The following is a 57671-nucleotide window of genomic DNA, read 5'->3' as shown; positions in this document are numbered from 1 at the left end:
CCTGCATTTTGTATTCAAGGACGAAAAAATTGCGCAGACCTCACCTGAAAGGTTTACCGCCCAAAATCAAGGCATTGACCGGCCATTCACTCGCGAACACCGGTGACATGGCCTTTGCACACCACGAACTCTCTGCCGAAAACGCCGTCATACCCTTCAGTTTGAGCCAGCCCGCGAGTTTTTCGCCGGTTTGTCCAGCCACTTTAGAGATGGAGCATTTCCAGAAATGAGCACCCCAGCCCAAGTCGCACCTACGTTCCCCGACAGCATCTTCCGTGCCTACGACATTCGCGGCACCGTCCCGGAATTCTTGAACGCTGAAACCGCTTATTGGCTTGGTCGCGCCATCGGCTCCCAGAGCCTGGCCCAGGACGAACCCAACGTGTCCGTCGGCCGCGACGGTCGCCTGTCCGGCCCGGAACTGGTGGAACAACTGATTCAGGGTCTGGCCGACAGCGGTTGCCACGTCAGCGATGTGGGCCTGGTGCCAACGCCTGCGCTGTACTACGCCGCCAACGTACTGGCCGGCAAATCCGGCGTGATGCTCACCGGCAGCCACAACCCCTCGAACTACAACGGCTTCAAGATCGTCATTGCCGGTGACACCCTGGCCAACGAACAGATCCAGGCCCTGCACGAACGCCTCAAGACCAACAACCTGAGCAGCGGCAAGGGCAGCATCACCAAGGTCGAGATCCTCGACCGCTACAACACCGAAATCGTCCAGGACATCAAACTCGCCCGCCGCCTGAAAGTAGTGGTCGATTGCGGTAACGGCGCGGCCGGCGTGATCGCCCCGCAACTGATCGAAGCGCTGAACTGCGAAGTCATCCCGCTGTTTTGCGACGTCGACGGCAACTTCCCGAACCACCACCCGGACCCGGGCAAGCCTGAAAACCTCGTGGACCTGATCGCCAAGGTCAAGGAAACCAACGCTGACCTGGGCCTGGCCTTCGACGGCGATGGCGACCGCGTAGGCGTCGTCACCAACACCGGCAGCATCGTCTTCCCTGATCGCCTGCTGATGCTGTTCGCCCGCGACGTCGTGGCGCGCAACCCGAACGCGGAAATCATCTTCGACGTCAAATGCACCCGCCGCCTGGTCCCGCTGATCAAGGAATACGGCGGTCGTCCGCTGATGTGGAAAACCGGTCACTCGTTGATCAAAAAGAAAATGAAACAATCCGGCGCCCTGTTGGCCGGTGAAATGAGCGGGCACATCTTCTTCAAGGAACGCTGGTTCGGTTTCGACGACGGTATCTACAGCGCCGCGCGGCTGCTGGAGATCCTCAGCAAGGAAAAATCCACCGCGGAAGAGCTGTTCGCGACCTTCCCGAACGATATTTCTACGCCAGAGATCAATATCCATGTGACCGAAGAGAGCAAATTCAGCATCATTGATGCACTGCACGACGCGCAGTGGGGTGAAGGCGCCGACCTGACCACCATTGACGGCGTGCGAGTCGACTATGCCAAAGGCTGGGGCCTGGTTCGCGCCTCCAACACCACACCGGTGCTGGTGCTGCGCTTCGAGGCCGATGACGAGGCTGAATTGCAGCGCATCAAGGATGTGTTCCACGTCCAGCTGAAACGCGTTGCACCTGATCTCCAATTACCGTTTTGATCTTCTGAAGCACCCGGAGCCCTGAATGACCCTCGAACGCGAAGCCGCCGCCAACACCGCCAAGGTCCTGTCCGAAGCGCTGCCTTACATTCGCCGCTATGTCGGCAAGACGCTGGTGATCAAATACGGCGGCAACGCGATGGAAAGCGAGGAGCTGAAAACCGGCTTCGCCCGCGACATCGTGCTGATGAAAGCCGTCGGTATCAACCCGGTGGTGGTTCACGGCGGTGGCCCGCAAATCGGCGACCTGCTCAAGCGTCTGTCGATCGAGAGCCACTTCATCGATGGTATGCGCGTGACTGACGCGCAGACCATGGACGTGGTGGAGATGGTCCTCGGCGGCCAGGTGAACAAGGACATCGTCAACCTGATCAACCGTCATGGCGGCAGCGCCATCGGCCTGACCGGCAAAGACGCCGAGCTGATTCGCGCGAAAAAGCTCACTGTTACCCGTCAGACGCCGGAAATGACCCAGCCGGAAATCATTGATATTGGCCAGGTGGGCGAAGTGGTCGGCATCAACACCGACCTGCTGAACCTGCTGGTCAAAGGCGATTTCATCCCGGTGATCGCGCCAATCGGCGTGGGCGCCAACGGCGAGTCGTACAACATCAACGCCGACCTGGTGGCCGGTAAAGTGGCCGAAGCACTGAAGGCTGAAAAGCTGATGCTGCTGACCAACATCGCCGGCCTGATGGACAAGACCGGCAAGGTCCTGACCGGCCTGAGCACCCAGCAAGTCGACGAGCTGATCGCCGACGGCACCATCTACGGCGGCATGCTGCCGAAGATTCGTTGCGCGCTGGAAGCGGTACAAGGCGGCGTGGGCAGCTCGTTGATCATCGATGGTCGGGTGCCGAATGCGATTCTGCTGGAAATCTTCACCGACACGGGTGTGGGTACCTTGATCAGCAACCGCAAGCGTCACTAAGCAACACAAACAAAAAGACCCCGCTCAGCCAAGCTGAGCGGGGTCTTTTTTTGTATGCAATTCCTGTGGTAATTCACCTTTTGTGGCGAGGGAGCTTGCTCCCGCTTGAGTGCGCAGCACTCACAAAATCCTTGGATCTGCTACGCAGCCCAGCGGGAGCAAGCTCCCTCGCCACACAAGCCCGATACCACAGGGGGAATTGTGGTCAGACGCCAAATTTGGCGCGATAGGCTTCAACCGCCGGCAGGTGCTGCTTGAGCTGCGGATCATCCGCCAGGAACTCGAGCACCTGGTTCAGCGAAACAATGCTGATCACCGGAATACCGAAATCGCGCTCCACTTCCTGGATGGCCGACAATTCGCCGTTGCCACGCTCCTGACGGTTCAGGGCGATCAGCACGCCCTTGGCTTTGGCGCCGTCCTGGGAAGCGATGATCTGCATCACTTCACGGATGGCGGTGCCTGCGGTGATCACGTCGTCGATGATCAGCACGTCGCCGGTCAATGGCGCGCCGACCAGGCTGCCGCCTTCGCCATGGGCCTTGGCTTCCTTGCGGTTGAAGCACCATGGCAGATCACGGCCATGATGTTCGGCCAGCGCCACCGCAGTGGTCGCCGCCAGCGGGATGCCTTTGTAGGCCGGGCCGAACAGCACGTCGAACGAAATACCGCTCTCGACGATGGCTGCCGCATAGAAACGCCCCAGCTGCGCCAGGGCGGAACCCGAGTTGAACAGGCCGGCATTGAAGAAGTAAGGACTGGTGCGTCCGGACTTCAGGGTGAACTCACCGAAGCGCAAAACGCCACGATCAATGGCAAAACGAATGAAGTCGCGCTGATACGCTTGCATGAAAAAAACCCCAAATACCACGGATTTAGCTAATTAGGTAGACGCCGTGTATCATACCCGCACGCGATTTTTGGGGCCACTTATGCGGATCATCAGTGTGAACGTCAATGGTATTCAGGCTGCAGTCGAGCGTGGTTTGCTCAGTTGGCTGCAAGCACAGAATGCCGACGTCATCTGCCTGCAGGACACCCGTGCCTCCGCCTTTGAACTGGACGATCCAGCCTTCCAACTGGATGGCTACTTCCTTTATGCCTGCGAAGCCGAAGTTCCCGCCCAAGGTGGCGTGGCTTTGTACTCGCGGTTGCAACCGAAGGCTGTCATCAGCGGTCTTGGCTTCGAGACGGCCGACCGCTACGGGCGTTACCTGCAAGCCGATTTCGACAAGGTCAGCATCGCGACCTTGCTGCTCCCTTCGGGGCAGAACGGCGATGAAGACTTGAACCAGAAGTTCAAGCTAATGGACGACTTCGCCCGTTATCTGGATAAACAGCGGCGCAAACGTCGCGAGTACATTTATTGTGGCTCGCTGTACGTGGCGCAACAGAAGCTGGATATCAAGAACTGGCGCGACAGCCAGCAATCCCCGGGCTTCCTGGCGCCTGAGCGTGCCTGGATGGACGAGATTGTCGGCAACATGGGTTACGTCGATGCCCTGCGGGAAGTCAGCCGTGAAGGCGACCAGTACAGCTGGTGGCCGGACAACGAACAGGCCGAGATGCTCAACCTGGGCTGGCGCTTCGACTACCAGTTGCTGACCCCGGGCCTGCGCCGCTTCGTACGCAGTGCGCGCCTGCCGCGTCAGCCACGGTTCTCGCAGCATGCGCCACTGATCGTGGACTACGACTGGACGCTGACGATCTAAGCGTCTTTTCGCAGATGCAAAAAAGCCGACATCGCTGTCGGCTTTTTTGTGCGCGCTGATTATCCAATGTGGAAGCGAGCAAGCCCGCTCCCACAGGGGATCAGCGGTGTATTTATGTCACCAACCGCCAAGTGAAGGGATAGCGGTAAGGCACCCCGTCATTGGCCTTGAGCCCGGCAATGATGCACAGCACCATCGCCCCGATCAGCACCAACGGCAGCAGCACAAAGCCGATCAACACCAGCATCAGCAGGTAACAGATGCCCGAGACCAGCGCCACGGTGATCTGAAAGTTCAGCGCTTCTTTGCCCTGGGCGTCAATGAACGGATCGGTTTCACGCTTCCACTGCCAGAGTATCAGCGGCCCGATCAGGTGACCGAGCGGAAACCAGACTCCGAGAAACGCCGAGAGGTGACAAAACATCGCCCACTGGCGAGCCTCGGGGCTCGGGGCGGGGAGCAACTGCTGTTCATCACTCATGGCGCTCTCCTTTGCCGGACGTCAAAACAATCAGTCGGCCAGTGCAGCCTTCTGCAGTTCGAAAATCTCGATCATGCCTTTCTTCGCCAGTGCCAGCATCGCGTTCAGCTCTTCCGGCTGGAACGGCGCGCCTTCGGCAGTGCCCTGAACTTCGATGAAGCCACCCGTGCTGGTCATCACCACGTTAAGGTCAGTCTCGGCCGCCGAGTCTTCCAGGTAGTCGAGGTCAAGCACAGGCTCGCCCTGGTACATGCCCACCGACACGGCAGCGATCATTTGCTTGAGCGGGTCGCCACCTTTGAGGCCGCCACGCTTCTTGATCACTTTCAAGGCATCGACCAGTGCAACCATGGCGCCAGTGATGGACGCGGTGCGGGTACCGCCGTCAGCCTGGATCACGTCGCAGTCGACGTACAAGGTGATGTCGCCCAGCTTGGACATGTCCAGCGCAGCGCGCAGGGAGCGGCCAATCAGCCGCTGGATTTCCAGAGTGCGGCCACCTTGCTTGCCACGGCTCGCTTCACGCTGGTTACGCTCGCCGGTGGCGCGCGGCAGCATGCCGTATTCAGCGGTCAACCAGCCCTGGCCCTGACCTTTGAGGAAACGCGGCACGCCGTTCTCGACGCTGACGGTGCAGATGACCTTGGTATCACCGAACTCGACCAGCACAGAACCCTCGGCGTGTTTGGTGTAGTTGCGGGTAATGCGGATCGAGCGGAGCTGATCGGCAGCGCGACCACTTGGACGTTTCATAGGGATTACCTGTACGGGGGACGGAAAACTGCCGAGCATTATAGAGCCGTGGGCCGCGACTGGGCACTTCTAAAAAAATCGCCCGACGATTGAAGCCCTGAATAGAGCGTAGCCGACGGCCTGCAGCTCTTTGTCACAGCGTGTGTTTGGGCGCATCCGCCCCACTGCGCTACAATCCTGCGCCTTTGCTGCCTGTCGGCTTTAATTCACAGATAGCGGGTCCGCGAAACTCTGGTTACGCGACGACCTGCATTGCGAGGTACCTCCATGGTGCACAGCATGACCGCCTTCGCCCGCGTCGAGAAAGCCGGCGTCCAGGGCACCCTGAGCTGGGAGCTGCGCTCGGTCAACAGCCGCTACCTGGAACCCCATCTGCGCCTGCCGGAATCATTCCGCGACCTCGAGGGCGCGGTCCGCGAAGCCCTGCGCCAGGGAATTTCCCGAGGCAAGCTCGAATGCACCCTGCGCTTTACCGAAGAAAGCACCGGTAAACCGTTGCAGGTGGATCGCGAACGCGCCGCTCAACTGGTCGCTGCCGCCGAGACGGTCGCCAGCCTGATCAAGAACCCGGCCGCGCTGAACCCGCTGGAAGTCCTGGCCTGGCCCGGCGTGCTGGTGGCCGATGCCGCCGATCCGCAAGCGCTGAATGCCGAAGCCCTGGCGCTGTTCAACCTGGGTCTGAAGGAACTCAAGGCCGGCCGCGAGCGCGAAGGCGCAGAGCTGGCGCGGTTGATCAACGAGCGCCTGACGTCCATCGAGGAAGATGTGGTGACCCTGCGTGAACTGGTCCCGCAAATGCTTGCCACCCAGCGCCAGAAAGTCCTCGACCGTTTCACCGACATGAAGGCCGACCTCGACCCGCAGCGACTGGAACAGGAAATGGTCATGCTCGCGCAAAAGAGCGACGTCGCCGAAGAACTGGATCGTCTGAGCACTCACATCATCGAAGTTCGTCGGGTACTCAAATCCGGTGGCGCCGCCGGTCGGCGCCTGGACTTCCTGATGCAGGAGCTCAACCGCGAAGCCAACACACTGGGCTCCAAAGCCTTCGACCCGCGCAGCACACAGGCGGCGGTCAACCTCAAAGTGTTGATCGAGCAGATGCGCGAACAAGTGCAGAATATTGAGTAAGGCAAACCCGACATGACCCACAGCACCGGCACCCTATACATCATTTCTGCGCCTTCGGGCGCGGGCAAGAGCAGCCTGGTCAAAGCCCTGACCGATACTGATCCGGCGATCCGCGTCTCGGTCTCCCACACCACCCGCGCCATGCGCCCAGGTGAAGTGAACGGCGTGAACTATCACTTCGTCTCGCGTGAAGCGTTCGTGAAGATGGGCGAGCATGGTGACTTCCTCGAGCGCGCCGAAGTGTTCGGCAATCTCTACGGTACGTCCCAAAGCCACCTGCAGCAGACACTGGACGCGGGCCATGACCTGATTCTGGAAATCGACTGGCAGGGTGCAGAGCAAGTGCGCAAGTTGATGCCGCAAGCCCGCTCGATTTTCATTCTACCGCCGTCCCTGGAGGCCTTGCACCAGCGCCTGACCAATCGAGGCCAGGACAGCGACGAGATCATTGACGGCCGGATGCGCGAAGCCGTCAGCGAGATGAGCCACTACGTCGACTATGACTACCTGATCATCAACGACGATTTTTCCCACGCACTGGACGATCTGAAGGCGATTTTCCGCGCCAATCAGCTGCATCAGAAGCGTCAGCAGCAGCGTCATGGCAAGTTATTGGCTGAATTGCTTGGCTAAACAGCTCTTCCCAAAACCGCTGCAAGGGCTTTACATTGGCACTTATAGCGCGTTGAAGAGCCTGGTCAAAAAATCAGCGCTTCCCTAATCGCTGGTGATTTTTTAAACTGTTGAGTCCGCTCGCCCAACCGGGCAGCGCGCATATTGCATTCGCTCCGAGGAATACCATGGCCCGCGTAACCGTTGAAGACTGCCTAGAACACGTGGAAAACCGCTTTGAGCTGGTCATGCTCTCTACCAAGCGTGCCCGTCAACTGGCCACCGGTGGCAAAGAGCCCCTGGTTCAGTGGGAAAACGACAAGCCTACTGTTGTAGCGCTGCGTGAAATCGCTGAAGGCCTGATGAGCTACGAGTTCATCGCCAACGCTGAAATCGTCGAAGACGAACCGCTGTTCGCAGCGTTCGAGGACGAGTCCAACGAGGCAGTATAAGGTCATGCCTGGTCGACGTAGCACGGCGCGGGGTCATAGCAAACGGCAGGAATTATCATGCCGAGCATAGACGCCCTCGCCGATCGCTTATCGACCTACCTCGGCAAGGACCAGGTCAATCTGGTCCGCCGAGCGTACTTCTACGCCGAACAAGCCCATGACGGCCAACGCCGCCGTAGCGGTGAGGCGTACGTCACGCACCCACTCGCGGTTGCGAATATTCTTGCCGACATGCACATGGACCATCAGAGCCTGATGGCTGCGATGCTGCATGACGTGATCGAAGACACCGGTATTGCCAAGGAAGCGCTGCAAGCGCAGTTCGGCGAAACCGTGGCCGAACTGGTCGACGGGGTCAGCAAACTGACCCAGATGAACTTCGAGACCAAAGCCGAAGCCCAGGCCGAAAACTTCCAGAAAATGGCCATGGCCATGGCGCGCGACATTCGCGTGATCCTGGTCAAACTGGCCGACCGCCTGCACAACATGCGCACCCTGGAAGTACTGTCCGGCGAAAAACGTCGACGGATCGCCAAGGAAACCCTGGAAATCTATGCACCCATCGCCAACCGGCTGGGCATGCACGCCATCCGCATAGAGTTCGAAGACCTCGGCTTCAAGGCGATGCACCCGATGCGTTCCGCGCGGATCAACCAGGCGGTCAAGCGCGCCCGGGGCAACCGCAAGGAAATCGTCAACAAGATCGAAGAGTCCCTCAGCCACTGCCTGGCCATCGACGGCATTCAGGGCGAGGTCAGCGGTCGTCAGAAACACCTCTACGGCATCTACAAGAAAATGCGCGGCAAGCGTCGAGCCTTCAACGAGATCATGGACGTCTACGCGTTCCGGATCATCGTCGACAAGGTCGATACCTGCTACCGCGTGCTGGGTGCCGTACATAATTTGTACAAACCGTTGCCGGGGCGCTTCAAGGATTACATCGCGATCCCCAAGGCCAACGGCTACCAGTCGCTGCATACCACGCTGTTCGGCATGCACGGTGTACCGATCGAGATCCAGATCCGCACCCGTGAAATGGAAGAGATGGCCAACAACGGCATCGCCGCCCACTGGCTGTACAAATCCAGCGGCGACGAGCAGCCCAAAGGCACCCATGCCCGCGCCCGCCAGTGGGTCAAAGGCGTGCTGGAAATGCAGCAACGGGCCGGCAACTCGCTGGAATTCATCGAGAGCGTGAAGATCGACCTGTTCCCGGACGAGGTCTACGTGTTCACGCCCAAGGGCCGGATCATGGAGCTGCCCAAAGGCTCCACGGCGGTCGACTTCGCTTACGCGGTGCACACCGACGTGGGCAACAGCTGCATTGCCTGCCGGATCAACCGTCGTCTCGCGCCGCTGTCCGAACCGCTGCAAAGCGGCTCCACGGTCGAGATCGTCAGCGCCCCTGGCGCGCGGCCGAACCCGGCATGGCTCAACTTCGTGGTCACCGGCAAAGCGCGGACCCACATCCGCCATGCGCTGAAACTGCAACGCCGCTCCGAATCCATCAGCCTCGGCGAACGCCTGCTGAACAAGGTGCTCAACGGTTTCGACAGCTCCCTGGAAAAAGTTCCGGCCGAGCGCGTGCAGTTGATGCTCCACGAATACCGCCTCGAACTGATCGAAGACCTGCTCGAAGACATCGGCCTGGGTAATCGCATGGCTTACGTGGTCGCCCGTCGTCTGCTGGGCGAAGGCGAACAGCTGCCGAGCCCAGAAGGTCCGCTGGCGATTCGTGGCACCGAAGGTCTGGTGCTCAGTTACGCCAAGTGTTGCACGCCGATCCCGGGCGACCCGATTGTCGGCCATCTGTCCGCCGGCAAAGGGATGGTGGTGCACCTGGACAACTGCCGCAACATCAGCGAAATCCGCCATAACCCGGAAAAATGCATCCAGCTCTCGTGGGCCAAGGATGTCACCGGCGAATTCAACGTCGAGCTGCGCGTCGAACTGGAACACCAGCGCGGCCTGATCGCCCTGCTGGCCAGCAGCGTCAACGCGGCCGACGGCAATATCGAAAAAATCAGCATGGACGAACGCGACGGTCGTATCAGCGTGGTCCAACTGGTGGTCAGTGTGCACGACCGTGTGCACCTGGCCCGCGTGATCAAGAAACTGCGCGCCCTGACCGGCGTGATCCGCATCACCCGCATGCGCGCGTAGCCCACCCTTCACAAGGAGTCTTACATGACCAAGACCGTTATCAACAGCGACAAGGCCCCGGCCGCCATCGGTACTTACTCCCAGGCGATCAAGGCTGGCAACACCGTTTACATGTCGGGTCAGATTCCTCTGGACCCAAAAACCATGGAACTGGTCGAAGGCTTCGAAGCCCAGACCGTCCAGGTGTTCGAGAACCTCAAAGCCGTGGCTGAAGCGGCCGGTGGTTCGTTCAAGGACATCGTCAAACTGAACATCTTCCTCACCGACCTGAGCCACTTCGCCAAGGTTAACGAGATCATGGGCAAGTACTTCGACCAGCCATACCCGGCCCGCGCCGCCATCGGCGTAGCGGCCCTGCCAAAGGGTGCGCAGGTTGAAATGGATGCCATTCTGGTCATCGAGTAAACGTGCGGCGCAGCCTTGCGAGGCTGCGCCGACTGATCTTGTAAAAAGGGTTCTGAAAGGATTCCACCATGCGCCAAGCGCTAGTTCTCTCGCTGGTCGCCCTACTCTTGGGCGGATGTGCCAGCAACCCTGCCGACCGTGATATCAGCGGCACCTGGATCAATCAGGTGGCGATCGATGCTGCATCCAAAGGCGGCCCCCTGCGTGAAGCGCTCCAGGCCTATGGCCCGAACCTGGAATGGGACGTCAACACCAAGGCCGGTCAGGCCCGCTACACCAATGGTTTTGAAAACGTCGAAGGCAAGCTGCTGGGCGAACAGTCCGGCGCCTGGAAAATCGACTTTTATGGCAGCTCCGCCAGCGAGCTGAAGCGTGACGGCAAGCAACTGAGCCAGGCCGCCAACGACAACGAGCCGGAGCAAGTCTTCGACCGCGCATCGGTCCAGGTGCCGGACGGCGCACCGATTGGCGCGAGTTTCGAGCGGGCGCTGTATTCGGCTTATATGGGCGGCAGCTGGAAAATCCTCAGCGGCCCCGGCGAAGGCAACACCGTGCAGTTCCAGGCCGATGGCCAGGTTGCCGGTCTTCCGGGTACCGATCGTTATGCTCTGTGCCTGGCAGGCGATTGCGCGTCGATGAGTGGCGGCCACGACAACATCTGGCTGCAGGTGAACGGCCAGGGCAATACCTGGATCTTTGCGCGCAAGGGCAAGGAACTGGAGATTTTCCAGACCGTGAATACCGCACTGGCGGACGAAATGCCTTCGTTTACGCCGGGTGATCGCAAATGGTTGCTGGAAAAGCAGTAACCCGAATCTGAAGCCAACAGATAACCCTGTGGGAGCGGGCTTGTCCGCGATGAGGCCATAACATTCAACATCCAGGTTGACTGTTACACCGCCATCGCGGGCAAGCCCGCTCCCACAGTTGTAGTGTGTAACCGGATTTCAGCAGCGACCTTCGAGGATCGCAGCGTAGCCTTCGCGGAAACTCGGATATTTTGGTTTCCAACCCAACGCCTTCGCCCGGGCATTGCTGCAGCGCTTGCTGCCGGCACGACGCACACTCGCATCCTCGGCCCATTCGGTCACACCCAGATACTCACGCAACCAGCCCACCACCTCCGCCAATGACGCGGGCGCATCGTCGACGCCTATATAGTCATCATCCAGCGTCACCCCACGCCGATCCTCCTCAAGCAGAAACGCCAGCAACCCCGCAGCGTCATCGACGTGAATGCGGTTGGCGTACAACGGTGGATCGATCGCCACGCGATAACCGCGACGGACCTGGGTCAGCAGCCACTCTCGGCCCGGACCATAAATGCCGGTCAGGCGCACGATGCTGGCCGGAATGCCGCTATCACGCGCCACTTGCTCGGCCTCCAGCATCACACGCCCTGAATAGCCAGCCGCCACGGTCGGCGAGTTCTCGTCGACCCACTCGCCCTCTTGCTGACCGTAAACGCTGCTGCTGGAAACGAATAGCAGCCGATTGGGCACTTGCCCGTAGTCCCCCAGCCATTCCAGCACGTGTTGCAAACCCTGAATATAAGCGGCGCGGTATCCGGCCTCATCGTGATCGGTAGCCGCCGCGCAATACACCAGGTAATCCACCGCGCCGATTGGCCAGGTCGGCGGGCAGTCTTTATTGAACAAGTCACCGGCAACGCCAATCACCCCTTGGGGCAAGCGTGAGACGTCACGCCGCAAACCGTGAACCTCCCACCCTGAATTCAGCAATTGCGTGGCCAGACGACTGCCGACATCACCGCAGCCGGCGATCAAAACAGAAGGCGCGGACATCAGAAAACTCCTATCGGAAAGCCACAGACTAGCGCCGGCAAGGGACGAGCGGCTAGCAATGAAGTAAAAAAAGATACTCTATTACTTTTGTTAACAAGAATTACTTGCAATAATGCACGCCACTTTTGTTCTCGGCCTCACGAGGCCTGGAAGAACACTTACCGTCTTTTCCTCTCAGGTCCGGCCAGCATGACACGCAATCAATTCCCCGCTTCGCCAACCAAACGACCTCGCGCCTGGAGTGCGGTGGCCGCCCTGTTGCTCAGCCTGATGCTGGCGCCGACCGCCGCATTCGCCGATGCACAAGCGCCAGCCACACAGCCTGCCGCCGCTCAGACACCAGCCGTTCAAACCGCACCTGCCGCGACCGACCCGGCTCAGGCCGTAGACGCTGCTGACGTGTCGGAAGTCCTCGAAGCCGACAACTCGCTGGGCATGGCCCATGACCTGTCGCCGTGGGGCATGTACCAGAACGCCGACATTATCGTGAAGATCGTGATGATCGGCCTGGCCATCGCCTCGATCATCACCTGGACTATCTGGATCGCCAAGGGCTTCGAGTTGATCGGCGCCAAGCGTCGTCTGCGTGTTGAAATCGCCCACCTGAAAAAAGCCGCCACCCTTAAAGAAGCCAGCGCGACGGCGGCCAAGGAAGGCACACTCGCCAACCTGCTGGTTCACGACGCGCTGGAAGAAATGCGCCTGTCGGCCAACAGCCGCGAAAAAGAAGGCATCAAGGAACGTGTGAGCTTTCGTCTGGAGCGCCTGGTTGCCGCCTGCGGTCGCAACATGAGCAGCGGCACCGGCGTGCTCGCCACCATCGGTTCCACCGCACCGTTCGTCGGCCTGTTCGGCACCGTGTGGGGCATCATGAACAGTTTCATCGGCATCGCCAAAACCCAGACCACCAACCTCGCCGTCGTGGCCCCCGGCATCGCCGAAGCCCTGTTGGCGACCGCGCTGGGTCTGGTTGCAGCGATTCCTGCGGTGGTCATCTACAACGTCTTCGCCCGCTCCATCGCCGGTTACAAAGCGCAAGTGTCCGATGCCTCGGCAGAAGTCCTGCTGCTGGTCAGCCGTGACCTCGACCACCTGCCGCCCGAGCGCATCTCGCAACCGCACATGGTGAAAGTGGGGTAATCGACCATGGGCCTGCATTTGAAAGAAGGCGCAGACGACGATCTGGCCGAGAACCACGAAATCAATGTCACGCCGTTCATCGACGTGATGCTGGTGCTGTTGATCATCTTCATGGTGGCGGCGCCGCTGGCCACCGTGGACATCAAGGTCGACCTGCCCGCCTCCACCGCCAAACCGGCGCCTCGGCCAGAAAAACCGGTGTTCCTCAGCGTGAAAGCTGACCAGCGCCTGTTCCTCGGCGAAGACGAAGTGAAGGCCGAAGCCCTCGGCGCCACACTCGACGCCAAGACCCGGGGCAAGAAAGACACGACGATCTTCTTCCAGGCTGACAAAGGCGTGGACTACGGCGACCTGATGAGCGTGATGGACGCCCTGCGCGCCGCCGGTTACCTGAAGGTCGGCCTGGTCGGACTCGAGACGGCAGCCAAGAAATGATCAACATGCGCCAAAAGCTGACGCGTTACAGCGCGAGCCTGGCCGTGGTGCTGGGCATCCATGCGCTGGCCATTGCGCTGGCGCTGAACTGGACGTCGCGCCCGCCGATCGAGCTGCCACCGCAAGCGATGATGGTCGAACTGGCGCCGCTTCCAGCCCCGCCACCGCCCGCACCGCCAAAGGTGATCACGCCACCGCAGCCACCGGCCCCGGTGGAAGAACTGCCGCTGCCGAAACTCGCTGAAGCGCCGAAGGCCGAGATTGCCGTGCCCAAGCCGGTCAAACCCAAGCCGAAGCCTCAACCGCCCAAGCCTGTGGAGAAAAAGCCGGAGCCGCCGAAGGAAAAGCCTTCCGAGGAAAAACCGAGCGACGCGCAACCGACCCAGGCACCGACGGAGAAATCCGCTCAGCCGGCACCCGGCCCATCACCGGCGCAACAAGCTGCCAAGGCCAGCTGGCAAGGCACCCTGCTCGCGCACCTGGCCAAGTACAAAAAGTACCCGGCCAGTGCACAGCAGCGGGGCAAGGAAGGCTTGAACCGTCTGCGCTTCGTAGTGGATGCCGAAGGTAACGTGTTGTCGTTCGAACTGGTGGGCCGCTCCGGCAACGCCGATCTGGACCGGGCCACCCTGGAAATGATCCGCCGCGCCCAACCGCTGCCCAAGCCACCGGCCGACATGCTGAACAACGGTTCCATCGAAATCGTTGCGCCGTTTGTTTACTCGCTGGAACGACGCCGTTAAAACACCGCCCCCCATGTGGGAGCGGGCTTGCTCGCGAAGGCATCAGTCCCGCCAACACTGGATCAGGAATACTGAACCTCGATCTCATCAAGCTGATGATCAAAGCTTTTCAACCGCGCGGTCCACGTATACACCAGCACTTCAAAATCCCGATTGATCACCGCCCCGCCGGTCACTTCCGCCCGCGGGTCGCAGAAGTCCAGCTGATAACGCTCGCGAGCCATGGCGTTGGCGACATCAGACAGTTCTCGGGCATTGTTGAGCCAGTGCCACCCCTCGTCGGGTACTTGCTTGTCCAGCGCCAGGCACTGTTTCTTCAAGGTTTCGAGGCTTTTTTCCAGCGGCGTGCCGGTGAGTTCGCCCATGACTTCCTGGAAGGTGCGCCCCGGTTGCCAGTAACTGCCCCAGAAATACCGGTCAAACACCGTTTCTACCCGGCGCAAAGCCACCTTGGTGTCCCAGATCAGCACCAGGGTTTTGCCTTGCTCGAGTTGTCGTCTCTTGATGCGCTGGTTCTGGAGCGAGGCCCAGGCGACCACCACGATAGCCATCACGGCGATCAGCGCCGCCACGCTGTCGAGGAAGATCAGCGCCTTGTCGAGCTGGTGGGCCAGCATGACACCGTAGAAATAGGTGGCCGACAGCAAAACCAATGCCGCAATGGCGCACCAGAAGCCGGGAGCATAAGGGTTTTTCATTATTAGATCCCCATGACCAACGCAAGCCTTGCTCGACGGGTTCGCCGCGCGTCCCCATCAATTCAAAGCATAGCAACGGCCTCAGGGTTTGCCGGGTTGTGAGCCTTGCGTTCGTCCGCTTTCCCAGCCGCCGCCCAAAGCGAGGAACAAATCGATCTGGCTCATGGCGACTTGGGTGTTGGCCGAGGCCAGTTGCGCCCGGACATCGGTGTAGGTGCGGGTGGCTTGCAAATCCGCCAGGAACGACGCGCGACCGGCCTGAAAGAAGCGGTGGGTCTGGTCTGCCGCCAGTTGCGCCGATTGCTCGGCGTCAGCCAATGCATCGCGGCGCTGAAGTTGCGCGGAATATTGCGCCAGGCCGGTCTGAGCTTCGCGGATAGCGTTGAGCACCACACCATCGAAATGCGCCAGCGCGCCTTGGGTCGCGGCCTCGGCCTCACGGATTCGCGCGCGGGAGCCGTTGGACGGTACGGTCCAGGTCAGCAACGGGCCGAAGCCCCAGCGATTGGTCGCCGGTTTGCCGAGGTTTTCCAAAATGCCGACGGTACCGACGGTCGCGCCGATGCTGATGTCCGGGTACAACTCGCCGGTGGCAATGCCGATGCCAGCGGTTGCCGCCGCCAATCGGCGCTCGGCCTGGCGCACGTCGGGCCGGCGTTTGAGCAGCGTGGCGCCGTCACCCACCGGCAACAATTGCGCAATTTTCGGCAGCTCAGCGCAGTCGCTGGTGCCCGCAGGCAATTGCTCGACCGGTTTGGCCAGCAGCATCGACAAGCGAAACAGTCCGGCCTGACGCGCCGCTTCATAGCGCGGCAATTCGGCGCGCAAGGATTTGAATTGGGTTTGCGAACGGGTAACCTGGGTTTCATCGCCGCGCCCGGCATCGCGCAGGCGCTGGGTCAGCGTGGTGCTTTGGGCTTGCAGATCGAGGGAATGCTGAGCAATCTCCCGCTCTTCGTTGGCCGCACAGACCTGGGTATAAGCCCGCACCACATCGGCCACCAACGTGATGCGCGCAGTGTCCGCTGCCGCCTGAGTCGCATCGGCATTGGCTTTGGCCGCTTCGACGCCGCGCTGTAACGTGCCGAACAGGTCGAACTGATAGGACGTGGTGATGCCGATATCGCCGACGTTGGCCACCGGCACTTTATCCGCCAGCAAGAACGCCTCACCGGACTCCTGCAAACGCTGGGCGCCGACTTTCACGCCGCCGCTCCACCCCCCCGCCGCCTGCGCTTCGTCGACCTGAGCACGAGCCCGCGAAAGATTCGCCGCCGCCACCCGCAAATCGGTGTTGGAAGCCATGGCCTGCTGCACCAATTGGTCCAGACGCGGGTCCTGATACAAGCGCCACCAATCACTGGGCACCGGTGCCGAGACCACATCTTTACCGCTCACCGCCAGATCACCCTGAAATTCTTCACGGTGCACGGCGGCCTCGTTCGGCAAGTGATAATCCGGCCCGACCACCTGACAGGCCGACAGCAACAAGCCCAATCCGGCGACCGCCAAACCCGAGGCCCTGCTCATTTCGCCGGCTCCCCGGTTTGATCGTCAATGATCGACACCGTGGCTGTACGCCCGGCAATCATGCGGAAATCCTCCGGCACTTCGTCGAAAGCAATCCGCACCGGAATCCTCTGCGCCAACCGTACCCAGCTGAACGCCGGATTGACGTTGGGCAACAGGTTGCTGCCGCTGCTGCGATCGCGGTCTTCGATGCCGGCGACAATGCTTTCCACGTGCCCGCGCAGCCGAGCGCGGTCGCCGACGACCCGAATATCGACGCTCTGGCCGACATGAATCCCGTCCAGTTTGGTTTCTTCGAAATAACCGTCGATGTGGAAGGAATTGCTGTCCACCACCGACAACACCGGCCGCCCGGCGGTGACGAACTCCTGGGAACGCGGCGCACGGTCGTTGACGTAGCCATCCACCGGGCTGCGGATCAGCGAGCGGTCGAGGTTGAGCTGGGCGCTGTCCACCGTCACCTGCGCTTCCATTAACGCCACTTCGGCGCGGGCCACACGGGACTGGCTTTCCTCCAGTTGTTCGGCCGGGACCAGATTGCCGAGGCCACGGTTTCGCTTGGCTTCGCGCTGAGCCTGGGCCAGGGTTTCCTGGCGGTCGGCGACAGCGGCTATGGCCTGACGCAGGGCCAGTTTGAAACGGTCCTGATCGATGCTGAACAGCACTTGGCCGCGCTTCACCCATTGGTTATCACGCACCTCCACTCGCTGGATCAGCCCCGACACGTCCGGGGCGATCTGCACGATATCGGCACGGATGTGGCCGTCCCGGGTCCAGGGCGCGAACATGTAATACATGACCATGCGCCAGACCATGACAACGGCGAAGGTCACGATCAACAGCGTCAGGACCACACGGCCGAGGGTCAAAAAAGGTTTTTTCATGTCATCAGGTATCGACTGAGTGAGTCCACAGCGCCAAGCAGCACAGCGTAGAGAGCCACGTTGAACAATGCCCGGTGCCAGACCAGACGGTAAAAGTGCAGACGCGTCAGCACCCCGTGCACCAACAGGAACAACACGTAGGTAATGCCCATCAGCACCAGCAGCGTGGGCAGGAACACCCCGCTGATATCCAGATCACCGATCATAAAGGCGCTCCATCGATGCCATGGGGAAGCGGTTCCTCGAGTTCACCCGCGCCGACAAATTCGACCCCCGGCAACAGCGCCAGACGCAGGCCGCTCAAGGCGTGCAGCAAATGCAGACGGGTTTCGTCATCACCTTGGCCGCCGAGGGCGCGGCGGGTACGGTCGAGGGTCATCAGCAACGGACTGGGAGCCGGCAGACGTTCACCGGCCTTGAGACAGGCCTTGAAGTACGCACCGACTTCGGCCACCACCTGGCGCAGCAGCACTTGCGGCGCACCGGGCACTCGCGGCGAATAGGCGAGCAGGTCCAGCAGATTCAGCGCCACGCGCACTTCCCGCAGGGCGATCCCGGTGTCCTGGCCGGTCATGGCCAGACGCGGCAAATGCTGCATCAGGCGATCGAGCATCTGCACCCCCATGTGCCGATGTTCGGCCAGCGTGGCCGGCTCGGTCAGGCTGACGATGTCGCGCCAGCTGAAACGGGTCAGGCGCTTGGCCGCCAGTTCCGCCCCGAATGGCCGGGCGATCAAGGTCCAGATGAACGCGAACAGCAAACCCATGGGACCGGCCAGGTTGGAGTTGGCGAAGCTGAGAAAATCCGCGTCGTAGGCGCCCTGAATGCTGATGAAAGACGACGTGTTGACGATGGTCAGCAACATCCCCAGGTAGAAACGCGGCTGCACCGTCAGGGTGCCGACGCAGATGAACGGGATGGCGAACGCCAGCACCAGCATCGGGAAGTCATGCAGGTTCGGCAGGATCAGAAACAGATAAAGGCTGGCAAACAGCACCGACATCGCGGTCCAGAAAAAGAACCGGTAGATCTGCGGTGCCGGGTCATCCATCGAAGCGAAAAAACTGCACGCCACCGCCGCCAGGATCACTGCGCTGCCGCCATCGGTCCAGCCGAGCAGAATCCACAGCACCGAGGCGACAATGATGGCAGTGACCGTGGACGCGGCTGAATAGAGCATCAGCCCACGGTCGAGAAACGGCGACAGCCGACCGAGGCGCCAGTGCCGATACACCGCGCGCCAACTGTCCTGGCTCTCGCACTGAATGGCGTATTGCAGGCTGCGGCAGTCTTGCCATACATCGATCCATTCGCCGAGGCGATACAGGGCGTTGGAGAACAACAACTGCTTGCGATCATCCAGCGCCTCGGCACTCGGTTGCAGCGCTTCGAGCTGGTTTTTCAGGGCCTGCCAGCGGTCGAGGTCAGCGTCTTTGTGGTCGAGCCATTCGGTGGTCGCGATCAGCAGTGGCGCGAACTTATCCACAAGCTCCGGCGTGCGCCGCTCGAGGGCGTAAAGCGCATCGTCGAGGGCATCGATCACCGGCAGCAGATGGATCATTCGCCCGCGCAGTTCGTTGGTATTACGCACTGTCTGCGGCCGCGCGCCCTCGTGGGGCAACTGACCGATCATCAATTCCAGGCTGTTGAAACTCGCCACCATCGATGAACGCAGGGCGCTGACTTCGTCCGGCTGCACGCTGCGGCTGAGGAAGCGCAGGCTGTAGGTCGAGGCATCGGCAAACCATTTGTTCACCGAATCGTTGAACACCGGCGCCAGCCGTCGCGGCCAGAACATGGCACCGACCACCGCCGCAACGGCGATGCCGAGAAAGATTTCTTCGGTCCGCGCCTCGGCCATATCCCATACCGCCAACGGGTTATCCACCACCGGCAGGGCGATCAGCGGCAAGGTGTAACCGGCGAGCATCAAGGCGTAGCTGTTGGCGGTGCGCAAGTGCAGGGACAGGAACAGCAAAATCCCGGTCCACAGCGCGATGACCACCACCAGCACATAGGGGCTCTGCACGAACATCGGCACGAAAAAAACCGCCGCCGCCGCACCGAGCAAAGTGCCAACTGCGCGGTACAGCGCCTTGGCGCTGGTCGGGCCGACGAACGGGCTGGAAACGATGTACACCGTAGCCATCGCCCAGTACGGACGGGGCATTTGCATGAGCATGGCGATGTACAACGCGATCATCGATGCGGCGAACGTGCGCACACCATAGAACCAGTCCCGCGCGGGGGGGACGCCGGTGAAAAATCCGCTCAAGGGTGCGCCACCGCTGGATGATTGGCCGCTTCGAAAGCTCTCAGTACCCGCAGTGCCGCTTCCAGATCACTCGGGGCGATCCCTTCGAGCACTTCATGGCGCAAACGCACCAATTCGACTTCGACCGCCTGCACCAGCTCGCGACCGGTCTCGGTCAGGCTCAGGCACTTGGCGCGGCGATCATGGACGTCTTCGGTACGGCAGACGTAACCGGCATGGCACAGCTGATCCAGCAAACGCACCAGAGACGGACTCTCCATCCCCGCCGCTTGCGCGACCGTCACCTGCCGCACACCTTCGCCCAAACGCCCGATCATCAACAGCGGGACGGCGCAGGCTTCGGAGATTCCATAGTTGACCAGCGTGGTCTGGCAGATCTTCCGCCAATGCCTGGCGGCCACCACTATGGAGCTGCTGATGGTCATCTGGAGAGCGGCGAGGTTCTTTGGCACGAGGGGATGCACACACTGTTAGCTTGCTAACTATCAATATGGCATTGGAGGGGAAAATTGGTCAAGTTTTGAAACAAATCTAATCCGTAAAGAACGTCTGACGCCTAGACACCAGTCAATAACCTTCCGGCTTCTTCTTCAATAAACTCAAAAACCTCCTCCGGCACGCTGTACTGAAACTGCTTGCGCCGGTGCTTTGACACCTTCCCGTCATTGTCCAGGCACATCATCACCAACTTCGACAGATCACTCCCGCGCACATCAAAACGTTGATTCACCGCCTTGATTACACGGTCGTACCGGTCGAGAAACTCGGTCTCTTCCCGCAATTCAACCTCCAAGGCACGACGGGCCATTTGCAGGGTGAATTCGACGCAACGAGTGGCGTCCCAGTAGCGATAAATGGATGGGTGGCCAATGAATTCGAAAGCCATTTGATCAGCGTCCAGCCAAGTGACATTCCAAAAATCGCGAGCGGGGTGTGAGAAATCCTTGAGGGCAGCCAGATAGTTGGACTCCTCGTGTTTCATCGCTACGGAAACAGGCAGTAAAAGGCCATTTTCCAGCGCGCCGGAATGGCAAAGGGTCTGGTGGATCAGGAAACGTGACAGCCGGCCATTGCCATCCATGAACGGGTGAAGGAAGACGAAACCAAATGCGGTCACTGCAGCCGCCACCAATGGGTCGACCTGTTTTGAAGACTGATTGGAAAAGGTCATCAGTTCTTCCATCAGTTCACGGCACAGGTCCGGCGCGGGCGGGACGTAGCTGACGCCGGCGGCGCCTCTCAAGCCGTTATGCAGGTGGTTCTGTTCGTGGCGAAACAGAACAGCTTTGTCGAAAGGGTTGGAAACGGTGCTGTTCTGCAGCTCAACCAGATAGTCTTCACTCAGCTCGCGCCCTTCATGGGCCTGGCGCAGCAGTTGAACAAAACGACGAGATTTCTCTTCACTGGGTTCTTCTTTCTCGATGGCGAAGGAATCGCGAGTTTCGTGGAGGTAAGCCCAGTTGATGGCGCGGTCCATCATTTCGGGGGGCAACGTCGCCATGAAAGCTTTGGCTCGGCCGAGTATGTCGAGACTGAGCAGGGTTTCGAGTTCAGGCGTTCGCTCCACGGTGGCGCAGTAACGCAGAGAACCCAAGCCGTTGAAATCAATGCGCCAGCGGCTATTACGCACGGCCGGGCCGGTTACGTAGAGTTTTGGATCAAATAGCGTAACAACACTGCCCCGCACCGGTACCGAATACTCAAGCTGTTGGCCGGTGAAGCTCTCCCACAAGAAACAGGCCTTGCGGATAAACACGCCATTCGGGGCTTTAGCCAACTCATCCAGTAGTTGCTCAGCAGAAACCGTTTCAAGCGCCTGGGCAAGAATGCAGAGATTGATGCCTTCGTGCTTGAGAGCAAAAAGAATATGCTCAAGCATTGAGCCCTGAATGGGTGCCACAGACTGGGGAACAGCCAGGCAATCACCGATCAATGTGATACGAGTGACTGGCTTGATCGTCGCCGTGCGTTTGGGCGCGAAGGCCTTGAGATTCAGCGCATCGCGCAGGTAGGCGTATCCAACAACAGACATGGCGAGCTTCCATGGAAAAAATTCACTTTGGCGATTAAAGCTCAGATTTTTTTACCACTCACCAGTTTTTTTTACATTTCGCCATTTTTCTCCAGATTTTTTTACACCCCCCGCCCCTTCCTCAATAGCACATCCAACTGATCCACCACCTCCGCCCAATCCGCATCATCCAGAATCTCCTCACGCAGCAGCTCCGCCTGGCTCTCGCTCCAGAAGAACGCGTCCGCCAGGTGCAGTTCGGGTTTGAGCGGTGAATGGGTAGCGATGAATTTATCAATGCTTTCGGCGTCGTCAGGCAGGCCGAGTTGTTTGAACAAGGACGAGAGGCTGTGGGTAGGGGATTCCATGTTGGGCTCCTTCTTGATGGCTGAATGGGGTGACCACTGCGCGGTCAATCGCGAGCAGGCTCGCTCCCACAGTTGACTGCGTTTCCCTGTGGGAGCGGGCTTGCCCGCGATGACGGCGGTTATGTCGATGCTATGCCGTTTGACTCAACTCGCACACTTCGGCATGCGGCACCATTTTCAAATATTCCGGCACGCTCATGTGTACCAGATTGTTGTGGTTGCCGGCTTCGAGGTAGATGTCTTGCTGCCGGGTCAGCATTGGGTCGATGACCATGTCCAGCCCGTAGGATTCGCCCAATGCGGGCACGGCGCCGCGTTCGCAATCGTCGAACAGGCGCGGCAGGTTGCTTTCCCGGGTGACTTGCCATTCGCTGCTGCCACGTACTTTGCTCAGGTCCAGGTGACGGCTGGCGGGCAGCACGGCCATCAAGTAATGCCCGTGGCGATCGTCGAGGATCACCGATTTGGCCACCCGTTCGGCGGGAATGCCTGCGAGCCGAGCCGTTTCAAGGCTGCTGGCCGAGTGCGGATGGGAAACGATGTCATATTCGCAGTGCGCCTTTTCCAGGCTGTTCTGCACGGTTCTTGCCATACGCATGATGCACCTCGGTGTCCGCAACAGCGAAGGGCGGACGATGGTTAGAATTTTTTCTCTCCATTAAAAGTCTAGGCCTGCTGGAGGGATCCGGCGGGAAATCCGCCCGTCGGACGCGGTCGACAACTGCTCAAAATTCATACAGTCGCAGGCTCAACTAGACTTGTATACAGAGCCACGACCGGCTCGCGGACGGATGACTCTCCCGGAGGGTCAAGTGAACATTCGTTGCTGTGTAATTGCGCTGCTGCTGGCCTTGAGCGGACCGGTTTTCGCGGCGGACACCGTCGTAGTGCTGGTTCCCGACCCCATCGGGATCTGGCTGATCACCTTTGGCATCGTGTTTATGATCGCCGAAGCGGCCTTGCCCAATTTCGGTGTGGTCGGTTTGGGCGGCATTGTGATGTTCGTGATCGGCGCGGTGATTCTGACCGATGCCGAAGTGCCTGTTCCCTTAATCATCGGCCTGGGGCTGATCAGCGCGCTGCTGCTGATTTTCCTGCTGATCCGCGCCTTGAAAACCCGACCGCGCCGCAATTTCAGCGGCGACGCCGAATTGCTGGGCAGCGTGACACCGATAACGTCGTTGCAGGCTGGCAATGCGTATGTCGGCTGGGTGCACCTGCAAGGCGAACAATGGCAAGTAATGAGCGCCACACCGCTGCAACCGGGACAACAGGTCCGGGTGGTGGCGCGCAAGGGTCTATTGCTGAAAGTGGCTGCGGCTGACGCGGCGCCGGGTGGAGAATAGTTATGGGCTTGCAACTGGGTTTTGCCGCGCTCCTGTTATTGCTGATTGCACTGGCGGGGTCGACCTTCCGCATCCTGCGCGAATACGAACGCGGCGTGGTGTTCCAGCTCGGACGCTTCTGGCAGGTCAAGGGCCCTGGGCTGATCCTGCTGATTCCGGCGGTTCAGCAAATGGTCCGCGTCGACCTGCGGACCGTGGTGCTCGACATACCGCCGCAAGACGTGATCACCCGGGACAACGTCTCGGTCAAGGTCAATGCGGTGCTGTATTTCCGCGTGCTCGACCCGCAAAGGGCGATCATTCAGGTCGAAGACTTTCTCATGGCCACCAGCCAACTGGCCCAGACCACGTTGCGGGCGGTGCTCGGCAAGCATGAACTCGATGAATTGCTGGCCGAGCGGGAACGGCTGAATGTCGACATCCAGCAAGTGCTCGATGCGCAGACCGATGCCTGGGGTATCAAGGTGGCCACCGTCGAGATCAAGCACGTGGACCTCAACGAATCGATGGTCCGCGCCATTGCCAAACAGGCCGAAGCCGAACGGGAGCGTCGGGCCAAAGTGATCCACGCCGAAGGCGAATTGCAGGCTTCGGAAAAACTCATGCAGGCGGCCGAAATGCTCGGGCGTCAGCCGGGGGCCATGCAGTTGCGCTACATGCAGACGCTGAGTTCGATTGCCGGGGACAAGAGTTCGACCATCGTCTTCCCGCTGCCGATCGAGTTGCTCAAGGGGATGGCGGATTTGTCGTCCAAGCCTTGAGGGCGCTAAAAGATCGCAGCCTTCGGCAGCTCCTACAGACGGTGTTTCAACCCGAAACGGCGGCCAACCCGGCTCCGTAGGAGCTGCCGAAGGCTGCGATCTTTTGACCTTCCCCACAGACACCAACGTCCGGTAGCCCCGTCGGAGATTTCCTTCAAGTTGTAGCGGTGTTGGTGAACTTGTTCCAACCCTAGCCCAAGTCTAGTCTGGCTTTGTCACTGAATAATCGGTGACACGGACGTGCAAGTCCGGGTAAAAGCATTTCCCAACACTGCTTCGGGCTAGTCATCAGGCATTTCTATGCCTGTTGTGATTGCTTTATGGCGGCTGTGTGCGGGAGACCTTCGGGTCTGCCGAGGTTTTTGGGATCGCTTACTCGGTCTTGCACCCCGCACATAGCTGCCACCCTAATTCGCGTGCAAGCGAACATCAGGTCAGCCTCCTTGCAATCAAAGCGAGTAATCCCATGTTCAAAGTAACGCCCAATCCGCCAGAAAACTCTGGCACCCTGTCCGATGAATCCATCGAAGCCGAAAAACTCAAAGAAGCCGCCGACCGCGCCTTCGCCCACTACTTTCCCCCGGCCACCGAAAAACCGGCCAAACGCCGCAAAGGCAACCTCTTTACCGTTTCTCCCGACATCGACACCGAAGCCCTTCTGGCCAACGCCTCCGAAGACCTGCTGTCCATCAGCGCCATTGCTGCCGACCTGGCGGACGATGTGGACGGGACCCGGCGCTCGGTAGTCCTGGCGCTCAGCCGCTTGGCCGATGGCGTGCAGTTGCTCGTAGAGCGAGCGCTGGATAACCGGGAGGCGTCGCAGGTGCAGGCTCGGGCCAAGGCCTAGCCTGGCAGGTTTGTGGTGAATTGACCGCCGCCATCGCGAGCAGGCTCGCTCCCACAGTTGATCTTCATTGAACACAACCTATGTGTACGACTGAGATTCAATGTGGGAGCGAGCCTGCTCGCGATGGCGTCAGTGCCGTCGATACATCACTTGGCAACTAGCGCTTCATAAGGCGCTCGCGCCCAATGCTCCACTCGTTCACGCAACAGCGCCGAGGCTTCACGATGCTTGTCATCGCTGTCGCCGACAAACACCTGCGACGGCTGCTTGGCATGTTGCCCCACTGCCGCAAACACCTGCCTGCGCTGCTCGATATCCAACGCAAAGAACGCTGCCAACCGCCCCGCCATGGCCTGCGGCAGTTCGCTGTAATTCACCGCCAGGCCGCCAAATGCCTGGCATTGCGCCAACCCCGACGCCAGTAACCGCCCCAATCGTCGGGCGATGTAATCCTCGCGGCTGCCGAACGGAAATTCGTCATCCAGCACACTCGCCCCGATCATCCCCGGCACCATGTGCATGCCCGGGCGACGCAGATGCGAGACGGCAATTTCCAGCGGATCGCGATAAACAAACAACCACGGTGTTTCGGGGAAGCACTCGCGCAGCAACGGCAGTTCACCGATGTTCCAGGTGTCGAGTTTGATCACCAGCCGTTGTTCCATACCGAGCCGGCATTGTCCGTAGGCAGACAGCAATCCTTTGATGGCGGCACGCCGCTCGATGGCCGGTAAATCACTGCGCAGCAACGCATCCAGCGGCGGTGGCTCGCTGATGACGATGTGGTTGTCGAGTTGCGCCAGCATCTGGCTGATCAAGGTCGAGCCGCAGCGGGAGGCGTGAAAGATAAAGGCGCTCGGCGTCAGACCGGGGCTGCAAACCTGCCAGTCAACGAGGGCCGACAATGCAGTTTTCCGGCGAAACGCCTGATTGAACGGCAGCCGCAGCGCGTCTTCCACCGCATCACGAAAAAACGGCTGATGCAGCCGCGTGTCACCGAACCAGCACCAGTCGACTTGCCACTGCCCTGCCTCTGGCCACACGCGAATCGGCAACCAGCCTTCCAGGTTCAGGCGCTCCATTGTTCAGTCCATTGGCGGCGACCGTCGCGCATCGCCGCGCGCAGTTCTTCACGGGTGAACGCAAGGCCACACTCGGTGGCCAGCGCCAGGGTGCGGGCGATAAAGGCTTCGTTGTCCTGCACACTCTGCAAGGTTTTGCATAACTGCGGATCGCTGGCCACCAACGCCTTGAACTGCGCAAAAGCTCCATCAGAGATTTGCGGCGACGGCGTGGTTGCCAACCCATCGATAATCGCCTGCTCCAGCCAGGCACCGGGCCGGCAATCGAGCACCAGATGAATCCGTGCCTGGGTATCGCGGTTGTCCACGCGGTGAGGCCGCGCCAGGTCGAGATACCAGCACTCGCCAGCGGTCATCGGCATGCGCCGACCGTCCAGCATGAAGTCCACTTGAGGGGGACTGAGCAGCGGAATATGCAGGCGCAAGTCGGCATCCGGTTCGCCCAGGTCATAGTCGCGATGCTCGTGGATGCGTCCGCCCGGGCCGAGTCGCAACAGGCGCGCGCAGACAATCTCCAGCGGCAGATCCCGCAGCCCTTGCTGCCATCGAACATCTTGCAGCCAGGGCACACGCAAAAGAGTCTCGCCGCGACCGGGCGACAGTTCAGTCAAGGCATCGGCTGCGGAAATCAGCGCCACGCCGCTCCAATCGCCAGTGTAATAAGCGCTGTTGAAATGACCGTGCCAGTCGTCCTCGCCAATCGCCGCCAGTGCCTGCAACAGCAACGGCAAATCCACCGTCACCGGCAAGCGGGAGAATGCCGGCCGGCTCATCGTTTCGCCAGCACCGCGCATTCGCCGAGCCAGGTCAGCAATCGGTCGAGACAGGCCTCGACCGATTGCGCGCCGGTGTCGAGCACCAGCGACGCGCACGGCGGTGGTTCGTAAGGCGCGGAGACACCGGTAAACCCCGCCATCTCACCCCGTCGAGCCCGGGCGTAATGACCTTTTGGATCACGCTGTTCACACACCGCCAAAGAGGCGCTGCACCAGACTTCGCGGTAATCCTCGCCCAACCGTTGAGCGAACACTTCGCGCAACTCCACCAAGGGCGCAATCATCGCGAGGATGACAATCTGCCCGTTCTCGACCAACAGCGCCGCCAGTTCGCTGGCGCGGCGGATGTTTTCCAGGCGATCGCTGTCGGCAAACCCCAGATCGCGATTGAGCCCGACCCGCAGTCCGTCGCCATCGAGCACCACACTCTGCACACCGTGTTCGAACAGCTCGGCGTGCAGTGCCTGGGCCAATGTCGACTTGCCCGCCGCCGGTAAACCGGTCAGCAGGATCGCCGTGCCGCGATGGCCGTTGCGGGCCTCCCGTTGGGCGCGGCTGATGCTCGCCGTCGGCGCCAGCAGGTTAGCGGGCCGGGGCATGGGCCACCGGCGGTACTGAGATGTTGCCCGCCGCCCACGCCTCTTCGCGATTGGCCAGCGCCGTGGCGATGGATTGGACTTCGGTCGACTGCACCTCGTCCGGCAGCGGATCGAGACCGGCGCTGGCGAAGATTTGCCCATAAGCGTTGCGCAGGTCGGCGTAGGACAGGTCGCGACGCAGATCCGCCTGCAATGTGTTCAGTTCGCCCTGGATCAGGTCCAGTTCGCCCAGCCCGGCCGCCTGATAGCGATTGCGCAGTTGGCCGACGATTTGCCCGTCGATGTTCGACAGTTGCTGATTGGTCTGGAACTGTCGCAATGCTTCGCGGTAATTGGCGTTGGCCACGTAGAGCTGGGCCAGCACCGCGATGGACATCGCCTGACGGCGCGCCGTAGCGACTTCTTCACCGGCCTTGGCGACGTCGATCGCGGCGGGTGCGGAAATCACGTTGAACAGGTTCCAGGTGACTTTCACCCCGTAATCCGCCCAGCCTTGCTCGACTAAAAACGAGTTGCTGTCGTAATGCCCGCCAGCGGAGAACTCCAGGCCCGGCAACAGGCGCAGCATGGCTTTGCGGGTTTCGGCGGCGCTGATGCGGGTCTGGTAATCCTGCTCGCGCAACTCCGGCCGACTGGTCAGGGCTTCCTGTTCCAGGCTGGCGAGGTCGACCTTGAGTTCCGGAATGACATAATCGTCCTGGGTCGCCAGCGTCAGCTCGGTATTCAGTGGCAGGTTGATCAGGGTCGCCAGTTCGGTTTTCGCCAGCGACAGCGCGCGGCGTTGTTCTTCCAGTTGCCGGGTGGCTTCAATCAGCGAGCGCTGATAACCCAATGCCTGAATCGGATCGCCAATGCGCTGCTCACTCATGCTTTGGCTATTGTGGCGGGCGGTTTCGACCCGGGCCATCAGGCTGTCGATCTGTTTGAGCAAACGTTCGGCGGCCATGGCTCGCCAATAGGCCGAGCGCACGTCCTGGACGATGGTGTTGATCACCTTGCGCCGACGCTCCTGCACGATCAGCCGCTGATCGCCCTGTTGCTTGGCGCTGATGTAGCTGACACCGAAGTCGAGCACGTTCCAGACCATGGTCAGGTCCGCCACGTCACGGTCGCGGTCCTGGGAGGTCGACGGTTCCAGGGACTGGGTGCCGGTTCGCACGCTCTGGCTGCTGGAAGCGTCGACGTTGTTACGCCCCACGTAACCAGCATCCAGCGCCATGCGCGGCAACATGTCGAAACTGGCGAGGTCGAGTTGGCGCTTGGCCAAGGCCTCTTCCATGATCTTGAGCCGGCCTTCGAGGTTGTATTTCACCGCGCGAGCCATGGCCTGGTGCAGGGTCAGCGGCCCGCTGAGGGGCTCCTGACCCTTGTACATGCTTTGCAGATCGCTTTTGGCGCGCTGTTGGCTGACGCTGCGTTCGATCGGTTGACTGGTGACTGCACATCCGCTGATCGCCAGCGCCAGCAAGCTGGCGCCGAACAACTTCTGACTTCTTTTCATCCCCGTATTGCCCCCGGTGCCGCACTGCTTTAATGGTTTTTTCAGGCCTGCATTTCACTGATGCCGATCTGCTGCAAAGCCGCGGCCAGGCTGTCGACCTGCCGTTGCTCGGTGTCTTTGAGCTGTTGTAATTGCTGGCCAAGAGTTGGTGCGCCAAACACGCCGCGCAACCCTTGGGAAGCATCCCCCGCCCTGATTGACTGATTACCAAAGGTGTTCAGCGAATCCCCCTCGCTACCGGTGTTTTGATTGAACAGGCTCGACAACGTGCTGCTGCCGAAGACCCCGCCATCGCCCCCGCCAAAGCCCAGGAAACCGTGGCCCGAGCCATCGCCACCGTTGTCGCTGCTGCTGAATACCTGGGCGATAAAGCTTGGCGCCAGCGCCCCGTGGTTCATGAAAATGTCGCCCAGAGGCCGAATGCCATTGCCGATCACCCGTTGTTCAAACAGCGGGGCAAAGGTCAGCGGCGAGCCGAGATCGCCAGTGGGTGGGGTGAAGATGATCGGTTGCAATGGCACGTTGGGCTGAGCGGGTACGGTGACAGGCGGTAAGACCACAAACGTCGGCACGGTGTTGATCGTGTAGTTGTTGGATACCGCGACGCTGGCGCCCAGGTTGCCCGCCAGGTCCGTTACATTGCTGGTGTCCAGTGCAATGAAGTTACTCGGGTCGGTGATGTTCGCAGTGGGCGTGAAGGTGCCGGTCCAGATCTTGCCACCGTCGCTGCTGGCCAGGTTGGTCAGTTCGCCGTTGGTGACGCTCAGGTCCGACAAATCGAAATCGCTCACCGCCTCGCTGAACGTGAAGGTCACCAGCGTCGTCTGGCCAATCCCCAGCACCGGGTTGGCAACCACGATGGTGACGGTCGGGCGGGTCGCATCGAGCGCGTAGTTGTTGGAGATGGCGATGCTGGCGCCGGCATTGCCCGCGGCGTCGAGCACATTGCCGGTGTCGAGCAGGATCAGGTTGGTCGCATCGTTGATGCTCGCGGTCGGCGTGAGCGTGGCGGTCCAGGTCAAACCGCCGTTGTTGCTGACCAGGTTGGACAGCACACCATTGGCCACGCTGAGGTCCGACAGGTCGAAACCGGACACTGCTTCGCTGAAGGTAAAGGTCACCGTGGTGGTCTCGCCGATACCCAGTTTATTGTCCGCGACCACAATGGTCGCGGTCGGGCGAGCGGTGTCGATCGCGTAGTTGTTGGAGTCGGTCACGCCGACGCCGCTGTTGCCCGACCCATTGATCACGCCGCTGTTGTCCAGGGTGATCAGGTTAGTGGTGTCCGTCACGCTGGCTGTAGGCGTGAAAGTCGCGGTCCAGGTGACGCCGCCATCGCTGGACGAAACGCTGCTGAGGGTGCCGTTGGCAACGCTCAGGTCGGCGTTGGTGAAACCGCTGACCGCCTCGGAGAAGGTGATGGTGACCAATGAGGTTTCACCGACCTTGAGGGCGTTGTCGGCGACCACGATGGTGGCGGTCGGCACCTGGGTTTCCACCACATAGTTGGCCGAGTTGGTGGTGCCCGACCCGGTATTGCCGGCTACGTCGGTCACGCCGGTATTGTTCAGAGTGATGACGTTGCTGGCGTCGGTAATCCCGGCAGTCGGGGTGAAGGTCCCGGTCCAGGTGATGCCACCGTCGCTGCTGCTCACCGCACTCAACGTACCGTTGGCGACGCTCAAATCACTGTTGTCGAAACCCGTCACCGCTTCGCTGAAGGTGATGGTGACCAGGGCGGTTTCCCCCGGTTTCAGGGTCGTATCGCTCAACACGATGGTCGCCGTCGGGCGTTGGCTGTCGATGGCGTAGTTGTTGGAATCGGTGGTGCCGCTACCAGCGTTGCCGGCCGCATCGGCCACCCCGGTGTTGTCCAGGGTAATCAGGTTGGTCGAATCGGTGATGCTCGCCGTCGGCGTCAGGGTGGCGGTCCAGGTGATGTTATCGCTGGTGCTCAGACTGCTCAGAGTACCGTTGCTCACCGTCAGGTCGGCCGTGGTAAATCCGGTCACCGCCTCGGAGAACGTGATGGTCACCACCGATGTTTGACCCACCGCCAGTGCCGAGTCCGCGACCACGATGGTTGCCGTTGGTCGCACGGTGTCGATGGCGTAGTTGTTGGAGTCAGTGGTGCCGCTGCCGGCGTTGCCCGAGCCATTTTGCACACCGCTGTTGTCCAGGGTGATGACGTTACTGGTGTCGGTGATGGCGCTGGTCGGGGTGAAGGTTGCGGTCCAGGTGATACCGCCATCGCCACTGCTGACGGAGGTCAAGGTGCCGTTGGCGATGGTCAGGTCGGCGTTGGTGAAACCGGTCACTGCTTCGCTGAAGGTGATGGTCACCAGCGACGTTTCACCGATTTTCAGTGCATTGTCAGCCACCACGATGGTGGCCGTCGGCAGCACGGTATCGATGGTGTAGTTGCCGGAGTTGGTGGTGCCGCTGCCGGTGTTTCCGGCCACGTCGGCCACACCCGTATTGTTCAGGGTGATGACGTTGCTCGAGTCATTCACGCCGACGGTCGGGGTGAAGGTCGCGGTCCAGGTGATACCGCCGTCGCTGCTGCTGACCGCGCTCAAGGTGCCGTTGGCGATGCTCAGGTCGGCGTTGGTGAAACCCGTTACTGCCTCGGAGAAGGTAATGGTCACCAGCGACGTTTCGCCGGCACTCAGGGTAGCGTCGGCCAGGACGATGGTCGCGGTGGGGCGCACCGTGTCGATGGCGTAGTTGTTGGAATCGGTGGTGCCGCTCCCGGCATTGCCTGCCAGGTCGTTGACCCCGGTGTTGTCCAGGGTAATCAGGTTAGTGGTGTCGTCGATGCTCGCGGAAGGTGTGAAGGTCGCGGTCCAGGTGATACCGCCGTCGCTGCTGCTCACCGCGCTCAACGTGCCGTTGGCAATGGTCAGGTCGGCGTTGGTGAAACTGCTCACCGCTTCACTGAAGGTGATCGTGACCAGAGAGGTCTCGCCGATTCTCAGCGCCGTGTCCGCGACCACGATGGTGGCCGTCGGGCGCACGGTGTCGATCGCGTAGTTGTTGGAGTCGGTGGTGCCGCTACCGGCATTGCCCGAGCCATTTTGCACACCGCTGTTATCCAGGGTGATCAGGTTGGTTGCGTCGGTAATGCTGGCCGTCGGGGTGAACGTGGCGGTCCAGGTGATGCCGCCGTCGCTGCTGCTGACCGCGCTCAAGGTGCCGTTGGCAATCGTCAGGTCGGCGTTGGTGAAACCGCTCACCGCTTCGCTGAAAGTAATGGTCACCAGCGACGTTTCACCGATTTTCAATGCATTGTCAGCCACCACGATGGTGGCCGTCGGCAGCACCGTATCGATGGTGTAGTTACCCGAGTTGGTGGTGCCGCTGCCAGTGTTGCCGGCCACATCGGTGACACCCGTATTGGCCAGGGTAATGACGTTGCTCGAGTCATTCACACCGACGGTCGGGGTGAAGGTCGCGGTCCAGGTGATGCCGCCGTCGCTGCTGCTCACCGCGCTCAAGGTGCCGTTGGCAATCGTCAGGTCGGCGTTGGTGAAACCGCTCACCGCTTCGCTGAAGGTGATGGTCACCAGCGAGGTTTCGCCTGCTGTCAGCGTTGTATCAGCCAGCACAATCGTGGCGGTCGGGCGCACTGTGTCGATGGCGTAGTTGTTGGAGTCGGTGGTGCCGCTACCGGCATTGCCCGCCAGGTCGCTGGCCCCGGTGTTGTCCAGGGTAATCAGGTTAGTGGTGTCGTTGATGCTCGCGGAAGGTGTGAAGGTCGCGGTCCAGGTGATACCGCCGTCGCTGCTGCTGACCGCAGTCAACGTGCCATTGGCGATGGTCAGGTCGGCGTTGGTGAAACCGCTGACCGCTTCACTGAAGGTGATCGTGACCAGAGAGGTTTCGCCGATTCTCAGCGCCGTGTCCGCGACCACGATGGTGGCTGTCGGGCGCACCGTGTCGATGGCGTAGTTATTGGAGTCGGTCGTGCCGCTGCCCACGTTACCGCTGGCGGCAGCCTGCACACCGGTGTTGTCCAGGGTGATCAGGTTGGTCGCGTCGGTAATGCTGGCGGTCGGAGTGAAGGTTGCGGTCCATGTTATGCCGCCGTCGCTGCTGCTCACCGAGGTCAACGTGCCGTTGGCAATCGTCAGGTCGGCGTTGGTGAAACCGGTAACGGCCTGGTCGAAGGTGATGGTCACCAGTGAGGTTTCACCGATTTTCAGTGCGTTGTCCGCCACCACAATCGTCGCGGTCGGCGGAGCGGTGTCGATCGCGTAGTTGTTCGAATCGGTGGTGCCGCTACCGGCATTGCCCGCCAGATCGCTGACCCCGGTGTTGTTCAGGGTGATCAGGTTGGTCGAGTCATTGACGCTGGCCGTCGGAGTAAATGTCGCGGTCCAGGTGATGCCGCCATCGCTGCTGCTCACCGCGCTTAACGTGCCGTTGGCAATCGTCAGGTCGGCGTTGGTGAAACCGCTCACCGCTTCGCTGAAAGTAATGGTCACCAGCGACGTTTCGCCCGCGGTCAGGGTTGTATCAGCCAGCACAATCGTGGCGGTCGGGCGCACCGTGTCGATGGCGTAGTTGTTCGAATCAGTGGTGCCGCTACCGGCGTTGCCCGCCAGGTCGCTGACTCCGGTGTTGTCCAGGGTGATCAGGTTGGTCGTGTCGTTGATGCTGGCGCTCGGGGTGAAGGTCGCCGTCCAGGTGATACCGCCATCGCTGCTGCTCACCGCCGTGAGCGTACCGTTGGCGATGGTCAGGTCGGCGTTGGTAAAACCGCTCACCGCCTCGGAGAAGGTGATGGTCACCAGCGAGGTCTCGCCGATTTTCAGCGCCGTGTCCGCGACCACGATGGTGGCTGTCGGGCGCACGGTGTCGATCGCATAGTTGTTGGAATCGGTGGTGCCGCTGCCGGCATTGCCGACAGCATCGCTGACCCCGGTGTTGTCCAGGGTGATCAGGTTGGTCGTGTCGCTGATGCTGGCGCTCGGGGTGAAGGTCGCCGTCCAGGTGATGCCGCCGTCACTGCTGCTCACCGCAGTGAGTGTACCGTTGGCGATGGTCAGGTCGGCATTGGTGAGCCCGGTCACCGCCTCGCTGAAGGTGATCGTCACCAGCGAGGTTTCGCCGATTTTCAGCGCATTGTCCGCCACCACGATGGTCGCGGTCGGACGGAGTGTATCGATCGCATAGTTGTTCGAATCGGTGGTGCCGCTACCGGCGTTGCCCGCCAGATCGCTGACCCCGGTGTTGTTCAGGGTGATCAGGTTGGTCGTGTCATTGACGCTGGCCGTCGGGGTGAAGGTCGCCGTCCAGGTGATGCCGCCATCGCTGCTGCTCACCGCCGTGAGCGTACCGTTGGCAATCGTCAGGTCGGCATTGGTGAACCCGCTGACCGCTTCGCTGAACGTAATGGTCACCAGCGACGTTTCGCCAATACTCAGGCTGGTATCGGCCACCACCAGGGTCGCGGTCGGGCGCACGGTATCGATGGCGTAGTTGTTCGAATCGGTGGTGCCGCTCCCGGCATTACCCGCCAGGTCACTGACCCCGGTGTTGTCCAGGGTGACCAGGTTGGTCGAATCGGTGATGCTGGCGGTCGGGGTGAAAGTCCCCGTCCAGGTGATGCCGCCATCACTGCTGCTCACCGCTGTGAGCGTACCGTTGGCAATCGTCAGGTCGGCGTTGGTGAGACCGGTAACCGCTTCGTTGAAGGTGATGGTCACCAGCGAGGTTTCGCCGACTTTCAGTGCCGTGTCGGCAAACACGATGCTGGCGGTCGGGCGTACCGTGTCGACCGTGTAGTTATTGGAGTTGGTGGTGCCGACGCCGGCGGTGCCCAGGCCGTTTATCACCCCGGTGTTGTCCAGGGTGATGACGTTGGTCGTATCGGAAATACTGGCGGACGGCGTGAACGTTGCCGTCCAGGTGATGCCGCCATCGCCGCTGCTTACTGCACTCAAGGTGCCATTGGCGATGGTCAGGTCCGCATTGGTGAAACCGATCACGGCCTCGGAAAAGGTGATCGTCACCAAGGACGTTTCGCCGATGCTCAGCGTGGTGTCAGCCACCACAATGGTCGCGGTCGGCGGCGGCGAATACGCGGTGTTGAGTACACCACCGTCGTTGTAGATGGTCGCGACGGAGGTCGGCGAGGTGCCGGTTGTACCTCCGCCCAGCGCGGCACCACCGGCACCACTGCCCGCGGCATTACCGGCCAGGGCGGCGAAGTTGGCGGCCGTGATCAGCAGCGTGCCTTTGTTCCAGATCGCACCGACGCCCCGGCCGCCCGCGCCGCCATTGGTGGCATTGCTGCCGTAGCCACCGCCACCGCCGCCACCGCCACCGGCGCCGATGTTGTTGCTAATGGTCGACGTGCCGACAATGGTGATGGTGCCGCTGCTGGCGTTGTAGATCCCGCCTACCGCATTGCCGCCAGCGCCACCTACCTTGTCCCAACCGGCCCCGCCGCCGCCACCGCCAATGGAGATCGTGCCATTGGTGGCCGTCGCACCGTTACCGCCGTTGCTGTAATAGGAAACGCCCTGCCCGCCAGCTCCGCCAGTGGTGGTACCGCCGCGACCGCCCATGTGGGTCGCGTCATAACCGCCGCCGTAACCACCGGCGCCGCCGCCGCCCGCCTGGCCGCCCAACGTGCCGGTGCCCGGCCCTGCCGAACCGCCATGCCCGCCGCCCTGGCCGCCCAAACCGCCGCCACCGCCACCACCACCGCCGTAAAAAGCGCCCGTGACACCGCCGCCGCCACCGCCACCGGAAGCGGCGTTGGAGGTCACGGTAACGTTGCTCAGGGTCAGAATCCCTGCGTTGAAAATCCCCCCGGCCATCGCGCCCGAGGCACCGTAGCCACCGTTACCGCCCGTGCCCGACACCAGACCCCGGGTGATCACCAGGCCATCGAGCGTCACGATGCTGCCAGACGCCACTTCAATCACTCGGGTCCTGTACTGACCATCGAGAGTCACATCCGCCGCGCCGTCGTTGTTCAAGTCGCCATCAACGGTGATGTTCTTGTTGATCAGCAGTTCGGAGGTCAGCTGCACCGTCATGCTGCTGCTAAAGGTGACGATGTCGCCGTTCTGCGCCGAGGCGATGGCCGCACGCAGTGAGCCGACGCCCGTGTTGGCGTTGTTGGTGGCGGTCCAGGTGGCCAGCCCCCACTGATAGTCACTCATGGCCGTGGTCGAGAGCACGTTGGCGCTTTCGATGTTGCCGGTAGCGATTTCCAGATTCCAGTCGCCACCCACCCCGGTGCGGTTGCTGGAAGCGGCGATATCACGGCCGGTCAGTTGCGCCAGGGAGTCGACGAAACTCAAGCCGCGCTCGCCTTCGGCGGTGTAGCAGCCGTAGATCAGGATATCGCCGCCGACGTTCATGTCCTTGCCGATTTCCGCCAGCACGGCGCTGCGGGCCGCGACGTTGTCGGCAGACAGGTAGCTATTGCCCAACCACAGATCGCCCGCGTTGCCGTGGGCAATGATCTGCACCGAGCTGATGCCCTGATGGTGATCGAGGTAGTCGGCAATCTGCTGCAAGCCGTCCTTGCTCGCATCCAACTGAACCACTTGAGTGCCGGGCGCGACGCCCTGAAGCAGGCTGTTGGCGTCCTTGACCCGAGAATCGACAAACACCACGCTCTGCCCCGGCACCGCAACGGGGGTCGGTGTGGGCGTGGCATCGGCCTGACCGTGGGTGTCCTTGCTGGCGACCGGCTGGTCGGCAGTCGGCGCCTTGATCGCCTCGGCGGTGGTATGGCTATCAGCCTGGGCGGTGTCGGCAACCGTGGCGGCCACCGCGCCGTCGAACAGCATGCGCGGCTCCAGGGACATAATCATTGGCGAGGCCAGCGCTCGTGCGCCTTCGGTAACCCGCGACTTGCCTTTGCTCCACCACATGCTGCTCACCCGGACTCGAACTTTTTGACGGATCAATGAAAACGCCGCGATCAACTGATCGCGGCGTCGGCTTTCATACGAATGACATTGGCGGCGCTGGCAGAGCCATCGAGCCAAAAGGACAACTCGGCGTACTGCTTGAACAAATCCGGCGGCAGGATTGTGCGCCTGGATTGCAACTGGACCTTGGCCTTCACCTTGTGCAGCCCCGAGAGGCCGAGGGCCTGATCGAATTCCGGTGCGTCGTAGGCCAAATGGTCGAAATCATGTTCGAACCAGGGTTCGCCGATGAAGTCGTAGACCAACCGCATCACCCGCTCCGGCGCCTGGCTCAGCAGGTCGTAATCGATGATCAGCAACGAGTCGGCGTGTTCGCCGTAATAGGCTTCCTTGAGGGCGGCCCAGGAAAACCCCACCAGCCGATTGCGCTGGGCCAGGGTTTCGCAGCGGCTGTAGACCGTGTTGCGTTCGACTGCATCGCCGAACAGCTTGGTGTTTTCGAAGGGATTGGCGCGGTACAAGCGCTCGAGGCTGTCCATGACCCAGGCGACATTGCGCACGCAGGCAATGATCTTGGCTTGAGGAAACAGATCGCTGATCGCCGGCAGGCGCGAACTCCACAGGCGGTTCGTGTCGAACACTACCTGTTTGTCGGCCTTGTCGGCGTAGAAGGAATCGAACAGGCCACGCAACAGGCGGCGACGCAGATCGGTATCGATCACCGCACCGAATTCGCTGCCGGCGCTGCATTGCTCCAGAACACCGGAAAATAGCGCGCCAACGGGGCTGGTCATGCCAGCATGAAAGCGTGGGTTCTGCAAAAGAATCGCAGAAAGCAGGGTCGAGCCCGAACGCGGCAAACCGGAAATAAAGTGAAAGTGCTGCATCCATTCACCCGCCAAAAGTCCTTTTGTATGAGGAGCGTAGACCATGAATTGACTTACAGCTAGTGGTGTTTTGATATCAAATCGGAGCTAAATCGACTGGAAAACGCCATTTATATAACGGCCTGAAAGATGAATCGTTTAAGCCTTCCATCACGGGATTACTTCAACACATACAAGCGCGCATAGGCGCCTCCCGCCCGGGTCTCGTTGATACGTTGCCACCCCGCGGGCAAGGAGGCGAACTCGTCCGGCCCGTCGATGGTACCGACCAGCCACACGCGACCGGTGTCTTTGGCCAAGCCGCCCAGGCTATCCAGGTAGATGTCATTGCTTACCAGCGTGCCGAAACCGTAAGCGTTCGGCCGGCTCGATCTGCCATCGGCCAAAGGCGGTGTGTACAGCAACGGTTTGGCGTCTGTCCGGTTGTAATAGACATAACTGAGGTACCAGAGCATGTCGCTGGTGACGATTAGGTCGCCGGGGGTGAAGTGCTGGTTCACGTAGTTGACCATGACGCTGATCTGATCGTTGGTATCCACCGTGGCATTGTTCTTCAGACCCACCAGCTCAACGCCGACAAACAGCAGCAGCACGGCCAGCGCCAATACCTTGAAGTCTGCGTATAAGCGATCGACGGCCAGCGCGACAAACATCGGCAGGCCCAAGGCATAAGCGGTCAGGTAACGCTCGATGAACACCGGCGAGATGAACGACGCCGAAAACACCAGCAACAACGGGACAACGGAGTAGATCACCGCCAGCGCACTGCCACGGAACACACTGCGGTCCCGGGCCAGCGCCACACCCGCCAGGGCCGCCAGCGCCAGTGGCAGCGCGATAAAAATCAGCGTGGGCAGGTTCTCGCCATCGTCCTGGATCAGGAGCGACCAGATCATCGACGGCAATGAGCCGAGCGTGACGGGGGTCTCCCAGCCCACATCGCCATTGGCCTTGAGCTGATCCATGTGCTGGATCAGATCGATCAGGCTGGGCACCCACGGCAGGTACAACAGCACAATGGCCACATTGGCCAGCCACCAGCCGGAGCGCTGAATGTGCCGCAATCGATACCCTGGCTGCACGCGGATCAGGCCCAGATACAGCCAATGACACAGCACGCACAGCGCGGTGAAGTAATGGGTGTAGAACGCCGCACTCATCAGCAAGGTGTAAATCACCAGATAGCGCGTGCGTTGCGGCTGTCTTATCCAGCACATCAGGGCGATCGTGGCACCGATCAGCCACAGCCCCAGCAGCGAATACATCCGCACTTCCTGGCTGTAACGCACCGCCGTGGGCAGCAGCGCCAGCAGAACCCCGGCCAGCAACGCGGCGCGGCGAGTCGCGAGCAGGTCCACCAACCAGACGCCGAGCCCCACGGTGGCAATCCCCGGCAGCGCACTCAGGCTGCGAATCGAAAAAATGCCGTCGCCGAACAACTCGATCCAGCCGTGCAGGAGCATGAAATACAACGGCGGATGCACATCATGGGCCGCGTGCTCCCAGATTCCGGCCAGCGAATACTGGCTCAGCAACAGGCTGGAACCTTCGTCGCCCCAGATCGCCGCCGCTGTCAGGTCGTATAAACGCACCAGCGTGGCCAATACCAGGATCGGCAGCAACCAGTGCTCCCGCGCCCATCGAAGCAAGCGGCGGGCAACCGCCCATGACCCCGGCGTCGCGTGCGGGTCCTGAGTGTCGCCCAGCGGTGTTTCTCTGCGTGCCTCCATTGCCTCCCCTTCTTGCGACCTGGTGAGCTACAACCCAATGAATACCGAAGTGTCCCGAGCACTGTAGGACAGGCGCGGGGCCGTCGTCGATGCTGGCCTTGCGACGGACGACGTCCGGCAATCATTCCAATCAGCGTCTACGCTTTGGCGTGGCGTGACCCAGCCACGGAGATGAATGGAGTCGGCTGATCACTGCGATCTACCCGGATAACCGGGCCTGCAACGTGACGCTTCAGACACTAACCTGAGGGATGAGGAACCATGGAAGTATTCATCGGCACTATCCAGTCTTTCGCCTTTAACTTCGCGCCCAACGGCTGGGCCCTATGCAACGGCCAGACGCTGAGCATCTCGCAATACAACACGGTTTTCGCACTACTGGGAACCTACTATGGAGGCAATGGCACCACCAATTTCATGTTGCCCAATCTGCAGGGCCGTCTGCCGATGGCCCAGGGCAACGGCCTGGGCCTGACCCCGCGTGTCATCGGCGAATTCTCCGGCACCGAGAACGTCACCGCGACCATCAACAACCTGCCCAACCACACCCACGCCTTGTCCGGGCTCACGGCCACCACCACCCTGCAACTGGCCAGCCCGGCGAGCAACCCGGTCACCAACCCGACCGCGACCAACTCCTACATCGGCGCTTCGGGCGGTGGGCCCGGCTCGGCGAGTATTTACTCCGATCAACAAGGTGCCGCAGCCGTGCCGCTCAAGGGCGTAACCAGCACGGTGACGGGGGAAATCTCGTCCGCCGGCAACGGTTTGCCCATGGAGGTGATGAACCCGTTCCTGGTGCTCAACTTCAGCATCGCCCTGAACGGCTTGTTCCCTTCGCGTAACTGAGGGTCTGGCCGGGGGATGCAAATCCCCCGGCCACTTTTGCTTGATGGAGTGATGCCATGCTGCAACAGGTTCAAAGCCAACACTTTCAGGCTCTGCTGGGCAAGACGGGGACGCTGCGGTTGCCCGATGGCAGTGAACTGCCGATCCATATCGACGCACTGAAAGAAACGCCCCACTCACAGATGCCCAAAAGCGAGCGCATGCCGTTCAGTGTCGAGCTCAACAGCCTGCAACCCACTGACTTTGTCGATGGCTTGTGTGCGCTGGAGTTGCCGGAGCTGGGTCAGGTAGAAGATATTTTTGTTTCGCGAGTACCGGCGATGGGGCGTGATCCGCAACTGGGGTACTTCTACATCGCGTTCAACTGAACATGGATCTCAATGTGGGAGCGAGCCTGCTCGCGATAGCGGTGGGTCATTCAATAATGATTTTGAAAGTGATGGTCCTTTCGCGAGCAGGCTCGCTCCCACAAGGGGCGGTATGTATTCAACCCTTCGGATACCACACCAGCCGCTCCGCCGCCGGGTTGCGCTCTTCAACCTGAAACCCCAGCGCCAGGTAATGCTGGCGCGCATGGGGGTTGTTGGCCCAGACCACCGTTGCCACCGGGCAGCGGATTTGTTGCGCGGCTTTTTGCACGCCTTGCAGCACCGTCCGACCGTAACCCCGGCCTCGGGCCTGGGGGATGAACGCCAGGTACAGCACGCGAATTTCATTGGGGCCGAAATCCGTGGTCAGCGCGCCGATGGCCGTGTCGAGCTTCTCGATCACGTAATGCATGGCGTTGGGGAAATTCTCCCCCAGCCCTTGTTCCTGCACGTTGAATTGCTGGGCAACCACCTGTTCAACCACCTCCTGCTCACCGTCGATCCACTGCAGATCCGGCCGCGCCGCCTGGTAAAGGCTGTGCAGAAAAGGTCCATCGCTGGCCCGCGAAGGCCTGACCACCAAACCGTCCGGTGCCACTGAAGCGCTGTTCGCCATCGCTGTTCTCCCTTAGAAACCGCTTTCCCTGACCCCCAGAGCCGCCATGCGCCGCCAGGCAACGCCCAGCACCGACTCGCCGCGGCCCTGCAACACCACTAGGCCGCGCAAGGGTTGCACCGGTGTCGGGGTGTTTTCGAGGATGCTCAACCGCGCGCCGTACTGCGCCTGTACCGGCTCGGCGCGCTGATGCTGATCGCGGCGTACGGCAATCGGCCCATGGTGATCGGAAGTCAGTGCTTCCTGATCGACGTAAGCCACGCCGTTGGTATCGATTTCGGTCAATTGCACGGCGATCGCAGGGTGCATCGGGTCATCGGCGATGAACCGCCCACTGGCACCCGGAGCAACACGCCAGAGTTCGGCTTCGGCCAGATAACCGCGCAACCGCGCGCCGTCCTCGACCACCCGCGCCAAAGGATCTTTGGTCGAAAGCCAGCGACCGACCACCAACTGCGGCAGCAGATCGCGCACTTTGCCGGCGTGGGGTGCGCGCAACAGCAGTCGCTCGCGCTGGGCGGCCAGGCCTCGGTATTCGGCCACGGCTTCAGCCAAGCGCTGTTCGACGATTCCAGCATCGGCCGCGGTTTCGCTACGACCGGCCTGACGACGCATCTGTAACTGCTGAATCTGGATCTCGCGACGGACGATGGCCTGGCGTGAGTCCAGGTCCGGCGACTCCAGTTCGATCAACACCTCACCCTGAGCGACGACCTGGCCGTCGTGCACACTCACTGTTTTGACCCGCGCCGCCACCGGCGCGTGCAGGGCACTGGCGCGTCCAGCCTCCAGCATCGTCGGCAACTCCACCGCGCTGCGCCACGGCAACGCCAGCAGCAACAACAACCCGAGCAACGTCAAACCGCTGAGCAGCACTCGAGGCGCATGCGCCTGTTCGCGATGGCTCCACCATTGCCGCCACTCGTTCAGGATCGGCAGGAAGATGAACCAGACCAGTTCCACCAGCATCAGGAAGATCCCCAATACCTTGAAGAACAGGTGATAGACCGCCAGCGCAATCCCGAAAAACAGCGCCGCGCGCCACAGCCACGCGCCATACCCCCAGATCAGCAGACGCCGCTGCATCTTCGGCGACCACGGCTCCGGCGCCGGGGCAGCGTAACCAAACAAAAACTCGCGCAGCCGCCAGCGGCACAAGGCAAAGGCGCGCCCTTGAAGGTTGTCCACTTCCCAGAAATCGCTGAGCAAGAAGTAGCCGTCGAAACGCATGAACGGGTTGAGGTTGATCACCAGTGTGGTGATCCAGGTCGCACTGGCGAGCATGAACGCCGCCGTACGTCCGGGGCCGTCAGGCAGCAGTGACCAGGCAAGCAGCGCAATACACGCCAGCACCAGTTCCGCCAGCACCCCACCGGCACCGATCAGCAACCGTGCACGTCGATCATTGACGCGCCAGGCGTCGCTGACGTCCGTGTAAAACATCGGCAGCAGCACCATGAACGCCACGCCCATGCTCTGCACCCGACAACCGGCGCGCTTGGCCATGAAGGCGTGGCCGAACTCGTGGCACAGCTTGGCGAAAAACAGCGCCACTGCGAACGCCAGCGCACCGCCGAGGCTGAACAGGTGCGGAAACGTGGCGATGAATCGCTGCCAGTCCCGCGACACCAGAAACACCCCAAGCCCCAGCGTCGCGGGCAATCCGTAGCGCAATGCGCGTGGGCCGAAACGCTCCAGCCACGGCCAGACGCGATTGAGAAAAGCGTCCGGGCGCCACAGCGGAATCCGGAAAAACAGGTATTGATGCAACAGGATTTGCCACAGGCTCTGGCGCTGGGCCGCGGCCTTCAAGCTGTAACTGGCGCGCTGCGGCGGATCGAGGGCGCTGATCAGGTCGTGGCCACGCAAAAATTCCAGCAATTGCTCAAGCGCCGCGCCATCCAGCGCCAGCCCCGGCTCGCGGTTGGCGGCACGCAGCACTTGCTCGGGATCGCCCAGAGACCAATGGCGCAACAGACGCATCGCCGCCGCACCAAGTTTGAAATAACGCCCTCGCACCGGGTCGGCCAGGGTCCAGCACGGTGAACCGTCGAGGGCCGGGGCCGCCGTCGACAATTGCAGGTCTGCCCGCAGGCTCGGCAGGCTCATCTAAAGACCCACGCTCTGACGTAACCCGGCCAACGGTCGACGCAACAGGTACAACGCCAGCGGCGCACGGTCGCCGAAGACTTTCGCGGTGCCACGCAAGCCGATGCGTGGCGGTGCGGCGTCGAACGTCGCATCCAGTCGATAAGCCAGTTGCCCGGCAGCGGTGGGCTGCGCTTCGTAAGCCGAACGTTCGAGTTTGGCCAGATGCCGCTGCAACGGATCGCTGTCGAGAAACAGCGCGACTTGCGCTCCCGGCGCCAAGGAAATCGCATCGCCCACGGCCAATTCGATGCGCAACTCGGCCTGGTTCGGGTCGGCGATTTCCATCAGCCGCTCGCCGGTTTGCACCGGTTTGCCGGTCCAACGCTCAGCGTCGGCGAACACCGCGATGCCGTCCCGCTCGGCGCGTACCTCGCTGCGTTTGAGCAGTTCACGGGCGTAATCCCGCTCGGCGCGCTTTTGCTCGACGCGGGCCGCCAGCAGATCGATTTTCGAACTGGATTCGGCATCAGCGAAGGAGCGTTGGGAATTGGCCTTGAGTTCCGCTTCGGCAACGCCCAGGGCGCGCTCGGCCACATCGGCCTGAGCCTTGAGCGTGGTGCTTTCGAAGCGCAGCAGCAGGTCGCCGGTTTTCACCGTCTGGTTGGGTTTGACCAGGAACTCGGCGATCACCCCGTCCAGCGGCGCCGCCACCACCCGACCGCCCAGCGGGACGACTTCGGCCGGTGCCAGCACCGATTGGCGCACCGGAATCAGCAACCCGAGCAACAACACAGCGACCAGCGCCACCTGACGCTTGCGCGTCCAGCGTAGCCGCCAGGGTTTGCGCGGTTGGAGCGCCAGCCAGGCGTGGCTGTAGGTGTCGCCCAGTTGCGACAGCAGCACTTGCTCGGAAGGATTCCACGGCACATCACGCGCCAGCCACAGACCACCGAACACCTCGCCCCGATGATCGATCAGCGGCAACCAGAACACCTGAGCGGCTGACAGACTTTGCCAGTCGGCCTGAATGGATTGGCCAAGGAGATCGGGTGTGATCACCCGAGCCTGTTTCAGCACGCCAAGCTTGAACAACTGCGCGACCGCTTGCTCGACAAATGCCACGAACGGCGCATTCGGTTCCACGGCGCTGACACCGGTCACCGCCTGCACCTTGCCGGCGATCAACAGCGCGGCATGGCGGAAACCGAACAGCGCCTGGCCGTCATTGACCAGGCTGTAAGCCAGTTGCGAAGGATTGCGAGCAGCGCGGGTCTGGCGTTCGAGGTCAAGAAACCTTGCGAACACCTGCTCGGCGCCGCCCGTTACCGGGGCGTTCACTTGAGCTCCGCGAAACGCGCCGTTCCGCTCATGCCGGCCAACAGACCGCTGGCGTTGGGTAATGTCGCCACCAGCAGCAAGGTCTGGCTGCCTTCATCGATCCGCGCACCGAGGCGCTTGACCGTGGCATCCAGAGGCCGACCGGTTTCATCGGGGACAAAACTGAACGTCTGGCCGGGCTTGAGTTTGCCCATCCAGCGCGACGGCACCAACAGATGAATTTCCAGAGTGCGGTTATCGACCACGTCCAGCAGCGGTGTGCCAGCAGCGACGCTTTCGTAGCGCTTGACCTTGCGTTCGACGACCTGACCATCGAACGGCGCGACCACGCTGCAACGCTTGACCTGAACCTGATAAACCTGAGATTGCGCCTGGGTTTCGCTGACCTTGGCCTCGGCCCGCGCCACTTCAAAACGCCCGACCGAATTCAACGCCGCCAGTTGCCGGTTATGGGCCAGCTCCTCACCGGCGCCACGGTTGGCGGCCTGGGCCGCGTTGAGCTGAGCCTGATAGGCCGAACAGTCAAACCGCGCCAGGATATCGCCCTTCTTGAACGACTCGCCCTCACTGAACGGCAACTCGACAATCCGCCCCGACAATTCACTGGCGAGCACTGCCTGATCCCGGGCTCGCAGCACACCACGGGCTTCACTGCTGGCCGACGCATCACCGCCGACCGCGCTGCTTTCCAGCAACGGATCGTCTGGCGCAGGCGTTTGCGCCTGTACTGCGCACGTTACAAAGGTCAATCCCATAACCAAAATACGAAAACGCCGCATAACCGTAACTCCCTGACGGATGAGCGGAGTCTACGACAGACGGGGTGCGCGTCAAGCGGATGGCCATCATTGGTTGAAAGAGTGTGCTCGCCGATCAGAGCTGCGCCGTCTCCGCCACCGGATACACCGACTCCCATCCCCCACCCAGCGCCTTATACAAGCCAACCATCGCCAACGACACCCCGGTCGAGCTCTCGACCCACTGCTGCTGGGTCGCCAGCAATTCGCCTTGCACGGTGAGGACATTGACGAAATCCACCACCCCTTCGACGTATTGCTGTTGCGCGGTGCGCAGGGCGATCTGGTTCTGACGCACGGCTTCGGCGAGGCTGTCGCGACGCAACTGACTGGCGTTGTAGGCGGTGAGTTGATCGTCGATTTCATGCCAGGCCCGCAGCACGGTTTGCTGGTAGGCCAGGGCCGCTTCCTGTTGCTGTGCTTCGCGCAGGTGCAACATGCCGCGCAGGCGGCCGCCATCGAACAGCGGCAGGCTCAATTGCGGGCCGATGCCGAACGAACGTGAGCCCCAGGAGCCGAAATCGCTCAGTTGCAGGGCTTGTGAACCGATGTTGCCCGACAGGGTGATCCGCGGATAAAAGTCACCCTTGGCCACGCCGATGCTGGCAGTCGCGGCATGCAAACGGGCTTCGGCCTGACGGATGTCCGGGCGGCGCTCGGCCAATTGCGACGGCAAGCCGATGGCGACCTGACGCGGGGTTTGCGGCACGGGAGCGTCTGTGGATAACTCGGCGGACAGCGCTTGCGGGGGTTCGCCCATCAACAGGCTCAGGGCGTTGATCAATTGCGACTGACGCTGCTCCAGCGCCGGCAAACGTGATTCGATGGCCGCGACTTGCGCAGCGGCTTCGGCGACGTCCAGGTCCGTCGCCACCCCGTCCGCCAGGCGTAGTTGCGAAAGTTTCAAACTGTGCCGGGCGACGTCGAGGTTCTGCTCGGTGACGGCCCGGGTGCTTTGCACGCCGCGCAGTTGAATGTAGTCCTGGGCGGTTTCGGCGAGCACCGACAGCAGCACACCGCGACGATCATTTTCCGCCACTTCCAGGGTGGCATCGGCCGCTTCGGCTTCGCGGCGCACACGGCCCCAGAAATCCAGTTCCCAGGAGGCGGAAAAGCCTGCATCCCACAGGTTGAACGCCGAGTCGCCATTGTTGCCCGACGGATCGTTCAGGCCTTCACCGCTGTTGCGTTTGCGCCCGTAGCTGCCGGTGGCGGCGGTGTTGGGATAGCGGTTGGCGGTGACCACCTGACGCGCGGCGCGACTTTGCTGCAAACGGCTGCTGGCGAGTTTCAGGTCGAGGTTGTCGGTCAGGGCGCGTTGGGTCAGGGCCGAGAGTTTTGGGTCGTTGAATACCTCCCACCAGCGTTCGTTCATGTCGGTTGTTATCGCTTCACTGGCGGCGGCTTTGACCGGTTTCGACCATTCGGCCACTTGTTGTGGCTGAGGCTTCTGGAAGTCCGGGCCGACGGTGCAGGCCGAAAGACTCATGACCAGCAAAGTGCCGAAGGTAAGTTGGGGCCACCGGCCCCTTCGCGAGCAGGCTCGCTCCCACAGGGGGGCTTTTTCTGTGCCATAAATCCGTGCTTTGCCTAGATCCAATGTGGGAGCGAGCCTGCTCGCGAAGACGTCAGCCTTATCAACGAAGATCTTCATCGTTGCGCAACCTCATGTTCGCCAGTGCTTGCCGTATCAATCCTCGCCTCCACCGACATCCCCACCCGCAACCGCTCGGCCAACGCCTGACCCGGCTCCAGAACGATTTTCACCGCAATCCGTTGCACAACCTTGGTGAAGTTGCCGGTGGCGTTGTCCGGTTTGACCGAGGCGAAGGTCACGCCAGTGGCCGGTGCGATGCTCTCGACGCGACCGCGCAGGGCTTCGCCGCCGAGGCTGTCGACGTGCACTTGCACGCTCTGCCCCGGCTGTACATCAGTCAGTTGGGTTTCCTGAAAATTGGCGACCACATAGGCCCGCTCCAACGGCACCACGGCCAGAATCTTGCTGCCCGGTGTGACATAAGCGCCGACCCGCACCGCGCGCTCGCCGACCATGCCGTCCTGGGGCGCGACGATGCGCGTATAGGACAACTCATAGCTGGCCATTTCCAGCGCCGCTTGCGCTCGTTTCAGCCCACCTTCGGCCGCGTCACGCTGGGCGGTCAGGATCTCTACCTGCTTGCGTTCCGCCGCGAGCACTGCCGTGGCATTGGCCAAGCGAGCGGAGGCCTGGTCGATGCGCGTGCGCGCTTGCTGAGCATTCTGCACCGTGCCAGCGCCTACCCCGGCGAGGTGGTTGTAGCGGTTAAGTTCATGCTCGGCGAAGGCCATTTCCGCTTTCGCCGAAACCACCGTGGCCTGGGCCTGAGCGATCACCGATGTCTGGCGCTCAAGGGTTGAACGAGCGTTCTGAAGTTGCGCCCTGGCCACCAGGGTTTCAGCGTCGGCAGCCTCAGCGGCAGCGCGCAGATCGCGATCGTCGATCATGGCCAGTAGCTGTCCGGCCTTGACCTGCTGATTGTCTTCCACCAGCACTTCCTTGATGAACCCCGCCACGCGCGGTGCCACCAGGGTGAAGTCCGCCGAGACGAAAGCATCGTTGGTGTTCTGCTGGGTGCGCTTGCCGAACAAGCCCGGCGCCAGCAGGTAAATCAACACGCCGACCGCCATCACCGCGGCAACGCCGACAGCGATTTTTTGCTTTGATTGAGTCGTCATAAAAACCTTCTGTTTCAGTGAAGCGTTCAAGTCGGCGCGCGCGGTGGATAGATCCGCGTCGGCAGCCAGAAAATCATCAGGATCAGCATCACGGCGATACCGGCCATGCACAGATAAAGATCGGAGGAGGTCAGCACCACGGCTTGTTGATGCAGTCGGTGAGCGAGACCAGCGCTAGTGCCGTCAACCAGAGGCGAATTACCAAGGTTGTCCACCAGCATGGTCGAATGGAAATGCAGCCTTGCAGTGGTCAGCGCCTCGATCACACCGGTGGCGATCACCGCCGCCAGGCCTTTCACGGTATTGAACCAGGCCGAAGCGAACGGCCCTTCCATCGGGCTGATGCTGCCGGTGGAGAGCATCAACAGCGGCAGCACGGCCATGGGCTGACCGAAGATTTGCAGCAGTTGTAGCGCGTAGAAGTCATCGCGAATCCACACCGACGTCAGCTGCGAACCGCCGAGACAAGACAGCACCAACATGCCCAGGCCGATCCCCAGCACCCAGCGGCAATCGACCCAACGCAGATTGCACAGCGCCGCCACCAACGGCAGCGCGATCAACTGTGGCAGCGCTGCCAGCAACATGATCGGCGCGGTTTGCACAGGGCGATAACCCTGGACCTGAGCCAGGTAACTGGAGGGAATGATGATCACCGCGAGCAATACCACCAGCACGCCGGCCAGAGTCAACAGCGCGAACGACAGGTTGCGGATACCGAGCATCTGCAACTTGAAGAACGGAATCGGTTGCGACCACTCGTTGATCAGAAACAGCACCAGCAACAGCAGCCCGCCGCCGAGCAGTCCGCAAATCAGGCTCGACTCGAACCAGTCCAGCCGATTACCTTGCAGAATGCCGATCACCAACATGCAGATCGCCGCAAACCCCAACAACAAGCCACGCCAGTTGAATGACTTGAAGCGTTCCAGCCGCAGCGGATCCTGAGGCAAACCGTAAGCCACTGCCGCCATCGCTACCAGGCACGGCACGATGATTTGCCAGAAGGTCCATTGCCAGCCGACGTACTCGGTCCACAACCCGGCCAGCGGCGTGCCGAGACCGGGGCCGAAGGTCGCCGTCAGGGCATAACCGGCCAGGCCATAGAGTTTCACGTTGGCCGGCAGGAATCGCAGGGCTACGGTCATCAGCATCGGCGGCAACGCGCCGCCGGCTAGGCCTTGCAAGGTGCGCAAGACCAGCAGGCTTTCGTAATTCGGGGCAAACGGGCACAGCACGCCCAACAGCGTGAACGCACTGATGGCGCACAGGGTGAAGCGCCGCAACGAGAACGTCACCGAACACCAAGGGGCAAACGCCATGGCGGCCACCGAGGTCGCGGTGTAACTGGCGACCAGCCAGGTGCCTTCGTCATAACCGATGGCCAACGCACCGCGAATGTCGGCCAGGGCGACCTTGGTCACCATCTCGTTCAGACCCGACACCAGTACCGCCAGCAACACGCCCACCAGGCCGATGATGATGCGCGGGCCGAAGACTGGTGGCGTGATGGCGGTCGCTGGTTTGGCCGCTGCGAGAGGCGCCGTGACCGTGAGGGAAGTCATGTACTGCAAGCTCCGGGAGGGGAATACCGAAGCATTTTAGGGAGCGTGGAAGCTTACGAAAATTGACTTATTGGCAGCTTATAAGTGTGTTTCATGCAGCAATTAACTCCGGAAAACAACACAGATCCCTGTGGGAACGAGCCTGCTCGCGATAGGGCTACCACATTCAACATCGATGTTGACTGATCCACTGCTATCGCGAGCAGGCTCGCTCCCACAGGGATTTGGATCAACTTTAGGTTGGCTGTGCGGCCAACCAGGTCTCGTCGCAACAGGTCTTGAGCGTTTCACGCATCCAACGGTGGGCCGGGTCCTTGTCGAAACGCGGATGCCAGGCCTGGGTCAACATCAGGGTCGGTAATGGGATCGGCAGGGTAAACGAGCGCAGTTTCAAACCCAGGCGCCGCACACTCAGCAAGGCTTCCTCGGGTACCGGCAGAATCAGATCGGAATCCGGCAAGGCGAACATCGCCGCATGGAAACTCGGCGCAATCACCGCCACCCGTCGCTCCAGCCCCAAGGCGTTGAGCGCTGTATCGATGGGTCCGCGGGCGATCCCCCGGCGCGACATGCTGATATGGGAAAAACCGGCGTAACGCTCGGCGGTGATCTCTGCATCGAACAGTGGATGATCCTCGCGCACCAGCCCGACAAAGTGAGTGGAAAACAGGTTCTGCACTTTCACTTCCGGCATCAGCGGCCGATTGTTGCTGACGCTCAAATCGATGCGTCCTTCGCGCAAGGCTTCGTCGTCGCCATCACCTACAGGGACGAAGCGCAGTTCACAATGCGGGGCCTGGCGCTCCATCGTGTCGAATAGCTTGCCGCCGTAGACGCCAACAAAGAAATCATTGGCGCGAATGCTGAACCGCCGGCGCAAACTGCCCAGATCCACATCATCGGCGGAGCGGAACAGCAATGCGGCCTGTTCCACCAGATCCCGCACCTGCTCGCGCAACTCCAGCGCCTTGGGCGTCGGCACCAGCCCACGGCCGGCGCGCACCAGAATCGGGTCGCCGATGGCCTCGCGAATCCGCGTCAGCGTCCGGCTCATGGCCGCCGGGCTGAGGTTCATCCGCCGCGCAGCGCCCACCACGCTGCCTTCATCGAGCAAAGCGTCGAGGGCGACCAACAGGTTCATGTCCGGGAGTTGCATGCTGAGCACTCGTATCTGATCTGAGTTGATTCAGACGCAATGCTAGCAAACATCCCTGGATGAGGTGGCGACAGGACTGGCCTCTTCGCGAGCAAGCCCGCTCCCACATGGGTTCTTTGTCGCGCACAAAACCCGCGACCACTGAAGATCAATTGTGGGAGCGGGCTTGCTCGCGAAGAGGCCATCAGCAGCACCGAAAAACTACCGCTCGTGCAACGCCTCGGCCCGAGCCCGAATAATCGGCTTGAGCAAGTAACTGAGCACAGTCTTCTTGCCGGTAATGATATCCACCGACGCCACCATCCCCGGAATGATCAGCAACGGCTTTTCATCCGTCCCGAGGTGGCTGCGTTCGGTACGCAATTTGATGATGTAGTAAGTGGTCTTCTTGTCTTCGTCGGTGATGGTGTCGGCACCGATCTGCTCCAGCTTGGCTTTGAGCCCACCATAAATGGTGTAGTCGTAAGCCGTGAACTTCACCGTGGCGTCCTGGCCCGGATGCAGGAACGCGATGTCTTGCGGGCGAATTTTGGCTTCCACCAACAAGGTGTCATCCAGTGGCACGATCTCCACCAGGTCGCTGCCCGGCTGGATCACGCCGCCGATGGTGTTCACCAGCAACTTGTTGACGATACCGCGCACCGGCGATGTCACCAGCGTCCGGCTGACCCGGTCTTCCAGCGCCTTGCCAGTGGCCTGGGCCTTGTTCAGATCGGTGCGCGCTTCGTTGAGTTGGGTCAGGGCTTCGCTGCGGAATTTGCCGCGAGTCTCGTCGATCTTGCGCTGCACTTCCTTGATCGCCGATTCGGCGCGAGGGATCGCCAGGGTGGTGGCGTCCAGTTGGCCGCGGGTTTCGACCTCGGCACGCTTGAGTCGCAAAACCTCAACCGGGGACACCGCGCCCTGAGCCACCAACGGCTCGGACATGGCGATTTCCTGACGCTGCAAGGACAGACCGCTGCGGTACTGGGCCTGTTTGGAGGTGAACTCGCGCAGCTCTTGCTGCTTCTGGATCAACTGCTCCTGCAAGCCACCGATCTCATCGTGCAGTTGCTGACGACGACTGATGTACAACGACTGTTCGCTGGCGGCCTGGCCGGGTACGGCTTTGAGCACATCGGCGGGAAAATTCAACGGGCGATCATCGACCTCGGCACTCAAGCGCTCCACACGCAACAGCATCGACAGCCGATCGGCCTCGGTCTCACCAACGTTGGAGGCGAACCGTGTGTCGTCCAGACGAATCAGCGGCGCGCCAGCCTCGACGATTTGTCCTTCGGTGACGAACAGCTCGGAAACGATGCCGCCCTCAAGGTTCTGGATTTTCTGGATCTTCGACGACGGAATCGCCTTGCCGTCGCCCTTGGTGACTTCGTCGATCACCGCAAAATTGGCCCAAAGCATCAGGAACACGAAGAAGCCGATGATCGCCCAGATCGTCAACCGCACCACGCGCGGGGCGTCTTCGATCAGCGCTTTGTTGACCTCGGGAAGGGGCTGGCCTTGCAACGACGCGGAGCCTTTGAAGTAGCGGCGAATGGAATCTTTGATCCCGGACTTAAGCAACACTGATCTGCCCCTTCTTCAACGCTTCCATCACGACGGCTTTCGGACCATCGGCGAGAATCTGCCCACGGTCGATCACCAACAGGCGATCCACCAGCGATAACAACGAGGCCCGGTGTGTCACCAGCACCACGGTCTTGTTTTCAACCACGGCCATGAGGCGTTGCTTGAGGCGTTCTTCGCCGGTGTTGTCCATGGCGCTGGTGGGTTCATCCAGCAGCAAAATCGGCGGGTTGAGCAGCAGTGCTCGAGCCAGGGCCACATTCTGGCGCTGACCACCGGACAGGTTCTGCCCACGCTCACCGACTTGCAGCTCATAGCCTTGCGGATGCAGACGGGCGAACTCGTGGACGCCAGCCAGTTCCGCGGCTTGTAGCACCAGTTCGTCTTCGACGTAGCGCGCGCCCGACACCAGGTTGTCGCGTAACGTACCAGCGAGCAACTGGATGTCCTGAGCCACGTAGCCAATGTTGTGGCGCAGTTCGCTGACGTCGATCTGACGGATATCCACACCATCCACCAGCAACGCGCCGTCGTCCGGCTGATAGAGGCCCACCAGCAGTTTGGCCAGGGAGCTTTTGCCCGAGCCGCTGCGGCCGATAATGCCGATCTTCTCGCCGGGCTTGATGATCAGGTTGATGTTCTTCAGCGCGGGGTTCTGCTGATTCGGATAGGTGAAGCTCAGCTGACGGCATTCAATGGCGCCTTGCAGCACCTTGCGGCTCAGCGGGCGCTCGTCGAAATTGCGCTCCTGAGGCAGCTCCATCATCTGATCGACCGAGGTCATGGTCACACGAGCCTGCTGGTAGCGGGTCAGCAGGCCAGACAACGAGGCCAATGGGCTGAGGGCGCGACCGCTGAGCATGTAGCACGCGATCAAACCGCCCATGCTCAGGTGGCCGTCGATGATCTGGTACACGCCGAAGACAATCATGATCACCCCGGCCAGTTGCTGAATCAGCAAGGTGATGTTCATCGCCAGACCGGACAGCATTTTCACCCGCAGCTCGAGGCGGCTGAGGGTGCCGATCGTTTGCTCCCACTGATACTGGCGTTCGCTTTCGGCGTTGTTGACCTTCACCGCATCAAGGCCGGCGAGGGTTTCGATCAGGCTCGACTGGCGCTCGGCGCCCAGGGCCATGGTTCGCTCCATGGTCGCCACCAGCGGCTTCTGCAAGGCATAACCAATCAGCAAGGCAATCGGGAACGCCAGCACCGGAATCCACACCAGATGCCCACCCAGGATCGCAATGACCAGGAAGATCAGCAGCGTAAACGGCAGGTCGATCAGGCTGGTGAGGGTCAGCGACGCGAGAAAGTCCCGCAGGCTCTGAAACTCATGGATATTCTGGGCGAAGCTACCGACCCGCGCCGGGCGGAACTTCATGGCCATGCCGACGATGCGCTCGAACAGCGTCGCGGAGATGATCAGGTCGGTTTTCTTGCCGGCCAGGTCCAGACACAGGCTGCGCAGGCTCTTGAGGATCAGGTCGAATATATAAGCGCCGGTGATGCCGATGGCCAGGACCCAAAGGGTCGACTCGGCCTGGTTCGGCACCACGCGGTCGTAGACATTCATCACGAACAGCGGCGCGGCCATGGCAATAATGTTGATCAGTAAACTGGCGGCGATGGCGTCGGCGTACAGCCAGCGCGAACGCTTGAGGGTGTCGCGAAACCACGAACGCGCGCGCGGGATCAGCGTGCCATGGTTAACGTCGAATTTGTGCTGGGGTTGGGCGAAAAAGACTTTGCCACTGTAGTCGTCGGCCAACAGCTCACGATTGACACAGACTTCGCCGCCATCGCTTTCGCTGAGCAGCAAGCGGGCCTGATCTTCACCGTGCCAGCCGAGCAGCACCGCACTGCGCCCCTCCTTGAGCAGCAACAGCGCCGGCATGGCAATCGCCGGAATCTGCTCCAGTTTGCGTTGCAACACCCGCCCTTGCAGCCCGGCGCGAGCGGCCGCGCGGGGCAGCAGTTCGACGCTCAGGCGTTGTTTGGGTAACGGCAGGCCAGTGGTCAGCATCGCCGCGCTGGCCGGCTTCTGGTGCAAGGTGCAAAGGGCTAGCAGGCCGTCCAGTAACGGATCGTCGTGCAGCGCGCGTGGATCATGAATGAGTTGAACTCGACTGACTTCTGATTCCACGCTCGACACTCTTGGCTAACGATTGAAATGGGGCAGGACTCAATTCATCCCAGGCAGCTGGACCTTGGGCTTCACGTCGTCTTGCACGACGGAAGCCAACGGTGCGACCACGCCCTGGCTTTTGAGCAATTCGCCCATGGTCGCCTTGATTCGGTATTGAGTAAATAACTGAATGTTTTTGATCTCGACCAGCCGACGGGAAGCGCTGAATAGCTCGTTTTCACTGTCGAGCAAGTCGAGCAACGTCCGCTCGCCGAGGCCGAACTGCTTCTGATACGCGCCGCGCACACTGGTGCTGTGATCGACATATTGCTGGGCGATCGGCACTTGGGCGTTGGCGTTGTTCAGGGCGTTCCAGGCCAGGCCCAGCTCTTCGTTCAACACACGCAGGGCATTGTTGCGAATATCCAGCGCCTGGTTCGATAGATAAGACTTGGATTCCAGATCAGCCTTGTTGCTGCCACCGGCAAACAAATTGAAGCGCATGCGCAGCATGGCCTGCCATTCGTTGCTGTGACCGTTCTGACCGTCGAGATCGTTGTCGGCGGTGCGCCCCAGTTCGGCATCGAAGCGTGGGTAGAAGCTCGACTTGGCGGCTTCGTACTGTTTCTCGGCGGCAGCGATATCGGATTCGGCGGAACGCAGGATCGGGCTGTTTTCCAGCATCTGCGCCCGGGCTTCATTCAGGTTGGCCGGCAACAGCGCCATAAAATCGGCAGGCCGCTCCAGTTGATCGGGCATCTGGCCGACGGCGCTGAGGAAGTTGGTCTCGGCATCAGCCAGGTTGGTCTGCTCAGTGATCAGGTTGTTGCGGGCCTGAGCCATGCGCGCTTCAGCCTGATCTAGGTCGGCGCCGCTGCCCACGCCACGCTGGGTGCGCAATTTGATCTGGTCAAAAATCCGTTCGTGGTTCTTCAGGTTGTCTTCGGCCAGACGCACGAATTCGCGGCGGGTCAGCACATCGAGATAGACCTGAGCGACGGTCAGCGCAGTGCGTTCCGACGTGCCCAGCAAGGAATAAGCGCGGGAATTAACGGTGGCTTGTTGACGCCCCACTTCGCTGGACGTCGCAAAACCATCAAAAACCATCTGCGACAGACGTAAACTTGACTCACTCCGGTTCAGCGTTTCCCAGTGATTGCTGTTGCCAGCGGCACGGGTGCTGACGCTATCGGTGCCTTCGCGACCATAACCGCCCAGCAGATCAACCTTTGGCAAGTATCCACCTTTTGCCGCCTTTAACTGATAATCCGCGGCCAGCCGACTGTTAACCCCGGCCTGGATTTCCGGATGGACGTCCAGTGCCTGCTGCATCGCCTGCGGAAGGGTCTGCGCCTGAACAAAGCTGGCGGCTAGGGCGAAGGGTAGAACCTTGAACAGGTGCAAACGCATAGTTGGAATTTCCCGGGACTTCTTGTCTTGAATCACTGCAGAACGTGGCGCTGCATCGGATGATGGCAACCGGAATGACCGTATGTCGGAAAGTTAAAAATCGGAACTGGGTCACACTCTGTAGGACAGGTCGCCGCTTAAATATCAATGTGACATTAATGGGGCGATTGTTTAGGATGGATCCAATAAGGTCAATAGTTTGGCATAAAGTTAATTCCGAAAAAATATAGTCAAATTATTGACTATTTCGCATCAACGTTATGCACCAAATATTTTAGAAAGTACGTCCAGCCCCGCTCGGTGAACACCCCCGAGCGGTTCATGGAAGTCAACTGAACGTGACACCCGGAGAGTCTTCAATGAGCAGTGTTGTTGCCATCGTCAAAAGCATTGTTGGTCAGGTTTTCGCGGTGTCCCCAGAGGGCATCCGCCGCGTACTCGTTGAAGGCGACCGGTTGTTGGTGGGCGACCAGATAGACACTGGTGCCGCTGGCGCCATCACGCTCGAACTGGCTGACGGCCGGACCCTGGACCTGGGCCGCGACACTCAATGGAGCGGCAGCAATCCGGACTCCAGCACCGACCTTGCGCAAGCCACCGCACAAGCCGCGCCATCGGTTGACGAATTACAGCAAGCCATCGCCGCCGGCGTCGACCCGACCACTGCTCTTGAAGCCACCGCAGCCGGCCCTACTGCTGCGAGCACGGGTGGATCTGCCGGTGGTGGCCACAGCTTCGTGGACCTGGAGGCAACTGCGGCCCGGGTTGCCCCGACCATTGGTTTCGAGACAGCGGGCCTCGCCACTGCCGCGTCGGCAACACAAGACATTACCGGCAGCCAGACGGCCAACACCAGCGCCAACACTCTGCTCGAATCGACCCTGAGCCTGAGCGCCACGCCGACCATCACCGAAGCCGGTGGCGTGCTGGTTTATACCGCGACCCTGACCCAGGCGCCGCTGACCGACCTGACCATCACCCTGTCCAACGGCTCGGTGATCGTGATCGCAGCCGGCCAAACCACCGGCACCGTCAACGTTCCGCTGGCACCGAACGACACTGTTTATAACGATTCGACCCAGATCGACGTGACCGTCACCGGCACCACGGGCGGTAGCGGTATCGCGGTCACCCCGCCGACCGCACCGGCCGTGACCCAGGTCACCGACACCGTCGACACCACCACCGTCACACTGACGGCCGGTTCGACCGTCAACGAAGGCGGCCAGATCACCTACACCGCGACCTTGACCAACCCGGCGCAGACGCCAGTCACTGTCACCCTGTCCAACGGTTCGACCATCACCATCGCCGCTGGCAACACCACCGGCAGCGTGAACGTTCCGACGCCGGCCAATGATGTCTACAACAATGGCAGCACCGTCAGCACCACGATCACCGGGACTACCGGCGGCAACTTCGAGAACCTGGTGCCGAACCCGACACCGGCGGTCACCACCGTTACCGACTCGGTCGACACCACCACCGT

General features: G+C 61.1%; 48 protein-coding genes and 1 pseudogene. 18 read left to right on the top strand and 31 right to left on the bottom strand.

The genetic code is table 11. From position 1 onward, the window contains the following. Positions 1–220 precede the first annotated feature (220 nt). Together AACY49_RS26250 and argB are read left to right on the top strand one after the other, a co-directional pair. Positions 221–1624, top strand: a pseudogene (locus tag AACY49_RS26250) (phosphomannomutase/phosphoglucomutase); the annotation flags it as partial. Positions 1625–1649: 25 nt separating this feature from the next. After that, positions 1650–2555: an acetylglutamate kinase gene (argB, locus tag AACY49_RS26245; RefSeq protein WP_071552791.1), complete on the top strand. Its 906-nt coding sequence runs from the start codon at positions 1650–1652 to the stop codon at positions 2553–2555. 205 nt (positions 2556–2760) lie between these two features. Here argB and pyrE read toward each other — a convergent pair whose 3' ends face one another. Further along, positions 2761–3405, bottom strand: coding sequence for an orotate phosphoribosyltransferase (pyrE, locus tag AACY49_RS26240; RefSeq protein ID WP_339527311.1), 645 nt, complete (start codon positions 3403–3405; stop codon positions 2761–2763). A gap of 82 nt (positions 3406–3487) precedes the next feature. Between pyrE and AACY49_RS26235 the strand changes: the two genes are divergently transcribed. After that, positions 3488–4267: an exodeoxyribonuclease III gene (locus AACY49_RS26235; protein ID WP_007934608.1), complete on the top strand. Its 780-nt coding sequence runs from the start codon at positions 3488–3490 to the stop codon at positions 4265–4267. Between the two features lie 112 nt (positions 4268–4379). On the opposite strand, the gene AACY49_RS26230 is transcribed toward AACY49_RS26235, so the two are convergent. Together AACY49_RS26230 and rph are read right to left on the bottom strand one after the other, a co-directional pair. Further along, entirely contained in the window at positions 4380–4748 is a 369-nt protein-coding gene (locus AACY49_RS26230; RefSeq protein ID WP_339527310.1) for a DUF4870 domain-containing protein, read from the bottom strand. Between the two features lie 30 nt (positions 4749–4778). Further along, complete coding sequence (rph, locus tag AACY49_RS26225) at positions 4779–5501, bottom strand: ribonuclease PH (protein WP_258698477.1); 723 nt, start codon at positions 5499–5501, stop codon at positions 4779–4781. A gap of 267 nt (positions 5502–5768) precedes the next feature. Here rph and AACY49_RS26220 point away from each other — a divergent pair, with 267 nt between their 5' ends. The 6 genes from AACY49_RS26220 to AACY49_RS26195 all read left to right on the top strand — a co-directional run bounded on the left by AACY49_RS26220 (position 5769) and on the right by AACY49_RS26195 (position 11073). Further along, complete coding sequence (locus AACY49_RS26220; protein WP_258698476.1) at positions 5769–6632, top strand: YicC/YloC family endoribonuclease; 864 nt, start codon at positions 5769–5771, stop codon at positions 6630–6632. A 12-nt stretch (positions 6633–6644) separates the two neighbouring features. Further along, entirely contained in the window at positions 6645–7265 is a 621-nt protein-coding gene (gmk, locus tag AACY49_RS26215; RefSeq protein ID WP_223490371.1) for a guanylate kinase, read from the top strand. 167 nt (positions 7266–7432) lie between these two features. Beyond that, positions 7433–7696, top strand: a complete 264-nt coding sequence (rpoZ, locus tag AACY49_RS26210; protein ID WP_003177259.1) for a DNA-directed RNA polymerase subunit omega — start codon at positions 7433–7435, stop codon at positions 7694–7696. A 57-nt stretch (positions 7697–7753) separates the two neighbouring features. Then, the gene (gene spoT, locus AACY49_RS26205) at positions 7754–9859 is read left to right on the top strand and encodes a bifunctional GTP diphosphokinase/guanosine-3',5'-bis pyrophosphate 3'-pyrophosphohydrolase (RefSeq protein WP_007934594.1); all 2106 of its coding nucleotides are present in this window, start codon (positions 7754–7756) and stop codon (positions 9857–9859) included. Positions 9860–9883: 24 nt separating this feature from the next. Next, complete coding sequence (locus AACY49_RS26200; RefSeq protein ID WP_253546077.1) at positions 9884–10264, top strand: RidA family protein; 381 nt, start codon at positions 9884–9886, stop codon at positions 10262–10264. Between the two features lie 68 nt (positions 10265–10332). Continuing rightward, positions 10333–11073: a hypothetical protein gene (locus tag AACY49_RS26195; RefSeq protein ID WP_258698474.1), complete on the top strand. Its 741-nt coding sequence runs from the start codon at positions 10333–10335 to the stop codon at positions 11071–11073. A 138-nt stretch (positions 11074–11211) separates the two neighbouring features. Here the strand turns inward: AACY49_RS26195 and AACY49_RS26190 are convergent, their stop codons facing one another. Further along, the gene (locus tag AACY49_RS26190) at positions 11212–12069 is read right to left on the bottom strand and encodes an SDR family oxidoreductase (RefSeq protein ID WP_320392906.1); all 858 of its coding nucleotides are present in this window, start codon (positions 12067–12069) and stop codon (positions 11212–11214) included. Positions 12070–12258: 189 nt separating this feature from the next. Here AACY49_RS26190 and exbB point away from each other — a divergent pair, with 189 nt between their 5' ends. The 3 genes from exbB to AACY49_RS26175 are packed head-to-tail and all read left to right on the top strand — an operon-like array spanning position 12259 to position 14387. Then, on the top strand, positions 12259–13209 hold the full coding sequence (exbB, locus tag AACY49_RS26185) for a tonB-system energizer ExbB (protein ID WP_339527309.1): 951 nt from the start codon (positions 12259–12261) through the stop codon (positions 13207–13209). A 6-nt stretch (positions 13210–13215) separates the two neighbouring features. Next, positions 13216–13644 (top strand): TonB system transport protein ExbD, encoded by a 429-nt coding sequence (gene exbD / locus AACY49_RS26180; RefSeq protein ID WP_258698471.1) that lies wholly within the window; start codon positions 13216–13218, stop codon positions 13642–13644. Beyond that, on the top strand, positions 13641–14387 hold the full coding sequence (locus AACY49_RS26175) for an energy transducer TonB family protein (RefSeq protein ID WP_320392904.1): 747 nt from the start codon (positions 13641–13643) through the stop codon (positions 14385–14387). Before exbD ends, AACY49_RS26175 begins: the two co-directional genes overlap by 4 nt. A gap of 62 nt (positions 14388–14449) precedes the next feature. Here AACY49_RS26175 and AACY49_RS26170 read toward each other — a convergent pair whose 3' ends face one another. The 9 genes from AACY49_RS26170 to AACY49_RS26130 form a co-directional block, all read right to left on the bottom strand. After that, the gene (locus tag AACY49_RS26170; RefSeq protein WP_258698469.1) at positions 14450–15085 is read right to left on the bottom strand and encodes an NADH:ubiquinone oxidoreductase subunit N; all 636 of its coding nucleotides are present in this window, start codon (positions 15083–15085) and stop codon (positions 14450–14452) included. Between the two features lie 81 nt (positions 15086–15166). Further along, a complete protein-coding gene (locus AACY49_RS26165; RefSeq protein ID WP_339527308.1) occupies positions 15167–16615 on the bottom strand; it encodes an efflux transporter outer membrane subunit in 1449 nt (482 codons plus the stop codon). Then, positions 16612–17499: an HlyD family secretion protein gene (locus AACY49_RS26160; protein ID WP_339527307.1), complete on the bottom strand. Its 888-nt coding sequence runs from the start codon at positions 17497–17499 to the stop codon at positions 16612–16614. Before AACY49_RS26160 ends, AACY49_RS26165 begins: the two co-directional genes overlap by 4 nt. Then, positions 17496–17705 (bottom strand): DUF1656 domain-containing protein, encoded by a 210-nt coding sequence (locus AACY49_RS26155; RefSeq protein ID WP_018929385.1) that lies wholly within the window; start codon positions 17703–17705, stop codon positions 17496–17498. The genes AACY49_RS26160 and AACY49_RS26155 overlap by 4 nt, the downstream gene beginning before the upstream one ends. Further along, positions 17702–19774: an FUSC family protein gene (locus AACY49_RS26150; RefSeq protein ID WP_339527306.1), complete on the bottom strand. Its 2073-nt coding sequence runs from the start codon at positions 19772–19774 to the stop codon at positions 17702–17704. Before AACY49_RS26150 ends, AACY49_RS26155 begins: the two co-directional genes overlap by 4 nt. After that, positions 19771–20199: a MarR family winged helix-turn-helix transcriptional regulator gene (locus AACY49_RS26145; RefSeq protein WP_320394466.1), complete on the bottom strand. Its 429-nt coding sequence runs from the start codon at positions 20197–20199 to the stop codon at positions 19771–19773. The genes AACY49_RS26150 and AACY49_RS26145 overlap by 4 nt, the downstream gene beginning before the upstream one ends. A gap of 131 nt (positions 20200–20330) precedes the next feature. Further along, the gene (locus AACY49_RS26140) at positions 20331–21806 is read right to left on the bottom strand and encodes a Fic family protein (RefSeq protein WP_339527305.1); all 1476 of its coding nucleotides are present in this window, start codon (positions 21804–21806) and stop codon (positions 20331–20333) included. 101 nt (positions 21807–21907) lie between these two features. Beyond that, on the bottom strand, positions 21908–22153 hold the full coding sequence (locus AACY49_RS26135) for a DUF2789 domain-containing protein (RefSeq protein ID WP_258698464.1): 246 nt from the start codon (positions 22151–22153) through the stop codon (positions 21908–21910). A 130-nt stretch (positions 22154–22283) separates the two neighbouring features. Further along, complete coding sequence (locus AACY49_RS26130) at positions 22284–22751, bottom strand: aminoacyl-tRNA deacylase (protein WP_258698463.1); 468 nt, start codon at positions 22749–22751, stop codon at positions 22284–22286. Between the two features lie 214 nt (positions 22752–22965). Here AACY49_RS26130 and AACY49_RS26125 point away from each other — a divergent pair, with 214 nt between their 5' ends. From AACY49_RS26125 to AACY49_RS26115, 3 genes are all read left to right on the top strand, one after another. Then, positions 22966–23499, top strand: a complete 534-nt coding sequence (locus AACY49_RS26125; RefSeq protein ID WP_258698462.1) for an NfeD family protein — start codon at positions 22966–22968, stop codon at positions 23497–23499. Positions 23500–23501: 2 nt separating this feature from the next. Next, entirely contained in the window at positions 23502–24260 is a 759-nt protein-coding gene (locus AACY49_RS26120) for a slipin family protein (RefSeq protein WP_258698461.1), read from the top strand. 466 nt (positions 24261–24726) lie between these two features. Then, the gene (locus AACY49_RS26115; protein ID WP_339527304.1) at positions 24727–25107 is read left to right on the top strand and encodes a DUF6124 family protein; all 381 of its coding nucleotides are present in this window, start codon (positions 24727–24729) and stop codon (positions 25105–25107) included. A gap of 146 nt (positions 25108–25253) precedes the next feature. Here the strand turns inward: AACY49_RS26115 and AACY49_RS26110 are convergent, their stop codons facing one another. From AACY49_RS26110 to AACY49_RS26080, 7 genes are all read right to left on the bottom strand, one after another. Continuing rightward, positions 25254–26189 (bottom strand): sulfotransferase family protein, encoded by a 936-nt coding sequence (locus AACY49_RS26110; protein WP_339527303.1) that lies wholly within the window; start codon positions 26187–26189, stop codon positions 25254–25256. Beyond that, positions 26177–26962 carry an aspartyl/asparaginyl beta-hydroxylase domain-containing protein gene (locus AACY49_RS26105; RefSeq protein ID WP_339527302.1) on the bottom strand — a complete coding sequence of 262 codons (786 nt, stop codon included), beginning with the start codon at positions 26960–26962 and terminating at the stop codon, positions 26177–26179. The genes AACY49_RS26110 and AACY49_RS26105 overlap by 13 nt, the downstream gene beginning before the upstream one ends. Next, entirely contained in the window at positions 26959–27564 is a 606-nt protein-coding gene (gene cysC / locus AACY49_RS26100; protein ID WP_258698457.1) for an adenylyl-sulfate kinase, read from the bottom strand. Before cysC ends, AACY49_RS26105 begins: the two co-directional genes overlap by 4 nt. Continuing rightward, the gene (locus tag AACY49_RS26095) at positions 27548–29065 is read right to left on the bottom strand and encodes a TolC family protein (RefSeq protein WP_258698456.1); all 1518 of its coding nucleotides are present in this window, start codon (positions 29063–29065) and stop codon (positions 27548–27550) included. Before AACY49_RS26095 ends, cysC begins: the two co-directional genes overlap by 17 nt. 41 nt (positions 29066–29106) lie before the next feature. Then, positions 29107–36963 carry an Ig-like domain-containing protein gene (locus tag AACY49_RS26090; protein WP_339527301.1) on the bottom strand — a complete coding sequence of 2619 codons (7857 nt, stop codon included), beginning with the start codon at positions 36961–36963 and terminating at the stop codon, positions 29107–29109. 50 nt (positions 36964–37013) lie between these two features. Continuing rightward, positions 37014–37850, bottom strand: a complete 837-nt coding sequence (locus AACY49_RS26085; protein WP_258698454.1) for a sulfotransferase family protein — start codon at positions 37848–37850, stop codon at positions 37014–37016. A gap of 158 nt (positions 37851–38008) precedes the next feature. Continuing rightward, a complete protein-coding gene (locus tag AACY49_RS26080; protein ID WP_339527300.1) occupies positions 38009–39580 on the bottom strand; it encodes a glycosyltransferase family 39 protein in 1572 nt (523 codons plus the stop codon). A 261-nt stretch (positions 39581–39841) separates the two neighbouring features. Between AACY49_RS26080 and AACY49_RS26075 the strand changes: the two genes are divergently transcribed. Further along, complete coding sequence (locus tag AACY49_RS26075) at positions 39842–40429, top strand: phage tail protein (RefSeq protein WP_258698452.1); 588 nt, start codon at positions 39842–39844, stop codon at positions 40427–40429. A gap of 56 nt (positions 40430–40485) precedes the next feature. Beyond that, positions 40486–40797, top strand: a complete 312-nt coding sequence (locus AACY49_RS26070) for a DUF6916 family protein (RefSeq protein ID WP_258698451.1) — start codon at positions 40486–40488, stop codon at positions 40795–40797. 118 nt (positions 40798–40915) lie between these two features. Here the strand turns inward: AACY49_RS26070 and AACY49_RS26065 are convergent, their stop codons facing one another. From AACY49_RS26065 to AACY49_RS26015, 11 genes are all read right to left on the bottom strand, one after another. Continuing rightward, entirely contained in the window at positions 40916–41413 is a 498-nt protein-coding gene (locus AACY49_RS26065) for a GNAT family N-acetyltransferase (protein ID WP_258698450.1), read from the bottom strand. Between the two features lie 12 nt (positions 41414–41425). Next, positions 41426–43522: an HlyD family efflux transporter periplasmic adaptor subunit gene (locus AACY49_RS26060; protein ID WP_339527299.1), complete on the bottom strand. Its 2097-nt coding sequence runs from the start codon at positions 43520–43522 to the stop codon at positions 41426–41428. Beyond that, positions 43523–44842: an efflux RND transporter periplasmic adaptor subunit gene (locus AACY49_RS26055; protein WP_258698448.1), complete on the bottom strand. Its 1320-nt coding sequence runs from the start codon at positions 44840–44842 to the stop codon at positions 43523–43525. Continuing rightward, the gene (locus tag AACY49_RS26050) at positions 44839–45621 is read right to left on the bottom strand and encodes an efflux RND transporter periplasmic adaptor subunit (protein WP_320392889.1); all 783 of its coding nucleotides are present in this window, start codon (positions 45619–45621) and stop codon (positions 44839–44841) included. Before AACY49_RS26050 ends, AACY49_RS26055 begins: the two co-directional genes overlap by 4 nt. A gap of 94 nt (positions 45622–45715) precedes the next feature. Continuing rightward, positions 45716–47293, bottom strand: a complete 1578-nt coding sequence (locus tag AACY49_RS26045; RefSeq protein ID WP_339527298.1) for an efflux transporter outer membrane subunit — start codon at positions 47291–47293, stop codon at positions 45716–45718. Continuing rightward, on the bottom strand, positions 47290–48354 hold the full coding sequence (locus AACY49_RS26040; protein ID WP_339527297.1) for an HlyD family secretion protein: 1065 nt from the start codon (positions 48352–48354) through the stop codon (positions 47290–47292). The genes AACY49_RS26045 and AACY49_RS26040 overlap by 4 nt, the downstream gene beginning before the upstream one ends. Before the next feature lie 26 nt (positions 48355–48380). Continuing rightward, entirely contained in the window at positions 48381–49919 is a 1539-nt protein-coding gene (locus AACY49_RS26035; protein WP_339527296.1) for an MFS transporter, read from the bottom strand. A 235-nt stretch (positions 49920–50154) separates the two neighbouring features. After that, a complete protein-coding gene (locus tag AACY49_RS26030) occupies positions 50155–51075 on the bottom strand; it encodes a LysR family transcriptional regulator (protein WP_339527295.1) in 921 nt (306 codons plus the stop codon). Positions 51076–51276: 201 nt separating this feature from the next. Beyond that, positions 51277–52644, bottom strand: a complete 1368-nt coding sequence (locus tag AACY49_RS26025) for an HlyD family type I secretion periplasmic adaptor subunit (protein WP_258698442.1) — start codon at positions 52642–52644, stop codon at positions 51277–51279. Further along, positions 52634–54790: a type I secretion system permease/ATPase gene (locus AACY49_RS26020; RefSeq protein ID WP_258698441.1), complete on the bottom strand. Its 2157-nt coding sequence runs from the start codon at positions 54788–54790 to the stop codon at positions 52634–52636. The genes AACY49_RS26025 and AACY49_RS26020 overlap by 11 nt, the downstream gene beginning before the upstream one ends. A 39-nt stretch (positions 54791–54829) precedes the next feature. Continuing rightward, a complete protein-coding gene (locus AACY49_RS26015) occupies positions 54830–56182 on the bottom strand; it encodes a TolC family outer membrane protein (RefSeq protein ID WP_258698440.1) in 1353 nt (450 codons plus the stop codon). 359 nt (positions 56183–56541) lie between these two features. On the opposite strand from AACY49_RS26015, the gene AACY49_RS26010 reads away from it, so the two are divergent. Further along, a partial coding sequence (locus AACY49_RS26010) for a retention module-containing protein (protein WP_339527294.1) occupies positions 56542–57671 on the top strand: 1130 nt, incomplete at its 3' end.

Origin of the sequence: Pseudomonas sp. EL_65y_Pfl2_R96, from assembly GCF_963970905.1 — a bacterium.
Classification (GTDB): Bacteria; Pseudomonadota; Gammaproteobacteria; order Pseudomonadales; family Pseudomonadaceae; genus Aquipseudomonas.
The sequence above is the reverse complement of the archived record's forward strand: the minus strand, read 5'-3'. Positions and strand labels throughout refer to the sequence as shown.

Coding starts and splice junctions, on each gene's coding strand:
- argB (WP_071552791.1), top strand. CDS start 1,650: ATGACCCTCGAACGCGAAGCCGCCGCCAACACCGCCAAGGTCCTGTCC.
- pyrE (WP_339527311.1), bottom strand. CDS start 3,405: ATGCAAGCGTATCAGCGCGACTTCATTCGTTTTGCCATTGATCGTGGC.
- AACY49_RS26235 (WP_007934608.1), top strand. CDS start 3,488: ATGCGGATCATCAGTGTGAACGTCAATGGTATTCAGGCTGCAGTCGAG.
- AACY49_RS26230 (WP_339527310.1), bottom strand. CDS start 4,748: ATGAGTGATGAACAGCAGTTGCTCCCCGCCCCGAGCCCCGAGGCTCGC.
- rph (WP_258698477.1), bottom strand. CDS start 5,501: ATGAAACGTCCAAGTGGTCGCGCTGCCGATCAGCTCCGCTCGATCCGC.
- AACY49_RS26220 (WP_258698476.1), top strand. CDS start 5,769: ATGGTGCACAGCATGACCGCCTTCGCCCGCGTCGAGAAAGCCGGCGTC.
- gmk (WP_223490371.1), top strand. CDS start 6,645: ATGACCCACAGCACCGGCACCCTATACATCATTTCTGCGCCTTCGGGC.
- rpoZ (WP_003177259.1), top strand. CDS start 7,433: ATGGCCCGCGTAACCGTTGAAGACTGCCTAGAACACGTGGAAAACCGC.
- spoT (WP_007934594.1), top strand. CDS start 7,754: ATGCCGAGCATAGACGCCCTCGCCGATCGCTTATCGACCTACCTCGGC.
- AACY49_RS26200 (WP_253546077.1), top strand. CDS start 9,884: ATGACCAAGACCGTTATCAACAGCGACAAGGCCCCGGCCGCCATCGGT.
- AACY49_RS26195 (WP_258698474.1), top strand. CDS start 10,333: ATGCGCCAAGCGCTAGTTCTCTCGCTGGTCGCCCTACTCTTGGGCGGA.
- AACY49_RS26190 (WP_320392906.1), bottom strand. CDS start 12,069: ATGTCCGCGCCTTCTGTTTTGATCGCCGGCTGCGGTGATGTCGGCAGT.
- exbB (WP_339527309.1), top strand. CDS start 12,259: ATGACACGCAATCAATTCCCCGCTTCGCCAACCAAACGACCTCGCGCC.
- exbD (WP_258698471.1), top strand. CDS start 13,216: ATGGGCCTGCATTTGAAAGAAGGCGCAGACGACGATCTGGCCGAGAAC.
- AACY49_RS26175 (WP_320392904.1), top strand. CDS start 13,641: ATGATCAACATGCGCCAAAAGCTGACGCGTTACAGCGCGAGCCTGGCC.
- AACY49_RS26170 (WP_258698469.1), bottom strand. CDS start 15,085: ATGAAAAACCCTTATGCTCCCGGCTTCTGGTGCGCCATTGCGGCATTG.
- AACY49_RS26165 (WP_339527308.1), bottom strand. CDS start 16,615: ATGAGCAGGGCCTCGGGTTTGGCGGTCGCCGGATTGGGCTTGTTGCTG.
- AACY49_RS26160 (WP_339527307.1), bottom strand. CDS start 17,499: ATGAAAAAACCTTTTTTGACCCTCGGCCGTGTGGTCCTGACGCTGTTG.
- AACY49_RS26155 (WP_018929385.1), bottom strand. CDS start 17,705: ATGATCGGTGATCTGGATATCAGCGGGGTGTTCCTGCCCACGCTGCTG.
- AACY49_RS26145 (WP_320394466.1), bottom strand. CDS start 20,199: ATGACCATCAGCAGCTCCATAGTGGTGGCCGCCAGGCATTGGCGGAAG.
- AACY49_RS26140 (WP_339527305.1), bottom strand. CDS start 21,806: ATGTCTGTTGTTGGATACGCCTACCTGCGCGATGCGCTGAATCTCAAG.
- AACY49_RS26135 (WP_258698464.1), bottom strand. CDS start 22,153: ATGGAATCCCCTACCCACAGCCTCTCGTCCTTGTTCAAACAACTCGGC.
- AACY49_RS26130 (WP_258698463.1), bottom strand. CDS start 22,751: ATGCGTATGGCAAGAACCGTGCAGAACAGCCTGGAAAAGGCGCACTGC.
- AACY49_RS26120 (WP_258698461.1), top strand. CDS start 23,502: ATGGGCTTGCAACTGGGTTTTGCCGCGCTCCTGTTATTGCTGATTGCA.
- AACY49_RS26115 (WP_339527304.1), top strand. CDS start 24,727: ATGTTCAAAGTAACGCCCAATCCGCCAGAAAACTCTGGCACCCTGTCC.
- AACY49_RS26110 (WP_339527303.1), bottom strand. CDS start 26,189: ATGGAGCGCCTGAACCTGGAAGGCTGGTTGCCGATTCGCGTGTGGCCA.
- AACY49_RS26105 (WP_339527302.1), bottom strand. CDS start 26,962: ATGAGCCGGCCGGCATTCTCCCGCTTGCCGGTGACGGTGGATTTGCCG.
- cysC (WP_258698457.1), bottom strand. CDS start 27,564: ATGCCCCGGCCCGCTAACCTGCTGGCGCCGACGGCGAGCATCAGCCGC.
- AACY49_RS26095 (WP_258698456.1), bottom strand. CDS start 29,065: ATGAAAAGAAGTCAGAAGTTGTTCGGCGCCAGCTTGCTGGCGCTGGCG.
- AACY49_RS26090 (WP_339527301.1), bottom strand. CDS start 36,963: ATGTGGTGGAGCAAAGGCAAGTCGCGGGTTACCGAAGGCGCACGAGCG.
- AACY49_RS26085 (WP_258698454.1), bottom strand. CDS start 37,850: ATGCAGCACTTTCACTTTATTTCCGGTTTGCCGCGTTCGGGCTCGACC.
- AACY49_RS26080 (WP_339527300.1), bottom strand. CDS start 39,580: ATGGAGGCACGCAGAGAAACACCGCTGGGCGACACTCAGGACCCGCAC.
- AACY49_RS26075 (WP_258698452.1), top strand. CDS start 39,842: ATGGAAGTATTCATCGGCACTATCCAGTCTTTCGCCTTTAACTTCGCG.
- AACY49_RS26070 (WP_258698451.1), top strand. CDS start 40,486: ATGCTGCAACAGGTTCAAAGCCAACACTTTCAGGCTCTGCTGGGCAAG.
- AACY49_RS26065 (WP_258698450.1), bottom strand. CDS start 41,413: ATGGCGAACAGCGCTTCAGTGGCACCGGACGGTTTGGTGGTCAGGCCT.
- AACY49_RS26060 (WP_339527299.1), bottom strand. CDS start 43,522: ATGAGCCTGCCGAGCCTGCGGGCAGACCTGCAATTGTCGACGGCGGCC.
- AACY49_RS26050 (WP_320392889.1), bottom strand. CDS start 45,621: ATGCGGCGTTTTCGTATTTTGGTTATGGGATTGACCTTTGTAACGTGC.
- AACY49_RS26045 (WP_339527298.1), bottom strand. CDS start 47,293: ATGAAGATCTTCGTTGATAAGGCTGACGTCTTCGCGAGCAGGCTCGCT.
- AACY49_RS26040 (WP_339527297.1), bottom strand. CDS start 48,354: ATGACGACTCAATCAAAGCAAAAAATCGCTGTCGGCGTTGCCGCGGTG.
- AACY49_RS26035 (WP_339527296.1), bottom strand. CDS start 49,919: ATGACTTCCCTCACGGTCACGGCGCCTCTCGCAGCGGCCAAACCAGCG.
- AACY49_RS26030 (WP_339527295.1), bottom strand. CDS start 51,075: ATGCAACTCCCGGACATGAACCTGTTGGTCGCCCTCGACGCTTTGCTC.
- AACY49_RS26015 (WP_258698440.1), bottom strand. CDS start 56,182: ATGCGTTTGCACCTGTTCAAGGTTCTACCCTTCGCCCTAGCCGCCAGC.